This is a genomic window from Bacteroides gallinarum DSM 18171 = JCM 13658, assembly GCF_000374365.1.
In the GTDB taxonomy this organism is placed as follows: Bacteria; Bacteroidota; Bacteroidia; order Bacteroidales; family Bacteroidaceae; genus Bacteroides; species Bacteroides gallinarum.
The window spans coordinates 57,672-115,342 of sequence record NZ_KB894122.1 but is presented as its reverse complement, the minus strand read 5'-3'; the positions used below and the strand labels follow the sequence as shown (position 1 = coordinate 115,342).

Sequence of the window (57,671 nt, the reverse complement as noted above, 5' to 3'; positions counted from 1 at the left end):
TTTTCCATTATACCGGCAACATCTCGTTTTTCTGCCTGACGGACGGCAAGCGTTTCGTGATGATTGAGGAACCGGACTGTATCGTGAGCCGTATCCGGAACAGCCCCGGCTGCGAGGAGAGGACAGACGAATACGTAAGGTATGATACAAACCATATGGTTACGGAAGCCGATTTCGAAGGGTGGAAGGGGAGGATTGAGGACGAATAAACAGGAAAATGAAAATACAAAAATAGGGTAGTTGAATATGGAGAATTATTATACAAAAAGACTCTCATATCCGTATAGTTAATATATATATCCAAAAAAATAGATGCGTGTTTAAAGAAAGCAATTTTATAAACAGGAATTCTCGTAGTGTTGTAATAAAGAAAAATATCATATTCTCATTTTTATTGAAGGGAATTAGTATATTGATTTCTTTACAGGTTATACCTATGACTGTCAATTATATAAATCCAACAAGATATGGCATTTGGCTCACATTAAGTTCTATCATTGCTTGGTTATCTTATTTTGATTTTGGTTTTGCACATGGTTTTCGTAACCGTTTTACTGAAGCTAAAGCAAATGGAGAAATTTTATTAGCGAGAGAATATGTCAGCACTACTTATGCAATTTTATTTATACTTTTTTCTGGAATATTCTTGTTGGTGACTACTATTAATTATTTTATTGATTGGAGTAAAATTTTGAATATCGATGCTGATTATCATTCCGAATTACAAATTGTGTTTGGAATATTGGCATTTTTTTTCTGTTTGAACATTGTCGCCAGTATATTTACCACTATGCTTACAGCAGATCAAAAACCTGCATTGGCTTCATTGATACAGACTAGTGGACAAGTCTCTGCTTTTATTGGTATCTATATATTAACAAAAAGCACTTCAGGGAGTCTTACTGCTTTAGCATTTACTTTTTCTGGTATACCTTGTTTCTTATTGGTAGTAGTCTCTATCATTATGTTTAGGTGTGGAAAGTATAGAGAGATATCACCTCGTTTATGTTTTATACGTTTTTGTTTGGCTAAAAAAATTTTAGGGTTGGGTGGACAGTTTTTTGCTATAATGCTCTCAATGCTTTTTATTTTTCAATTTATAAATATTATTATTTCACGTATTGAAGGACCAGAAGCCGTAACCCAATATAATATTGCCTATAAATATTTCAATGTATTAAATATGATTGCTATCATTGTATTAACCCCTTTTTGGTCAGCTTTTACAGATGCGTATGTGAAAAAAGATTTTAAATGGATGAGGAAGACGGTGAAAAAGTTGGAATGCATGTGGTTAGTATGTATTCCAATTTTAGTTATAATGGTTTTATGTTCAGATAACCTATATAGATACTTGGCTGGAGGTTCAGTATCAATACCATTCCCTTTGTCACTAAGTATGGCTTTTTTCATGTTATTTCAAACGATTGGAAATGTTTATATGTATCTTATCAATGGTACAGGTAAGGTTCGTTTACAATTGATTTTATACTTATCAATAGCCATAATTGCAATTCCAATTATGCAAATGAGTTGCCGACTATACGGGGTAGAAGGGGTTTTATTAGTTCCGGCTATTACTTTTGGATTACAAGCAGTAGTCGGGAAAATACAGATTACAAAAATTATAAATAATACGGCTAAGGGCATTTGGTTTAAATAAATTTATATGATTCATTTAAATTTTTTATTCCTAAGTACTAATATAATAAAAATATACAAATTATGCAAAGACCATTAATATCAATTATCACAGTAGTTCTTAATTCTGTTGAAACGATTGAAAAAACAATAAAGTCTATTATAGGTCAATCGTTTACTAATTACGAATACATTATTATCGATGGAGGAAGCAATGATGGAACAATTGATATAATTAGAAAATATTCAAGTTATATTTCATATTGGATTAGTGAACCTGATAAAGGTATTTATGATGCAATGAATAAAGGTATTGCTTATGCAAAAGGAGAATATATAGGAATTCTTAATAGTGATGACTGGTATGTAAAAAATTCATTAAGTACAATAGCTAACCAAATCCAGAATAATCCTAATATAGACATTATTTATGGTAATATATTAAGATATTATTCGGAATCCAATATTGTTGTAGCAGATACTAATCATAAGAAGTTATATAAATGGAATAGTATAGGGCATTCTGCCGCTTTCGTGAGGAAAGAATGTTATTTGAAAAGAAACTATAAAATAAACTATAAAATAGGTGCGGATTATGATTTTTTTCTTTGGTGTTTAGTGAATAAATATACTTTTGTCAAAGTAAATGAGAATATTTCGTATTTCACTTATAATGGGGTAAGTAGTATTCCAAAATTTAGTAGTATTTTTGAACTATATCCTATTTGGAAAGAGCACTTGGGATTTTCTTATACTTTATATCATTTTCCATATAGATTTATACGTTTCTTTTTACTTTATATAGTGAGTAAGCCTTTATATCTTTTTTTAGGGCACAAGAACTATAGAACTGCTTTATGTATTTGGAAGGAATGCAAATGCCGTATGTTACAGCTAAAGTAAATAAGATTACAAATACTTTTTGTAAATAGCTGCCAATATCATGTATGCCAGATTTTCCTTTATTGATTTTTTTTGTAAAGAAGTTCAATGTTTTATCGATGAAATTTTTAAACGTATATAAATCCACCAAATTATCTGAGATGTGTTATATGAATAGTGCTAAATATACTTGGATTGATTATTTTTTTATCAGGTATTTTTTGATTATATACTATTTATATACAATGAGTGTTGGCATATTTCTTCCCAAAGGAAGTGTTTTTGGGGTGTTATTGAACTTTTTTTTTCTGTTTTTTTTAATTTATGCCTCTATTGTAAAAAGTAAAATGACGGGGAAGTTTGCATACATATATTTTTATATTGCATTTATTGTATTATTGATATGTATTAATTCTTCAGACTATTATGTTTCATTTAAATTATTGGGAAAATATGCCATAGGGTTACTTTGTCTTCCTTTGGGATTCAGTATATTATCTTCTGTTGAAAAATTTAGGGAGTTTTTGGGAACAGGCATTATTTGTATGTTATTGTTTTTGATAAATGTTTTTTTAGCTAATATATTTGATTGGGGAGGCGGAGGGTATACTGAAGAAGGTTTGGAGATGGGCAATTTATTTTCTGATGCCATGTATCAAGTTGTATGTTCCATTATTTCCATTTTTCTTCTTCTTATATTATTTCCTTCTTATAAAAAAATCATATTTATATTATCTGTTCTATGTAGCATAGTGATTGTTGTCAACATGAAAAGAACAACTATATTTGCTTTATTTGCAGGAATGCTTGCTTACCTATTTTTTTGCTTTATTTATGGGAAAAAATTGAAAAGATTATTTCAGTTTCATCTTAAATATTTAACAAAATTTTTTCTACTGATTTTAGTACTTTTTCCTTTTTTCTTAAGTTATTTCTTTATCAATTTAGAAGCAAGAAAAAACACTTTTGAAAGAACCCACAATGATATAACTTCTGAAGGACGAGTTGCAGAATTTATATATATCACGGATGAAATACTTGGTTCCGATAAAGCTTTGACATTATTATTTGGTAAAGAGACGTTTAATTTAGTTGGTACATACGCCAATGGAAAATATGGGAAAAGACAGATTCATGGAGATTATTCGGTATTATTGCATGGAACAGGAGTTGTGGGATGTTTAGTTTGGTTTCTTATCCATTTATATTTAATTTTATGGATAATCAAATTAAAAAAGAATTCATATTATGGAGATGGAAGCTATTCGGTGGTTTTGTATTCATTTTTTTTCTCATTGATTTTTGTTAAATTTATTAATATGGGTTCTGGAGGGCTTGATTTAGTAATTTCTTCCTCTTTTTTTTATACCTCATTGGGGGGAGTATTAAGATATTTCTATAACCAAGAACAAATTAAGTTTGCTTTAAATCAAATCAATAAAACAAAATTATGAAATGATATGAAGGTAGGTATTTTGTATTCAGTAGATAAAGAATCTATTAGTAATTATATTATTGCATGTAAACGACAATCTGTAGAATATGAAACGATTGATTTATATTCAAAAGATTGGTTAGACAAAGTAAGAAATAGTAAAGTGGATTTTTTCATCCAGCGACCGGAAGGTAATTTGGAATATAGGAAAAGCATGTATGATGAGAAATTATACATAATTGCAAAAGTATTAAATAGGATTGTTTTTCCAAGTTATGAAGAAGTATTGATTTATGAGAATAAAAAAATCCTTAGCTATTATATGGCTGCAAAAAAAATTCCCCATGCCAAAACTGATGTTATTTATTATAAAACAGAGGCCATTGATTTTTTGAATAACACGGCGTTTCCTATAGTTGGAAAAACAAGTATTGGAGCTGCTGGCTCAGGAGTAGAGATATTGAAAAACAAAAAGCAAGCTTTAAAGTATGTAAAACGTGCTTTTAGTAAAAAGGGCATAACAAGAAGATTTGGACCTAATCCTAATAAAGGTAATGCTTGTAGCTGGTTTGTAAAGAGTATAAAAAATCCCACGATGTTTATAAAAAAAATCAAACTTTATATAGAAAGAAATAATGCAGGACAACGTAATTATGTTATATTCCAAGAATATATTGAACATGATTTTGAATGGAGGATAACTAAATGTGGTGATTATTATTATGCTTATCAAAAAATGAAATTGGATGATAAGTGTAGCGGAACAGGATTACCTGACGGACATGAAATGGAACCACCTGTAGAATTATTGGATTATGTAAGGCAAATTTGCGATGACAACCATTTTAATTCAATGGATGTGGATATTTTAGCAGCAAACGATGGTAAATATCGAGTAAATGAAATGCAAACACACTGGGGAGTGGATCATAATGATTGTATGGTTATTAATGGGAAGCGTGGAATTTATACTTATAATAATGGATGGAATTTTATAGAGGGTGAGTTTTGGGATAATAATTATTTTGACATGAGATTAATAGCTTCCATTGATTTTTATAATAAGCAAAAATTGTAGTATTCTAAATCATGCTTTTATAGGAAATCTTGTATGATTTAAATAAAATAGTACTTTGATGAAAATATTAATAACCGGAGGTGCCGGATTTATAGGCAGTAATCTGTGTGAGTATTTTGTAGAAAGAGGTTTTGATGTGGTTTGTTTGGATAATTTATCTACAGGATTCATACACAATATAGAATCATTATTATTTATTTCAAATTTCTCTTTTATAAATGGAGATGTTCGGGATTTGGGAGTTTGTCGGAATGCGGTAAAAGGATGCGATATTGTTCTCCATGAAGCGGCTTTGGGTTCAGTACCACGTTCTATCACTGACCCTATACAGACAAATGAAAATAATATAGTTGGTTTTTTAAATATGTTGGTAGCTGCGAGGGATGAAGGAGTAAAACGGTTTGTTTATGCTGCAAGTTCTTCTACCTACGGAGATAGTAAAGAACTCCCCAAAATAGAATATAATATCGGTAGACCTCTTTCTCCGTATGCCATTACAAAGTTTGTGAATGAGCTTTATGCCAATGTCTTTTCAGACTTGTATGGAATCGAGACAATAGGTTTAAGGTATTTCAACGTGTTTGGTCGTAGACAAAATCCTAATGGAGCTTATGCAGCAGTAATACCACTTTGGGTAAAAACTTTGATAAATCATGAGTCACCTATTATTAATGGAGACGGTAGCTATTCGCGGGATTTTACTTACATTGATAATGTGATACAAGCTAATTACTTGGCTGTCACTATTTCTAAAGAAGATATTGTTAGGCGTTCTTCTTTGTATAACATGAATTTGCCGGCAAATGCAGCATTAGATTTAGTTTTTAATGTAGCTTATGGAGGAAATACAACGTTACTTCAATTATTTGAATGTTTAAAATTTCATTTGGCTAAGTTCGATCAAAAAATAAAACTTATTGAACCTATTTTTAGAGAGAGCAGAAAGGGAGACATTCCACATTCACAGGCCTCTATTGAGAAAGCTAAAAGGATTTTAGGATACAAACCTGAATATAGTGCCATTGAGGGATTGGAACGGGCGTGTGAATGGTATTGGAATAATATAAAATAAAAATGAAAGTTCTATTTGTCTGTAGTGGGAATAGTAAAAATTTCAGTATTTCGCCGTTTATAAAGTCACAAGGAGAGTCTATAAAGAGTCAAGGAATCGAAGTGCAGTATTTTTCTATTATGAAAAAAGGATTCCAAGGTTATATACAAGAAGCGATAAGACTGAGATTTTTTTTAAAGGAAAATCATTTTGATGTAATACATGCACATTATTCTTTGAGTGCCTGGTGTGCAGTTCTTGCATTTTCTGGTATTCCAATAGTTATGTCACTAATGGGAGACGATGCTAATGGGAAATACAAGGCATCCGGGAAAAAAGTATATATGAGTTATGTACTTATAATTGCATCTTGGTTGATACAATTCTTTGTATGTAAGATTATCTGTAAATCTGCTTATATGCAGAGAATCATTATTAATAAAAAGAAATCTGTCATCATTCCGAATGGTGTAGTTCTCCAAGAGGTACAACCATTTGATAAACAGCAACAAAGACAACTTCTAAATTTGGAGGAAGATAAGATTTATTTATTATTTTTGGGAAATACAAAGGATAGAAATAAAAACTTTCAGTTGCTAAAAAAGGCTTTTAATTTGATGCAGTCTGAGAATGAGAAATTGCTGGCTCCATATCCGATAGAACATGGTAAAGTGGTCCAATATTTAAATGCGGTGGATGTACTTGTCGTTCCATCTCTTATGGAAGGTTCACCAAATGTGGTTAAAGAAGCAATGGCTTGCAATACCACTGTTGTTGCAACGGATGTTGGAGATATCAGATGGTTGTTTGGAGAAGAAAAGGGTTATTATATAACTGATTTTACACCAGAGGATTGTGCAAATAACTTAAAAAAAGCAGTTGAATATTCAACTTGTCAAGGCAAAACAAACGGACGCCAGAGAATAATTGATTTAGGATTGAGCTCAGTATCTGTAGCCGAAAGGATTATCTCTTTGTATAAGGAAATTTTAAATGTTGATTGAATTATGTGTGGCATTTGTGGCATTATAAAATTGGACGGTGAATTGGTTCAGGAACGAACTTTACATTCGATGATGCGAAAGATGAAATATCGCGGTCCAGATGATGATGGGACTTTTATCTTTAAGAACATCGGATTTGGATTTGTTCGTTTAAGTATTATTGATTTGAGCAAAGCTGGTCACCAACCTTTCCAGGGGGAGAATGGACGTTTCACAATTGTTTTTAATGGGGAAATTTATAATTATATCGAACTTAGAAAAGAATTGGAAACAAAAGGGTTTGTCTTTACAACTCAAACAGACACAGAAGTTTTATTGAAATCTTATATTTATTGGGGAAGGGATTGTCTGGATAAATTAAACGGAATGTTTGCATTCGTTATTTATGATAAAGAAGCTGACATTATTTTTGGTGCAAGAGATCGTTATGGTATTAAACCTTTCTATTATTATTGCGATAGCCGGCAATTTATATTTGCTTCTGAAATACCTTCTATTCTGGAAACAAAATGTGTTATTCCATGTCCTAATAACCAAATAGTTTTTGATTATCTGACATTTAATAGAACAGACCAAACAAAAAATACTTTTTTTGAAGAAATAAAAAGATTGCAACATGGATATTTTTTTACTATCAAAAATGGTGAATTCAAGACTGAAAAGTGGTATGATTTACGTGAACGTGTAAAATTGGCAGTACCATTTTGCGACGAATATGAATATAAAATGTGCTTGAAATCATCCATTGAGCTAAGATTGAGAAGTGATGTACCTATTGGAGTGTGCCTGAGTGGTGGATTGGATTCTTCATCAATAACATCTGTGGTAGTAAAAGAATATGGAAAGAAGGATTTGAATACTTTTTCAGCTGTATATAAAAAAGGGGACAGAGGAGATGAATCTGAATACATTAATGAATATAAGAACATATTGAAAAAAATGTTTTTTACACATCCTACAGCAGAAAGCCTATTACAGGATATTCCTGATTATGTGCGTATTCATGCTGAGCCTATCCCGTCTTTGGGACCTTATGCCCAATACAAGGTTATGCAAGCAGCAAAAGGAAATGTAGTAGTAACATTGGATGGGCAAGGTGCTGATGAAGAATTAGCAGGATATCATTACTTCTATGGCTTTTACTTCAAAGATTTATTCTGTTCGGGTAGGTTTGGCACACTTATAGATGAAATGAGAGCCTATTGGGGAATACATCATTCTATTTACGCTTATAAAACATTTTTGTATTTTCTTCTTCCGAAATATTTAAGAACTTCGGTTCGTGCTAATGAATATGGTTATATGAGAAAGGAATTTATCAGACAGTATTCAAGGCGGAATAGTATTGCAGGTAATTTATATGGTTCTTCTTCCTTAAATGATGCATTGTTAGATCATTTTGAGTATAAGCTAGAACATCTTTTAAAATGGGATGACCGTAATTCTATGGCAAATTCTATAGAATCAAGAGTCCCATTTTTAGATTACCGATTGGTAGAGAGAACTTTGGCAACAAAAACTTCTGAAAAAATAAGTAATGGTGTGACTAAGAATATACTGCGAAAAGCAATGCAAGGAATATTGCCGGAAAAAATAAGGACTCGGATGGATAAAGTGGGATTTGAGACTCCTCAGGACGAATGGTTTAGGACTCCGATATTTCAAAAATACATTAGAGCAATAATAGATAGTGAATCATTCGGGGATAGAGGTTATTTTGATGTACAAAAAGTTCATGAACTATATCGGAATCATTTAGAAGGGAAAATCAGTATTTCTAAAGAAATATGGAAATGGATTCATTTGGAATTATGGTTTAGAGAGTTTATTGATGATAAAAAAATGGAATAGTACCAATAATCTATATTTTATCGATGAAAAATAAAAATATTGTAATTTACCTTGGGCATCCAGCCCAATTTCATTTTTTCAAATACATAATAAAAGAACTTCAAAAAAAAGGATATTGTGTAAAACTTTTGTTGAAAACAAAAGATATTCTTGAACAACTTGTTCAAGAAGCAGGGTTAGATTATATAAATATCCAGAAAAATGTTCGTAAAAATAATATTTTTTCGATAGCCAAAGCATCATTGGCACGTACGTTTCAAGTTTTTAGAATAGCGCGGCAGTGTAAGGCTAATATAATTTTGGGTACTGATGCTTCTGTTGCGCAAGCTTCTTGTTTGTTACACATTGCAGGTGTTACTGTGTTGGAGGATGATATTGATATTATTGCAAAAATGGCGAAAATCACTTTCCCCTTTTCTGATAGTATTGTTGTTCCAATGGTATGCAGGGTTGGAAAATGGGAAAATAAAAAAGTTGGTTATCATGGATATATGAAATTAGCTTATTTGCATCCTAACTATTTTGTGCCTGATAAGAAGGTGGTAGAAAAATATATTCCAGATGATAAATACTGTATTGTAAGACTGGCACAACTTACAGCGTTTCATGATGTAGGTATCCAAGGGCTCAACGTGAACTTGGTCTTAAGTATTATCCGCAATGCAGAAACATATGGATATAGAGTATATATCAGTTCGGAATCTGAATTAGATGAACAATTAAAAGCATACCAACTTAAAATAAAACATACTGATATTCATCATGTAATAAATTATGCATCTTTATTGGTTTCTGATAGCCAGAGTATGTCGGTAGAAGCAGCGATGTTAGGCGTTCCTTCATTAAGATTCAGTGATTTCTCAGGTAGGATAAGCGTGTTAGAGGAATTAGAACATAAATATGGTTTGACCTATGGTATTAAGACAACTGAACCAGAAAAGCTTATAGATAGAGTGAATAGTTTTCTTTCTGATGTAAACCTCCGTGAGAAATTTTTGGAACGTCGTGAAAAAATGTTGGACGAAAAGATTGATGTAACAGCCTTTTTTGTTTGGTTTATTACGAACTATCCTCATAGTAAGACGATAATGGAAGAAAATCCGGATTATCAATTTATATTTAAATGAAAAAGATATTAACCGTAATCGGTGCACGCCCTCAAATAATAAAAGCTGCGGCCTTGTCGCGTGCTATCCGAAATAATTACTCCGATAGAATAAAAGAAGTAATTCTTCATACCGGACAACATTATGATATGAATATGTCTCAGGTGTTTTTTGAAGAATTATGTATTCCAAAACCTGATTATAACTTGAATGTAGGTTCCGGGAAACATGGAGAACAAACTGCAAAAATGATAGCCGGTATAGAAGAAATACTTTTGTCGGAACATTTTGACGGGGTGGTTTTATATGGTGATACGAACTCTACACTTGCCGGTGCGATTGCCGCTTCTAAGCTTCATGTTCCGATATTTCATATTGAAGCAGGATTACGTTCATTTAATATGGACATGCCGGAAGAAATAAACAGAATTGTTTGTGACCAATTATCTTCCATTTTATTTGCACCGACAAATACGGCAGTTGCAAATTTGAAGAATGAAGGATTCGAAATTACTCCGGCTATATTCCATGGAAACAAGTATCGGCAAGTGTATAATAGCGGTGATGTGATGTATGATAACAGTATGTATTTTGCGGCAATAGCTGATAAAAAGAGTAATATACTACGAGAGTATGGTTTGCAAACCGATAGTTTTGTATTGGCGACGATTCATCGGGATTATAATACGGATAGTAAAGAACGTTTAACGGATATATTCAAGGCGTTGTATTATATTGCAAATGAATATCGGATAAAGATAGTTATTCCATTGCACCCGCGGACGGCTAAATTACTGGAAAAAAATCTTGATGCTGAATTAATAGATAAAGTGAAACAATCGGTTCGAATTCTTATTTTGCCACCGGTTTCATTCCTTGATATGATTAGTTTGGAAAAGAATGCAAAATTGATTATGACCGATTCGGGGGGAGTTCAAAAAGAGGCTTTCTTTTATGAAAAACCTTGTATAATTCTTAGGTCGGAAACCGAATGGGTGGAAATCGTGGAAAATAATGCCGGTATAATTACGGATACAGATTTTGACAGAATCATAGATGCATACAAAGTGTTGTCTGTTGGTAATATGACTTTTCCTCAATTATTCGGTAACTCGAAAGCTGCAAATATTATTCTCGATAAGATAATAGCTTATTAAATTCAACATTTCTCACAATAAAATAGAGAACAATTAATATGGTAAAGAACATGAAGAAGTGGGGATGTATAGCCTTCGTGCTATGTGTCCTGGCAGGCTGTGCGTCTCAAAAACAGATTTCGTACCTGCAAGATGTGCCGGATGACTATCGGCAAAAGATAACACAGGATTATGACCTTAAGATTCATCCGGATGATTTGCTTTCTATCATGGTGAACAGCAAAGACCCCGAACTGGCACAGATGTTCAACTTGCCAATGGTGAGTTACCAGATTGCCAACAGCAATACCGGATATGCAGGAGGACAGAATAGAGTACTGGGCTATCTGGTGGATAAAGAGGGGTACATCGACTTCCCGCAGTTGGGAGTTATCAGGGTACAAGGGATGACACGTACCGAATTGACAAAATATATCAAAAACCAATTGATAGAAAAGGGGCTGATGAAAGACCCTATCGTAACCATTCAATTCCTGAACTTCAAAGTGTCGGTATTGGGAGAAGTGAACCGGCCGGGTACATTCGAGATTACCAGCGACCGCATTACCTTGCTGGACGCATTGAGCCTTGCAGGCGACTTGACCGTTTACGGGCAGCGCGAAAACGTAAAGGTTATCCGGGAGGAAAACGGAGAACGGGTAGTGGCTTCGCTGGATTTGCGAAATAAAGATTTATTATCCTCTCCTTATTATTACCTGCAACAGAATGATGTAGTGTATGTAGAACCCAATAAGGTAAAGGCGGGGCAACGGGAGATTAACCAGAACAGAACCATAGGCACGTTCGCTTCTATTCTATCGGTAATGGTATCCTTGGCAGTGCTTATATTCAAATAAAAAAACAGTAAAGAAAAAAGTTTATGGGAAAAGATAGGTTTGAAGATTTGGACTTCATAGATTTTAATGACAGCCGCCAGCAGGAGAGCACGGTGATTGCCGATATGTTGTCGGCGGTGTATCGCAACCGGAAATGGTTCATCTTGTCCGTGGTGGTGTGTGTCTTGATAGGTTTTCTGTATCTGAAAAGTTCCCCGAAAATGTTTCTACGCACCGCAATAGTATTGGTAAAAGATGAAAATAAGGGTGGAGGAATTAATGGAACGACAGCTTTTCAGAATTTATTCTCTTTGGGCAGTAGTACAATAGACAATGAAGTTGGAATTTTTAAAAGTAAACGGTTAATGCGGTTAGTTGCCAAAAGATTGTGTTTGGATGTAAGTTATAAAGAGTGGGATGGGTTGAGAAAGAAGGAACTTTATACATCTACACCGTTTACTGTTACTTTTTTCGATGCAGTGCCAACACAGAAAATAAGTCTTACCATTACAATGTTGGATAACGGGAAAGTAACTTTATCAAACATGATTGTACATGATGATTTGACTAAAAAGGAATTTAAAGAAAACTTGATTGTACAACCAGGTGATACAGTAAATACCCCGGTAGGAAAAATTATGGTAGCAACTACATTGTTTACAAATGAGAGTTACATCGACAAAAGAGTATATGTAACAAAAGGAAATTTGAAGAGCATTTCAGATGAATACAATAATGCTTTGGATGTAGAAGTAACAAGTGAGCAGTCGTCATTGATATCCCTGAGCATAGAGGACGAGAATGTGCAGCGGGCGGAGGATTTGCTGAATACGCTGATTGAGGTTTATAAGAACGACGCTATCGAGGACAAAAACAGGATTGTGATAAATACTGCCAAATTCATAAACGATAGGTTGGAAATCATAGAAGCTGACTTGGCTACCGTGGATGCGGAAATAGAGAATTATAAGAAAAAGAATAAACTGACGGATATTGCCTCGGAAAGTGCCTTGTACCTGCAAAGTTCGAGCATGCTGGACACGGAAGGGTTGAGCGTGGAAAACCAACTGAACATGGCGCAGTACATGAAGGAGTATTTGCAGGATAACTCGAAAACGACAGACCCTATTCCTGCCAGTATCGGGATAGACGATATGGGGGTGCAGAACCTGATTATGGAGTATAATACGGTGTTGACGCGGAGGAATAAGCTGATAGCCAACAGCAGTGAGGGCAACCCGCTCGTGCGGGACTTGAACGGTACGCTGATGTCCATGCGTCTGTCTATCGCGAAGGCTGTGGACAACCTGATAGCGAGCCTGGAGATACAGGCGGCCAATATGAAGAACAAGGAGCGCGAGAATAGCGATAAAATAGCGTTCGTGCCTACCCAACTGAAATATGTGGTAAGCATCGAGCGGCAACAGAAGATAAAGGAGGAGTTGTATTTGTTCCTGCTGAACAAGAAGGAGGAGAATGAGCTCCAACTTTCTATTACGGAGAGTAATTGCCGCATCATAGACCCGGCGGAAGGGGTGGACTTGCCGGTCGCTCCCAAGAAGGCGCAGGTGATATTGATTTCTTTGCTGGCGGGAATCATGCTGCCCGCCCTGTGGATTTATATCCGTTCGCTGCTCAATACCAGCGTGCATACGAAGAAGGAACTGAAAACGGGTGTGAACATTCCTTTCCTGGGTGAAGTGCCGCTCGAGAAGAACAAACACGAGAAGGATATCGTAGTGCAGGAGGGCAGCAGGGAGAGTATCTGCGAGGCGTTCAAGATAGTACGCGATAACCTGGACTTTATGGATACGGAGAAGAAAACGGCAGGAAAGGTGGTGCTGGTAACTTCTGCCAATCCCGATTCGGGAAAGACCTTTATCACGCTGAACCTGGCTATGAGTATGGCGTTGGCTAATGTAAGGGTGGTAATTCTCGACCTGGACTTGCGGAAAGGTTCTTTGAGCAAGTGTGTCGGCATAGGAATGAAAAAGACCGGTATATCGAACTACCTGAGCGGTAAGGTGGATGATGTGAAAGAATTGGTACAGGTTTGCGGGGAAGATAGCCGGCTGCACATCATTACCTCGGGAGCGTTGCCGCCCAATCCTGCGGAATTGCTGAAAAGCGGCAGGCTCGACCGGTTGATAGAGGAGCTGAAAAAGAGTTATGATTATATCCTGTTGGATAATCCGCCTTATGGCGTAGTGGTGGATACACAGCTATGCGGACGGCTGGCAGACCAGACGATTTATGTGGTGCGTTCGGGCTTGTTCGACAAACGGATGTTACCGGAATTGCAGGAGCTGTATGATTCGGGAAAGATGAAGAATATGAGTATCTTGCTGAACGGGATAGATTATGTAAAGACGGGCTATGGATATGGCTACGGTTACGGGTATGGTTACGGCAATTACGGGAACGATGAGGAGCGGAAGAACAAGAAGCCGCTGTACAAAAGGATATTCGGGATTTAAACGATAAGTGTATGTTTTTCTTACGGCATAAAAAGCGGCTGGCGGATACCGGCTTTTTCAAGGGTTTCGTGGATAGCCACAGCCATATCCTTCCGGGGGTGGACGACGGCATAAAGACGATAGAGGAGTCTTTGGAGGTGTTGGCGCACTTCGGCTCGCTCGAGGTGAAGAAGGTGAGGCTGACGCCTCATGTGATGAACGGCGTGGAGCATTGGGAGGATGTGTTGCAGGCTTTCGATACGTTGCGCAGGCGTTATTCCGGAGAAATCGTGCTCGAGCTGGGGGCTGAATATATGCTGGATTCCGGTTTCCAGGAGAGGTTGGAGAGGGGTTTGCAGCCTTTGTACGGGGATTGCGTGTTGGTGGAGACGTCTTATTTTTCTCCTCCCAACAACCTGGATGAGTTGTTGTATAATGTGTCGCTCGCCGGATATACGCCGGTGATTGCACATCCCGAACGTTATCTTTATATGAGGTACGGCGATTATCGCGAGCTGAAGAACAAGGATTGCCTGTTGCAGTTGAACTTGCTTTCGCTCGCCGGTTATTATGGAAAACAGGTGATGAAAAATGCTGAATCCTTACTGGAAAAAGGTATGTACGATATGGTAGGGACGGATTTGCATAACCTGGAAACTTTCAGGAAATGGATAGGGAATGTGAGGCTGGCGGATAGGCTGGCAAGGGAAATAACATCTCTCCGCTGAACCTCAAAGCTCACAATGAATTAGGGAAGCCCCGGGAGCCTGTGTCGCAGCAGGATTCCGGGGCTTCTGCCGTTTTGGGAGTATTTAGAGTTTTCTATTAAATTTGTGAGAGTAGTTCTGATATATTTCCGTATCTTTGCCCCGTTATTGAATATTGCAACAACGAATTCATAGAAACCGGAACATGATAAAGAAAGTCGTAAAAGTCCTTTGGATTTTCATAGCACTGATAGCACTGGCATGCGTTATTATTTTCTTCTCGATAGCAAAAGGTTGGATTGGCTATATGCCTCCTGTGGAAGACCTGGAAAACCCGAATTACAAATTTGCAACGGAAATATTCTCGGAAGACGGAAAGGTGCTGGGTACTTACTCTTACAGCAAGGAGAACCGTGTGTTCGTAGGATATAACGAGCTGTCTCCCTATATTATCAATGCGCTGATTGCTACGGAGGATGTACGGTTTGCCGAACATTCGGGTATCGACGCCATTGCCTTGTTCCGTGCCGTGGTGAAGCGGGGGATACTGATGCAGAAGAATGCCGGCGGGGGAAGCACGATTAGCCAGCAGCTTTCCAAGCAGCTCTACTCGCCGAGTGCCGATAATATCATGGAACGTTTGTTCCAGAAGCCTATCGAGTGGGTGATTGCCGTGAAGCTGGAACGGTACTACACCAAAGAGGAGATTCTGACGATGTATCTTAACAAATTCGACTTTCTGAACAATGCGGTGGGCATAAAGACGGCTGCTTATACTTATTTCGGTTGCGAACCGAAGGACTTGAAGATAGAGGAGGCGGCCACTTTGGTGGGTATGTGCAAGAATCCTTCCCTTTACAACCCGGTACGTTATAACGAGCGTTCGCGCGGGCGCCGTAATGTGGTGCTCGACCAGATGCGCAAGGCGGGATATATTACCGTAGAGGAGCGCGACTCGTTGCAGGCTTTGCCTCTGGAATTGTCGTACCACCGTGTAGACCATAACGAGGGGTTGGCGACTTATTTCCGCGAGTACCTGCGTGGCGTGCTGAATGCCAAGAAGCCCGATAAATCGGATTACCGCGGCTGGCAGATGCAGAAATATTACGAGGATTCGCTCGACTGGGAGAATAACCCGCTGTTCGGCTGGTGCGAGAAGAATACGAAGAAGGACGGAAGCAAGTACAATCTTTATACGGACGGGCTGAAAATCTATACGACTATCGACTCCCGTATGCAGAAGTATGCCGAGGATGCCGTGACCGAGCATCTGAAGGAGTTGCAGGGGTATTTCTTCAAAGAGAAAAAGGGGGCGAAGAAAGCGCCTTATACTTTCCGCCTGACGCAGGAGCAGGTGGACGAAATCCTGGGACGTGCCATGAGGTTGTCCGACCGCTACCGCATCATGAAGAGGGCGGGGGCTTCCGAGGCCGAGATAAAGAAGGCGTTCGACACGCCCGAGGAGATGTCCGTTTTCAGTTGGAGCGGAGAGAAGGATACGATTATGACTCCAATGGATTCCATACGTTATTACAAATTCTTCCTGCGTGCGGGATTTATGTCTATGGACCCGCGGAACGGCCATGTAAAGGCGTATGTAGGCGGACCTAATCATCATTATTTCAAATATGACATGGCAATGGTGGGACGCCGCCAAATCGGTTCTACCATGAAACCTTATGTGTATTCGCTTGCCATGGAGAACGGTTTCTCGCCCTGCGACCAGGCGCGTCATGTGGAATATACGCTGATTGACGAAAACGGAAAACCCTGGACGCCGCGTAATGCCAACAATAAGCGTTACGGCGAAATGGTGACGGTGAAGTGGGGGCTGGCTAATTCGGACAACTGGATTACGGCGTATCTGATGAGTAAGTTGAACCCGTACGAGCTGAAACGGCTGGTGCACAGTTTCGGTGTACGCAACCGCGATATTGTGCCTTCCGTGTCTCTCTGTCTCGGTCCTTGCGAAATCTCGGTGGGCGAAATGGTGAGTGCATATACGGCATTCCCCAACAAGGGTATTCGCGTAGCGCCTCTGTTCGTAACCCGCATCGAGGATAACGACGGCAATGTGCTGGCTACGTTCTCGCCGGAGATGCAGGAGGTAATCAGTGCATCGAGTGCTTATAAGATGCTGGTGATGTTGCGTGCCGTAATCAATGAAGGTACGGGCGGACGGGTGCGCCGTCTGGGTGTAAAGGCCGATATGGGCGGTAAGACCGGTACGACGAACTTCAACTCCGACGGCTGGTTCATGGGCTTTACGCCTTCGCTGGTGTCGGGCTGCTGGGTGGGCGGCGAAGACCGCGATATCCATTTCGATACGATGCTCCACGGGCAGGGTGCTTCTATGGCATTGCCTATCTGGGCGAAATATATGGTGAAAGTACTGGGCGACAAGTCTTTGGGGTATGACGAGAACGAGACTTTCGAGCTGCCCGAGGGCTTCGACCCGTGTAAGGACAACAGCTACGAGGAGGATACGGAGCCGGCATCGGACATGGGGCTGGATGATATATTCAATTAAAACCGGGAATTAGGAAGTTAGGGTTTCTTCCTTCCTATGTTTCGATTTTCTGTTTTTTGATTATACCGTTATGGTTTACACGATTTGTATCGGCAGTAATGAGCATCGGAGAGATAATCTGGCGCTGGCGCGTAAGAGGCTGGCGGAACTGTTTCCGGATATCCGCTTTTCGGCGGAGGCGGATACGAAGCCGTTGTTGTTGCGGCGGCAGGCGTTGTTTGCCAATCAGGTAGCGCGTTTTATGTCCGATTATGATGCGGGGGAGGTTATGCTCCACCTGAAAGATATAGAGCGGGAAGCCGGAAGGACTCCCGAGGAAAAGAAACGGGAGATTGTACGCCTGGATATCGACCTGTTGTCGTGCGACGGAAAGGTGTATAAACCGGAGGACTTGAAGCGCGATTATGTAGTGCGCGGATTGGAGGAGTTGGAGGAGGGAATGGCAGGGCGATAGGCTGGCCGTTTTCCTAATGATGTTGTAAATTAAGTTTTGATAATATGAAGTTTTTGGGAATAATTCCCGCCCGTTACGCGTCTACGCGTTTCCCTGCCAAACCTTTGGCTTTATTGGGCGGAAAAACCGTTATTCAGCGGGTATATGAACAGGTTACCGGCGTTTTGGACGATGCTTATGTAGCTACCGACGACGAACGCATCGAAGCGGCGGTAAAGGCTTTCGGCGGAAAGGTCGTAATGACGTCCGTGCATCATAAGAGCGGTACAGACCGTTGCTACGAGGCTTGCACCAAGATAGGGGAAGGTTTCGATGTGGTGGTGAATATCCAGGGGGATGAACCTTTTATACAGCCGTCCCAGTTGGAAACCGTGAAGGCTTGTTTCGACGACCCGGCTACGCAGATTGCTACCCTGGTAAAGCCTTTTACCGCGGAGAACGGTTTCGAGGCGTTGGAAAATGTCAATTCGCCCAAAGTGGTGCTCAGCAAGAATATGAATGCGCTTTATTTCAGCCGTTCTGTTATTCCGTACCAGCGCAATGCGGAGAAACGGGAGTGGCTGCAAAACCATACTTACTACAAGCACATCGGGTTGTATGCTTACCGGGTGGAGGTGCTGAAAGAGATAACCTCGCTTCCGCAGTCTCCGCTGGAACTGGCGGAATCGCTGGAGCAACTGCGCTGGCTGGAGAACGGTTATACCATTAAAGCGGGTATCACCGAAGTGGAGACGATAGGCATCGATACGCCACAGGATTTGGAACGTGCGGAACTTTTCCTGCAAGCCCGGAACGCCCGATGAGCAACGAACCGATGATGTCTTTGGATAGGAGCATCCAACCCAGGGTCAGGGATATCGAGCACTTGGCGGTGCAGATGCCCCGGCGTTCCGTCATGCCCAACGGTGTGCCTCTGAATGTGCTTGATTCCGGCGACAATGAGGTGGTGCGTATCGACCTGCTAATGGAGGGCGGGCGCTGGCAACAGTCGCAGCCGTTGCAGGCGTTGTTTGCCAACCGTATGCTTCGTGAGGGTACGTTGCGGTACAGTGCATCAGAAATAGCGGAGAAGCTGGATTATTACGGTGCGTGGTTGGAGTTGTCCAGTGCATCGGAATATGCGTACATCACTCTTTATTCTCTGAATAAATACCTGCCGCAGACACTGGAAATTCTGGAATCTATCGTGAAAGAGCCTGTGTTTCCCGAAAAGGAGCTGGGTATCATAGTGGATAACAATATACAGCAGTTTATCGTAAATTCATCCAAGGTGGATTTTCTGGCACACCGGGCTTTGATGAAGGCTGTGTATGGTGAGGAGCATCCTTGCGGACGTCTGGTACAAAAGGAGGATTATTACCGGATAAATCCTGCCGTATTGAGGGAGTTCTACGACCGGCATTACCACTCGGAGAATTGTACGGTGTACGTTTCCGGAAAGGTGAGCGATGATTGTATCCGGCGGATAGAGGAGGCTTTCGGCAGGGAGGCTTTCGGCAAGGGGTTCCGTAAACCGGAGAGGAGGGAGTTTACCCCGGCTTCGGTAGCGAACAAACGGATTTTTGTAGAATATGCGGATGCCATGCAAAGCGCAGTGCGTATGGGCATGCTCTCTCTGGAACGCAGTCATCCCGATTATTTGAAGGCGCGGGTGCTGGTAACGTTGTTCGGAGGTTATTTCGGTAGCCGCTTGATGTCCAATATCCGTGAGGAGAAGGGATATACTTACGGTATTGCAGCGGGTATCGTGCCGTACCCGGGGCAGGGGATGCTGGTGATTAATACGGAAACGACGAATGAGTTCGCAGAGCCTCTTATCGGGGAGGTTTATCATGAGATAGACCGCCTGCAGAATGAATTAGTGCCGGAGGACGAGCTTGCTATGGTGAAGAATTATATGCTGGGCGAGATGTGCCGCAGTTATGAGTCGGCATTCTCGCTGGCGGATGCATGGATGTTCGTACAGATTTCCGGTTTCGGCGATTCGCACTTCGAGGATGCACTGAATGCGGTCAAGGATATTACGCCCGGAGAGATACGCGAACTCGCCGGAAAGCATTTGTGCAAAGAGAATTTAAAAGAAGTCATAGCCGGCAAAAAAATGTCATAAAAAGCAGAGGGCGTCCCGTGGTTTTGGGAGATAAATCGTATCTTTGTCCGAATCCTAATAAAGTAACTTGTAATTGAAAATGAAATATCTATATACTGCAATCATTCTGGTATTCTTATCGCAGGGCAGTGCCGCAGCCCAAGAGAAAAGCGGCTTCTTCGATAAAATAAAGGGGACTTTTTCATCCGAGATAAAAATAGGGACGCATACTTTCAAGGACGGTTCCGTATATACCGGTGAAATGAAGGGACGTAAACCCAACGGTAAAGGAAAGACGGTTTTTAAGAACGGTGCTACTTATGAGGGCGAGTATGTCAAAGGAAAGCGCGAGGGCTACGGCGTCTATACTTTCACCGACGGCGAGAGGTACGAGGGACAATGGTTTCAAGACCAGCAGCATGGCAGGGGTATCTATTATTTCGTGAATAATAACCGGTACGACGGTATGTGGTATCAGGATTACCAGCATGGCAAAGGTACTATGTATTATTATAACGGCGATTTGTACGAGGGCGACTGGGTGAACGACAAGCGGGAAGGCCAGGGTACTTATACATGGAAGAACGGTTCCAGGTACATCGGCTCATGGAAAAACGACAAGAAAAACGGTGAGGGGACTTTGGTATGGAATGACGGTTCCAAATACGACGGTAATTGGAAGAACGACGTGCGCGACGGTAAGGGTACGTTCGAGTATGCCAACGGCGATAAGTACGTAGGCGACTGGAAAGAGGATATGCAGCACGGCAAGGGGATTTACTTCTTCCATACGGGCGACCGCTACGAGGGGTCTTATGTACAGGGAGAGCGTACCGGCGAGGGCATTTATTATCATGCCAGCGGCAATAAATATGTAGGAAACTTCAAAAACGGTATGCAGGACGGACGCGGCACGTTTACGTGGGCCAGCGGTGCTGTATATGACGGCGAATGGAAGAATAACCAACGCAACGGTTATGGTATCTACAAGTGGAACGTGGGCGATTCTTACGAGGGCGAATGGAAAGATAATAAGTTCAACGGTCAGGGAACCTTGATTCTTACCGACGGCACGAAATATAAGGGAGGCTTTGTAAACGGCCTGGAAGAAGGCAACGGAGTACAGGAAGATAAGAATGGAAACCGTTACGAAGGTTCTTTCAAGCAAGGCAAGAAAGACGGTCCGTTCGTGGAAACGGATAAGTTCGGAAGAGTGATACGGAAAGGAACGTATAAAATGGGGAGGCTGAGTAACTGAATGGAAGAGGCTAAGAGTTAAATATAGAGTTAAATATTAATATTAAAGGCTGCGCGGTTCGGGTGAACATTGCGCAGCCTTTATTTTTTGTTTTTTTATTTCTGTCCTGAATGCGAAATCAGATAATGTATTGGGAGCTTATCGATTCGTTGTTCATCACTCTTTTGATAGTCTCGGCAAACATATCGGCAATGCTCAACTGCTTTACCTTAGCGCATTTCTTGGCATAAGGAATACTGTCTGTAAATACCATTTCGGTCAGGCCGGATTCTTGTACGCGGAAAGATGCGGGGTCGGACATTACGCAATGGCTGGCAATGGCGCGGACGGATTTGGCACCGGCGTCCAGCATGAGGTTGGCTGCCTTGGTGATAGTGCCCGCCGTATCTACAATATCATCTACCAATACGACGTTCTTGTCTTTTACATCTCCGATAATCTGCATGGTGGCAACCACGTTCGCTTTTTCGCGTGTCTTGTTGCACAGTACCAAAGGTACGCCGAGGTATTTGGAGAAGGTGCTGGCACGCTTCGAACCGCCTACGTCGGGAGTTGCGATTACCAAATCTTCTAACTTTAACGATTCGATATATGGAAGGAATACCGCCGATGCATACAGATGGTCTACCGGAATGTTGAAGAAGCCTTGAATTTGGTCGGCATGGAGGTCCATAGTAATCAAACGGTCGATGCCTGCAACGGAAAGCAGGTCGGCCACCAGTTTGGCGCCGATAGAAACACGGGGTTTGTCTTTTCTGTCTTGGCGTGCCCAACCGAAATAAGGAACAACCGCGATTATGCTTTTGGCAGATGCTCTCTTGGCGGCATCGACCATTAGCAGGAGTTCCATTAAATTGTCGGAATTGGGGAAAGTGGATTGAACCAGGAATACGTTTGCGCCACGGATAGACTCTTCATAAGAAACAGCGAATTCACCATCAGCGAAGTGGGTGATGTTCATCTTTCCTAAAGGGCAATTAAGGCTGGCACAGATTTTTTCTGCAAGGTATCTCGAATTTGTTCCCGAGAATACCATAAAGGGTGCTTTTTCGCTCATTTTGTAATAGATGTTACCTATTTGTTAATTTGCATGCAAAGGTAGGAATTTCCCGTTACATAATACAAGACTTATTGTAGAAAAAATATTTTTCTTTCCCGGATTTATTTGTAGCTTTGCTTTGTGAAACGCCTTTCATCTATATGGTTGTCGGTGGGAATGCTATGCCTGGCGGGTACGGCATTTTTTTCGTGTGTAGGCACTGCCCCTACGAGGGAAGTGTACCTGATAGATTCTTTGAACCAGGCGGCATATGCGTATCGTTATAAGAATCTGGACTCATCGGATTATGCCGCTTCGAGGGCTTACCGGGAAGTAGGGCTTTACAGGCAAGGGAAGGCGGAGGCTTGCAACAATTTGGGCTTCTGCGCTTTTATGCGTATGGACTTCGAGCAGGCGGAGAGGTATCATCAGGAGGTGTACGGTCTGACGAAGAACGAACTGGAACTGCTTATCGCCGATGTAGGCCTGATGAAGATTTACCAGCGGACGGCATTGAACAAAGAATTTTACGATTACCGTAACAGTGCCCTGCGCCGCATGAAGCGTATCGCCGAGGATAATAATCTCTTTACAGACAAGCACGAGCGGATGCGGCTGGCTTATGCCCGGTCGGAGTTCTATATCGTATCTGCCATATATTATTATTACTTGCAGCAGCGTCCGGAGGCTTTGGCTTCCATAAACGAAGTTCCGGAGAACGAGGAGCTGGCGGCGGACACCAACCAGTTATTGTATTATCACTATATAAAAGGTTCGGCTTCCCTGTGCGGGGGAGAAACGTCCGACGAACGCCGTTTAAAGGAATTCGACGAACTTTATACTACCTGGAGGCTCGCTTCGAGAAAGGGGTATCTGTATTTTGAAGGAAACGGCGTGCAGGGATTGGCTAACCTAATGGCTTCGCCGGATGCTTATGAATTCTTTCAGGGGCGGCGCTCGCATGCTTTGAAGCAGTTCGGCGAACCGGTGGACTCTTTGCTGCCCATGCGGTTGGGGCAATTGGCGTTGGAGAAGTTCCGGCAATACAATGATATTTACCAGATTGCGGGCGCCTATGTTTCTATCGGGAAATATCTGAATGCGCATGGTGAGTACGGGCAGGCTCTCGATACCCTGACACGCGCCCTGGAATGTGTAAACAATCATCACCGGCAGTTTTACGACTGCCATGACAGCCTGGATTGGTTGAAAGCTTATGACCGGCGCGATACGATTTGTGCGGAGAAGGCATGGATTCAGCAAAAACTTAAAACCGTCCCCGAATGGATTTCACGGATACGCGAACAGTTGAGCGTTACTTATGCCGGACTGGGGATGAAGGAGTATTCTGACTATAACAGGAACATATATCTGGATATTCTGGAAGATACCCGCCAGGATAAGGAATTGGAAAGCCGCTATCAGGCTTTGGAGAAGGAGGCGGGGCAGTTGAACCTGTTGCTTTTCTTTGTGGTGGCGGGGCTGGTTGCGGTATCGGTGTTCTTCTGGTTTTTCAATAAACGCTCGAAAGCACGCAATAAATTACACCTGTATCGTTTGCAGTCCATATTGGATATCTGCCAGGGGATAACTGCATCTATTCCTGCCGATGCACAGAGCGAGGAGGAGATAACGGAAGCTATTCTGACCGTGGTACGTCCTGCGCTAAAGAGCCTGTTCGGTACAGAAGATGTATATATAAAAGAACGGAGGCTCGTATTCGCACAGCGTATGGGGAAAGATGAGCAGGCTATGGCGCAGGTAATCGACCCGTATATCCAATGGGCGCTGGATAATGGAATGACCTCTGTTTCTCTTGGCGAGGAGCAACGCAGGCTGGAGAAGCAGCGGTATATTCACGAACAGCACATTGCCGGAAACAAACGGCAGAACCTGATAAAAAAAGCGTGTCTTTCCATTGTCAACGGCATTCATCCCTACATCGACCGTATTCTGAATGAGGTGCATAAGCTCGTGCATATGGGATATATCCATGACGAAGCTATCAAAGGAGAGAAGTATTTGTATATCGACGAGCTTGTTACCACGATTAATGAGTATAATGATATTCTGGCTTTATGGATTAAGATGAAGCAGGGTACGCTGAGCCTGAATATCGAAACTTTCGAGCTGAACGGGCTTTTCGAACTGTTGAGGAAGGGCAGCCGGGCTTTCGAGATGAAGCAATTGGATTTGGAAGTGGAGCCTACGGATGTTTGCGTGAAGGCGGATAAAGCGCTGACCCTTTTTATGATAAACACTCTGGCAGAGAATGCGCGGAAATATACCCCTAAAGGGGGAAAGGTGAAAGTCTATGCCCGTAAAGGGGATAATTATGTGGAAATATCCGTGGAGGATAACGGATGCGGCCTGTCTCCGGAGGATGTGGCTCATATCGTAGGAGAAAAGGTGTATGATTCGAAAGCTATCGGCATGAATGATGCACCCGACCGGGAGGAACTGCGGAAGAACAAAGGCAGCGGGTTCGGGCTGATGAATTGCAAGGGTATCATCGAGAAGTACAAGAAAACAAATGCGCTTTTCAATGTATGCCTGTTCGATGTGGAGAGTACTTTGGGACAGGGAAGCCGGTTTTACTTCAGGTTACCGGCAGGTGTACGCAAGGTACTGACGGGGGTGTTGCTCGTGTTGTCCCTGGGCATGGTTTCTTGTAGCGGGACTGCCGGCGGCGATATACCGGTGGAGGCGGTTCCCGATTCTTTGGCAATGGTTTGGCAGGAAGAATTCGAATTTCTGCTGGATAGGGCTTCCGATTATGCCAATGAAGCGTATTTTTGTAACGTGGACGGCGAATATGCAATGGCGTTGCAGTACATAGACTCTGCTATGATTTGCCTGAACGAACATTATAGGGAGTATGCCGAAGCACCGCACCGCTATATGACTTTAACGGGTGATGACACGCCTGCCGAGCTGGACTGGTGGAACGAATTGTTCAACTCTGATTTTCATGTGATATTGGATATCCGGAACGAAGCGGCCGTGGCATTTCTTGCCCTGAAACAGTGGGACGATTACAGCTACAACAACGGCGCTTATACTACTTTGTACAAATTGTTAGGAGAAGACCAATCGTTGGAGGAGTTCTGCCGCGAGCTGGAACGCTCTACCAATAACAAAATGGTGAGTATCCTGCTGGTTATCATCCTGCTGGTTACTTTATGCCTGGGATATTATATTTTGTATTTCCGCAGAAGGTTGGTGAACCGCTGGAACCTGGAACAGGTATTGGAAATCAACAAGCAGGTGTTTACCGCCTCCGTGATGCCTGTACCCGGTAACGAAACCGGAGAGATGCTGCAACGGGAGGAGGATGCGCTGAACGACATTCCGCAACAAATTACGGATAATGCATTCGATGCCGTCAATGAGTTGCTGAGCATAGAACGGCTGGGCATAGCAGTCTATAACGAAGCCGCCCGCAAACTGGAGTATGCCTCTAACCCGCTGGAAGAAAGGGAGGAAGACAGGTTCGTACGGGTCGGTTTTATGCAGCGTTGCTTTGAGCAGCAGAAGTATCTGGCGGAGAATGGAATGCAGGCGTTGCCTCTCGTTGTGAAAGCCGGAAATTCCAGCCGGTGTATAGGGGTGTTGTGCCTGGTGAGGAGTGAGGCGCAGCAGGAATCCCACCGTTTATTGCTGGAATTGATAGCCCGGTATGTAGCGATTGTGATATTTAATGCGGTGGTAAAGTTGGCAACGAAATACCGGGATATCGAAACAGCCCAGGACGAAGCGCGGCGGGCATCGTGGGAGGATAGTTTGCTGCATGTCCAGAATATGGTGCTCGATAATTGTTTGTCTACTATCAAGCACGAAACGATTTATTATCCCAACCGGATAAAGCAGCTTATCGGCAGGCTCCGTTCCGGCGAGCTGACAGCTATGGAAGAGCAGGAAACGGTGGCGGCTATCAGCGAACTGATAGAATATTACAAAGGAATATTCTCCATTTTGAGCCAGTGTGCATCCCGCCAGTTGGAGGAGGTAACTTTCAAGCGTACGGTGATTACGGTGTCCGAGTTGTCGGAAGCTGCGGAGAGGTATTTCCGCAAAGCGTGCAGGGGAAGGAACGTATCCGTCGTATTCCGCACGGAAGAAGCGGGCGTATCGGTCGTAGGGGATGTAAATCAATTGCGTTTCCTGTTGGAAAATTTGATAGATGAAGCTCTGTCCGTACCTGTTTCGGGAGAAATTTACCTGACCTGTGCAGTAGAGGGTGATTTTGTGCGTTTTCTTTTTACGGATACACGGCGGGAAAAAACATGCGAGGAACTGAACCAGTTATTTTATCCGAACCTGGCACGCATGACGGCCGGTGAGAAAGGGGAGTTACGCGGCACGGAATACCTGATATGCAAACAGATTATCCGCGACCATGACGAATTTGCCGGAAGAAGGGGATGCCGTATCAATGCGGAGCCAGCGGAGAAAGGAGGATTTGCCGTATATTTCACATTACCCCGTTATATAAGGAAAAGTTAGGGGAAACGATTTCCTCTCTTTTCATTCGTTTTGAAGAAATAACAACAGCATAAAAAGAGGACATACTTAAAATATGGAAACGAAGAAATTTAAAGTCATCATTGTAGAAGACGTAAAGCTGGAACTGAAAGGAACGGAAGAAATTTTCCGCCATGAGATACCGGATGCGGAAGTTATCGGTACTGCCATGACCGAACAGGAGTTCTGGACATTAATGGAAGCGGGCGTTCCCGACCTCGTTTTACTGGACTTGGGGTTGGGCGGGTCTACTACTATCGGTGTGGATATTTGCCGCAATATATTCAAACGTTATCCGGGAGTACATGTACTGATTTTTACCGGAGAGATATTGAATGAGAAGCTATGGGTGGATGTACTCGACGCAGGAGCTGACGGCATTATTTTGAAAACTGGAGAACTGCTGACAAAGACGGATGTACAGGCCGTTATGGACGGGAAAAAACTTGTTTTCAACTATCCGATACTGGAAAAGATTGTAGAACGGTTTAAAGCCTCCGTTCAAAATGATGCGAAACGGCAAGAAGCTGTTATCAGCTACGATATAGACGAATACGATGAACGTTTCCTTCGCCACCTCGCCCTGGGCTACACAAAAGAGATGATTGCCAACCTGAAAGGAATGCCGTTCGGAGTGAAGTCTCTGGAGAAGCGGCAGAATGATTTGGTGGGACGCCTTTTCCCTGCTTCCGAGCGAATGGGAGTGAATGCCACGCGCCTCGTGGTACGTGCGCTCGAGCTGCGTATTCTCGACATCGACAACTTAGAGGCAGACGATGAATAATGCCGTACAGTAGGTAGCTATGAGGAATAAATGGCGCATGCCCCATCCCGCAACGATGTTCTTCCTGCTGACGCTGGGAGTTATCTTTCTGTCGTGGATATTCGATGTCTACGGTATGAGCGTGTACCTGCCCCAGACAGGAGAGGAGATACGTGTACAGAGCCTGTTGAGCCCGGAGGGAATTCGCTGGTTGCTGCGCCATGTGGTGACGAACTTTACTGGATTTGCCCCGCTGGGATTGGTTATCGTAGCGATGTTCGGAATCGGGGTTGCCCAACATTCCGGGTTTATAGATGCGTGTATCCGTAAAGGCGTACGGAACCGGAAACGTAATCCGTGGCGTATCGTGCTCGGTGTCGTTGTTGTGGGATTGCTGTCCAATGTAGTGGGAGATGCCGGGTATATCATATTGCTGCCCATTGCCGCCACATTGTTCCATTCGGTAGGCCTGCATCCGGTAGGCGGAATTATAGCAGCCTATGTATCGGTATCGTGCGGTTATAGTGCCAATGTGCTATTGAGTACGCTCGACCCTATGCTTGCCGCTACAACGCAGGAGGCTGCCGACCTGACAAACGTACCGTCCGGCCGGGTCGGTCCGTTATGCAACTACTATTTTTTCTGCATATCCACTTTTTTATTGATATTCATCATCTATTATATAACCCGCAAAAAGCTGTTGCCGGGCTTGGGCAAATATGACGAAAAGGATGTTTTCAGTGGCTACAAGCAGTTATCCCGTAAAGAGCAGAGGGCTTTGGCAGGAGCTGTAATCGTAGGGGGACTTTATGCAGTACTTGTTTTATGGGCTACTTTTTCTTCCTGGGGAATTTTGAGGGGTGTCGACGGAGGATTGGCACGCTCGCCTTTTATCATAGGTATCCTGTTCCTGCTATCTCTGGGCATCGGCTTAATGGGAATGGTGTATGGATTTGCATCCGGACGTTATCGTACGGACAGCGATGTGATAGAGGGGTTGGCTCAGCCGATGAAATTGTTGGGCGTTTATTTTGTAATAGCCTTTTTCGCTTCGCAGATGTTTGCCTGCTTCGAATATTCCCAGTTAGACAAATGTATCGCGATAATGGGGGCGAACATGCTTTCTTCTGCCCGCCTGGATAGTTTGTGGATATTGATATTGTTCATCTTATTCACCGCATTCGTAAATCTTATCATGGTTTCTTCCACATCCAAATGGGCGTTTATGTCTTTCATTTTTATTCCGGTACTGGCTGGTATGGGAATTTCTCCGGATATGACGCAATGCGCTTATCGCATCGGCGACAGCGCAACGAATGCAATAACTCCTTTCATGTTTTACATGCCGCTTGTCCTGACCTATATGCAGCAATACGACAGGCAGGCCACTTACGGTTCGCTGCTTAAACACACATGGATGTATTCATCGGTCATTCTTATAGCCTGGACAGCATTGTTCGTACTATGGTATATCTGTAAATTACCTTTAGGGTTATGACGCAGCCGGATAATATTGTAATTACCTTTTTATAAGCAGAATTGTATTGCTATTGTAATTTCCTAATGTCGGTCGAACGGTATAGTTTAGAAAAACACATACAATCGCTAATCATTCCCGATACAAGCCTTGAGACCTGATTTACAAGCGTATTATAGTTCTAAATTCGAGTTGTTCATCTAAAACATGTCTTATTATAATATATTTCAATGGTAAATATTATTTGCAAATAATAGCTAAGAAGTCATGGCGATATATTATTTTTGCAAAAAAAGGTATTCAATAATAATACTATAATAACCATTGAAGCAAAGATGAAAACAGAATTAATAGAAAATTTAGATTTTACGGAAGAAGACTACAATGAAAGAATGGCAGGCGAGGATATTGCTTCTTTCAACGAATTCATAGATGCTGTCATAGCATTCGTAGAGCAAAACGGCGGTACTTTGGAAGATGCCATTATTATGGCTAACGACGCTTATTATCAATTATAACTATTTTTGAAGAGATATTGCACATAATCTAAAGTAGTGGAACACAGTTATACAAGTATTTATTTTTTATATAGAAGACTGCCGTTTTAATACAAGCAATAAATATTTTGAATATAAAATTTGTAGTTCTCATAAAAAAACGTACCTTTGCACCGCAATTAAGGCTGGTTCCGTAGCTCAGCTGGATAGAGCAACGCCCTTCTAAGGCGTGGGTCTTGCGTTCGAATCGCAACGGAATCACAAGAAAGAACCGCAAATGGCTAACTAACAAGCTTTTGCGGTTTTCTTGTTTTTATAGGTATCTTCTTTTGCCAGCACAATTCCGGATTGCCAATCATAGAATAGTAAGTCGAAAGCAATGTAAAAAGGTTGTGCAGCAGACTGAAGGTACAGTCATAATCTACCTGTCGGATTCTCCGTTTACGTAAAATAACATTTGTTACGACTATCGTAAAAAGCTCAAAAAAGGTAAAAAGGTTTTGCTTCTACGTCGCAGGCTGCTAACTTTGAGATATCAATTTTAAAACTTAAAAAGCATATGAAAAAATTAATCTTATCTCTTGCACTTTGTTGTGCAGCTACAAATTTCTTTGCGCAGAATGCTGACCCTGCACAGTTAGTGAACGAAGGTAAAGCCGCACTCGAGGCTAAGAATTATCAGGAAGCATTTACAAAATTCAGTACTTATCTGACACAGACCAACAATCAAGACTCAGTAATAGCCTATAACTGCGGTGTTTGTGCCGATAAAATCAAGAAACCGGCCGATGCATTGAAATACTTCGATATCGCCGTACAGAAAAAGTATAATTTGGCTAATGCTTATATAGGTAAAGCCGGCGCATTGAAAGACTTGAAGAAAAATGATGAATATGTCGCTACCCTGAAAGAAGGTCTGGAAGCAGTTCCCGGAAATAAGACATTGACTAAGCTGTATGCCACCTACTATGTAAATCAAGGTATTTTGGCACAAAGAGCCAAGAAAAACAGCGCTGCAGAAGAAGCTTTCAAACAAGCAATTACTATCCAGCCAAACAATGTAAATGCACTTAATAGCTTAGGTTCATTGTATTACAGCCAAGGTGCAGCCCTGCTGAAAACAGATGCAAACAAGGCAAAAGAAGAATTCAAACAAGCCAAGGAATATCTGGACAAGCTGATTCCGTTATTGTCTGCTGACAAACCGGCTCAGAAGAAAATGAAAGACAACGCAAATACAATGTTGAACTTCATCAACTCTCAATTACAATAAGTAAAAGAAGATACAAAAAAAGAGAGGCGGATACCGATTCGATACCCGCCTCTCTTTTTTGTTACCGGCCTGTATTATTTAGTCCTTCTCAAAACAACCGCTGTACGTGCCGGGATATAAAGTTTCAGCCATTCCTTCTTTTCCTTCTTGTACAGAGGGTCTGTAAGCGTGAAATGCTTTATCGTATCGTCCGTAAGTCCATGACCGCCATAATCCGGATTATCCGTATTCAATATAACCTCGTAACTGCCGGCAGGAACCAGGAAACCATAATCGGTGAAGGATTGCTTCGGATTGAAATTGAAAACAAATATCAAATCCTTACGCATATATGCCAATACCTGGTCTCCGTCGTTATGCCATATCTCCTGAACCGGTGTAGCCTGGAAATTCTTCACGCTCTTGATAACATTCAGCATGGCACAATCGAAATCGCCCAAATAATGATACGCTAAATTCTTGTTATCCACCAAGTCCCATTGGCGACGGGCATATTTGCACGACCAGCCATTGCCTTCGCGGGGGAAGTCTATCCATTCCGGATGCCCGAACTCATTACCCATGAAATTCAGGTAACCGCCATTGATAGTAGTCGCCGTAAGCAAACGTATCATCTTGTGCAAAGCGATGCCGCGGTGCACGACATAATTTTCGTCTCCTTTCTGCATATGCCAGTACATATCGGCATCTATCAAACGGAAGATAACGGTCTTGTCGCCCACCAACGCCTGGTCATGGCTTTCAGCATAAGATATCGTCTTTTCATCCTGACGGCGATTGGTTACTTCCCAGAACATGCTGGACGGCTTCCAGTCCTCATCTATTTTTTCCTTGATAGTCTTAATCCAGTAATCGGGAATATTCATCGCCATGCGGTAATCGAAGCCATAACCTCCGTCCTCGAACTTCGCAGCCAATCCGGGCATTCCCGATACCTCCTCGGCAATGGTAATAGCCTTGGGGTTGACCTGGTGAATCAGGCGGTTGGCAAGCGTCAGGTAACAAATGGCATTATCATCCTGGTGGCCGTTGAAATAATCGCTGTAATTGCAGAATGCCTCGCCTAAACCGTGGCTGTAATACAACATGGAAGTTACACCGTCGAAGCGGAAACCGTCGAAACGATACTCTTCCAGCCAATACTTGCAGTTAGACAGCAAGAAATGAATTACCTCGTTCTTCCCGTAATCGAAACAGAGCGAATCCCATGCCGGATGTTCGCGGCGGGCGCCCGGATAGAAATATTGATTCGGGTCGCCGGCAAAGTTACCCAAACCCTCGACCTCGTTCTTCACAGCATGAGAATGGACGATATCCATGATAACGGCAATGCCCATGCTATGTGCCGTATCGATTAATTCTTTCAGCTCGTCCGGAGTGCCGAAACGGGAAGAAGCTGCAAAAAAACTGGAAACATGATACCCGAAACTCCCGTAATAAGGATGCTCCTGAATCGCCATAATCTGGATACAGTTATATCCGTCCTCGGCAATGCGCGGAAGAATCTTTTCCTGGAACTCCCTGTAACTGCCTACCTTCTCCTCCTGCTGTGCCATACCGATGTGGCATTCATAAATCAACAACGGGTCGGTAGAAGCCTTGAAAGCCTTCTTCTTCATCTTGTACGGTTTCTCCGGCCACCATACCTGCGCACTGAATATCTTGGTTTGCTCATCCTGGACAACCCGGTTCGCCCACGCCGGAATACGTTCGCCGCAACCGCCGTCCCAATATACCATTAACTTATACAAGTCGCCGTGCTTCATGGCATCGGCAGGAAGCTTTATTTCCCAATTCCCGTTCGCCTTACGTTTCAGGCTGTATTTTTTCTCCTCTTTCCAGTCGTTGAACGTTCCCACCAGGAAAATCCGGGTGGCGTTGGGAGCCCATTCACGGAACACCCAACCGTCGTCGGTACGATGCAAGCCGAAGTAAAGATAACCGGATGCAAAATCCGACAATGTCTGCTTGCCTTTATTAGTCAATTCCGCTTCTTTCTCAACGGCATGTTTATGGCGTCCCGTTAAGGCATCGGCATACGGCTCCAGCCAGGGGTCGTTCTTAATCAAATTCAATGTTTCCATAAAGAATTAGTTTGGGGTGTTCGTATTACGCTTTAACTTTCACGATAACTTTCTTCACGCCGTCCGGAGTAATGCCGGGAGCATGTCCGTCTTGCGGAAAGAAAATGGCGAACATACCCGGTTTCACCTCGACATAGCTCTCTGCCAGTCCGGCAAAGAAAGTAATATCTTTCTCCGCATTATACGGCGCGTCTGCGGGCAAACAATCTTTAGCGGCAGTGTAACCCATTAATTCAGTACCGGATAGCGGAATCTGGATATCGATAAAATCCCTGTGGGTTTCCAGCTTGGCATCTTCCTTCGTTTTCGGTTTGGTTTGCGTTACGTTTACAAGCAAATCCTTACCGTTAAGTTCCGTCTTTCCCAGTTCCAAGGCGTTCAGGTCATGCGATTTCAAAAACTCAATGGCTTGCGCAAATAAAGGATTCAGCGAAACATACTTTTCTATGTTTTCAAGTCTGTCTACTACCATAATTTAAATGTTTTAAGTTAGTTATAATAGGTAATTATTCAAAGTCGTCTATCGTGTAATTCACAAAGTCCGAGAAACGTTTCATCTGCTTGAAAATCTCGTCGGTACGCTCCAAAAAGTCGGGGGCGAGGAAAAAACTGTCCGGCTGGCAGCAGGTAACGGTATATTCCTTACATTGTAAATACTTCAGATATGGATAATCCTTAGGAAAACCCTTAGGAGCCGTCTTTAGGAAATTCTCTCCGATAACAGGGAAATATTGCTTGAAAGCAGGGTCTTCCACTATCCCCCGGAATTCATCCATATTATCATACACCGCTTGCCGCAAAGCCCTTAGCAGGGGAGAAGGAGGGCAATAACTGCCGCCTGCCAAAAGACAGTTCCCCGGCTGCAAATGAATATAATAACCGCAATGGTCGGATTTCTTCCCCCTGGCATTGATATAGCCACCGAAATGATTCTTATAAGGCGTCTTATCTTCCGTAAAACGCGTATCACGATAAATACGGTACGTACAATCCTTGGCTTCGATGCCACGAATACTTTCGTCAAACAAAGAGATGCGGGAGATAATCACTGTCAGAAGATTCTCGAACTCATTCCGGGCATTCTCATACCGGTCTCGGTGAGCGTTGAACCATTCACGGTTGTTATTGGCGGACAGCTCTTTCAGAAATTGAAATATAACAGGAATGTTCATATCATATATATCCTTATTCCTGCCAAATTTACGGATAATATTTCTAACATGCTACAAACAAGCGTAAAAAAAAGCATCGGCTCTGGTAAACCGATGCTCCTTACACATTTATCAATCAAACAGACGCTTCTGTTTTTTGATGCACCTACTTATCCCAAGCAAGTACGTCTCTTTTAATTAATCTTATATCTAATACTATGAAAAACACACCTATGTAACACCGCATTTTCATATTTTGTTCATAATGATAAGGGATACTTTAGCAAATATTATATCTTTGCAAGAAAAACAAATAAAGTATGGAAGAATACAAATACGACGAAGAAAGCGTCAAAACACTGATAGAGTGGGCTAAAACCACCTCTTTCCCCGAACAAGTCAGGCTGAGCGAAGCAGAAAATATATTCGATGTACCCAGGTACGTACGCGCCAGCCTGAGCGACATAGCCGCACATTACCCGGACAAATTCTATAACCCGGCAATCACACGCCTGTACCGGTTGAAAGAAAAATTGGAAGGTAAAGATAATGCAGAGTGATTCCCTCACCCTGCATTATCCACAGATTATAACCTTATTTTCAAAATCTTACCGCTATATCCCTCCACAGACACCTCCGTCGCCTTATAAGGCAACAAGCATACCGTTTCCTCCTCTCCACTCAATAAATCCACCGCCTGGTATCGGTCTATTTGCGGTATCTGCAAGACATCGAAAGCATGGGAAGGAATATTGATAGCGAGATTTGCCGACATAGGGTCGAAGTTTACGACAAACAGCAGCAAATCCCTTTCGAACTTACGCAAGAACGTATATTGTCGATGCTCGTTAAAGCGCCAGCCGTCGATATTGGCATACATCAAATCGAAAAAATCCCCCTGAGAAACCGCTTTCTCCTCATTGCACAAAGTCAGTATGCGCTGGTAGATAGCATACAGATGCTTCTGGTTCTCCGTCAACATCTTACCGTCGAACTTCCCGCCGTTCCGCCAACGGCGGACAGCATCCACACTCCAGTAATCGAAGATAGTCGTCCGTCCGTCCCTGCCGCTGAATCCCTCGCAGTCCATGCCCGGCTCGCCGAATTCCTGCCCGAAATAAATCATCATAGGATTTACATTCATACAAGCCGATACGATAAGGGCAGGAATCGCCTTACGCGGATTGCCGGCAAAAAAGTCGGAAGCGATACGTTGCTCATCATGATTCTCCAGGAAATTCAACATACGCTTTTCTATTCCGCCTAAATTCTGCCAGGCACGTGTAATGGCGGTTGCAGACTCGTTACCGCAAACAATTGCGCGGAGCGTGTCATACAATCCCACCTTATCATAAAGATAATCGAACTTCCCGCGGAACAGATAATTACGGTATTCCCCCGGATTGTACACCTCGGCAATAAACAGCAAGGCAGGATACTTTGCCTTCACCTGCGGAATAACCCATTCCCAGAACTCCACAGGAACCATTTCCGCCATATCGCAACGGAAACCGTCTATATGCTTCCCCGCCCAAAACATCAGGATATCCAACATCTTGTTCCAAGTATCGGGCACAGGATGAAAATGGCAAGTCCCCCCGTTCTGATAATCCACACCGTAATTCAGTTTCACCGTTTCGTACCAGTCATTGATACCCGGATACGCATCGAAGCGGTTGTTGCCCGTAGCTTTGGCAGGAAACTCCCTGTAAGGCTCGGCCGCAGCACCTTTCATATCGAATTGCCCGTGCAACTCCGACTGCGGAATATAATAAAAGTTGTTGTAAGGGCTGAACGCATAATTCGCGTCATCATTCGTACCCAACTGCGAAGTACCGTCCGGCTGCATGTCCGAATGATACTGGCGGGCTACATGGTTAGGCACGAAATCCATGATAACCTTCATCCCGCTGCGGTGCGTACGCTGCACCAGGTTCTCGAACTCCCTCATACGCTCCGGAACATCCTTTGCCAAATCCGGGTCAACATCATAATAATCCTTTATGGCATACGGAGAACCCGCCTTACCCTTTACGATAGCCGGGTGGTCGGGACGGATATTGTAACGGCGGTAATCCGTTTGCGTTGCATGCTCGATGATACCGGTGTACCAGATATGGGTAACACCCAGTTTCTTGATTTCACCCAATGCCTTGGCGGTAAAGTCCGCCATTTTGCCACATCCGTTTTCGGCAATGCCGCCGTTGTGGATACAATGGTTATTGTTGTTTCCGAACAATCGGGTAAACACTTGATAAATAATCAGTTTATTTTCGTCGCTCATTTCTTTCTATTTAAAGAATGGTTATTTTTATTCCTTCCAGATAATACCCTTTTCTATTTGCAGGCGTTCCAGTATATCGTTCGTCGTATTATACCCCTGCATAAATATCTCCTCCGCCTTTTCCAGCTCGGTATTGCTGTAACCGTCCAGGTTATAAGGCTCTATCAATAAATCCGCCTTTTCCCGTTCCGGGAATGAGTTGGAGCGGAACATGAAGTTGTACGACCGTAAAGCGATACTTACGATATTCATCTTATACTTGGTAGCCATTAAAGGACTCACATTGATAGCCACCACCTTCTCGCATACCCGGCGGATAGTGCTTACAGGCAAGTTCATCAGCAACCCGCCGTCCACATAATAAGTATCCTCTATCTTGACCGGGGCAAACAATACCGGCATACAACACGAAGCAGCCACACGCTCCGCGATATTCCCCTTATGGAAATGTACAAGACGTCCGTGGTCTAAATCAGTAGCAGTGATAATCAGAGGCAATTGCAACTCCTCCAATCTCTTGGCTTTCAAATTACTCTTCAGGAAATCCTTGAACTCGCTAAGCTCGAACAAACCCACCTTGGGAATAACCAGCTTCGTCAAGTCTTGAAATTTATGGCCGGCAAAATAATCCAGCACTTTGTGAGGCTCGTTACCGTCCGCATAAAATACACCCGCCAATGCGCCGGCGCTGACACCCGAAATTATACCGGGCTTGATATCATGTTCCAACAAGGCCTGCATAGCCCCCAAGTGAGCGAAACCCTTGATAAAGCCGCCGCTCAGGGCATAACCTACGGGATATTTATTTGCAAACCAGTTGTTCGTTACTGCCTCCATGTTAAAATCTGCTATTCTTGTACGGTACGAAATTAGTTATTTTATCGAAGCAAGAAAGGGAAATAGCAGAAAAATGTTCATTTTTTATAATATCCACGGAAATTTGAAACATGCCTCGTCGAATAAAGCATAATCGGCCGTACCGTTTACGGCGAAAGTCCTGATGCAACGCGCCTCTTTCAGCAGTTCACACGCCAGCTTTATGGTAGACCCCGTTTTTATACGGTCGTCCACCAACAAGATACTCTTTCCTTTAAAATCGAAATCCACCGGAGCCAGCAGCCGGGGAGCATCATACTTAGGATGCTGGTATTCATCCCTCAAATTGATACGCAGTAAATGCACCTCTTTCTGCAAACGCTGGTTGATGATACCCGCCGGAACGATTCCGCCGTTGGCAATAGCTACAATCATATCGAAATCATCGTGGAACTCAATCGTGCGGAAACGCTCCAGCACCTCTTCCATTGTCTTTGCCATAAGAGTAATAATAAATATTTTTATACTTTTATCAACTCATAATCCATTGTACCCAAACCTATTTTCTCGGCATGACGCAACCCGGCAAGCCAGTCTGTGTCCGGATGTATCATATGGAACTTGTCGCAGCCGCAAAGGTCATCATGCTCATGCCCTTCGGCAAGCACATTATTACCATGCAGTATAGGAGTCCGGATAACCATATCCGCACAAGCCATGTCCAACGCTACAGGGTCTGCCGATGCCAGCATGCCGAGGTCGGGGATGATAGCGGCATCATTATGATTCCAGCAATCGCACTCCGGCGACACATTCATAATAAAACTGATATGGAAATGCGGCTTATCCTTCAACACCGCAACGGAATATTCCGCAATCTTGTAATTCAGGCGCTCGGAAGTATCCCAGTCGCTCACCACCGCAGCATCGTGCTGGCACAAAGCTACACACTGCCCGCATCCCACACATTTATCATAATCTATCTCCGCTTTGCGCACAGCATTCAAGTGCACGGCATCATGGGCACAGTGCTTCACGCAAATATTACATCCGATGCAATTCTCCGTATTGATTTTGGGCTGCGACGATGCATGCAACTCCAGCTTACCGCCTACGCTGGCACAACCCATACCGAGATTTTTCAAAGCGCCGCCGAATCCCGCCTGCTCATGCCCCTTAAAATGGTTCATGCTGATAATGACATCCGCATCGGCGATAGCAGTGCCAATCTTGGGCGCCGGGCAATACTCACCGTCTATGGGTATCTCCCTGTAATCCGTACCTTTCAGACCGTCGGCAATAATCACCTGGCATTGGGCGGATATAGGATTAAAACCATTCTCCATAGCACTCTGCAAATGGTCTACCGCATTGGAGCGGCGGCCTGAGTACAAAGTGTTGCAGTCCGTCAAAAACGGCTTGGCGCCGAAGCTGCGTAGCAAGTTCGCCATACGCGCGGCATAATTGGGGCGGATATACGCCAAGTTGCCCGGTTCGCCGAAATGTATCTTGATAGCCGTAAAGCTGTCTTGCAGAGGAAGCTGCCCGATACCCGCCCGTTTAAGCAGCCGTTCCATTTTATCCAGAAGATTGGAAGTAGGAGAGGTGCGCAAGTCCGAAAAATACACTTTTGCTTTTTCCATATATATACCTATTAATAGTGATTATTTCTGCAAAATTAGCAGATAAAATTAAATAATAGTAGGTATATGGCAGAAAAAAGAGAGATAATCCGATAAAATCGGGCGTAATGAAAACACGATTATCAACTTTTGTTTGAAGTTATGAAGATAATTTATCAATTTTCCTTTGGAAATACAAAAATAATTACCAACTTTACCCACTGAATCTTCCGCAGCCCGATAAGCAACGGTAGAAAAGCACAATAACATGCTATCTGTATGCAAACAAACAGCTATCGCCGTGTTACATGACATTCTCTCGGATGATGCCCGACAACCGGCAAAATACCTTTTCCCAATAGGAGAGAGGCACGTATCGTACCGTCCGCTACCGGGCATATACCGGCAACCTACAAACCGCCGTACATCATAATGAACATAAATACACGAACCATGAAACGGGGAGCGGTCTGTTGCGGGCTGCTTTTCATCCTGCTTTCCTACGGTTATGCAGGGCAACGGACGGAAGCGGACATCTCCGCCAAGCCATTCATGCTCTATTTCCGTTTCGACAAGGCAGTAGTGGATAACGGATACATGGATAATAGCCGGACACTGCAACATATGGCAGAAATACTTACCGACTGCCGGCTGTGCGGACGAATAGATTCCATAAACATCCTCTCTTTCGCCTCTCCCGACGGCGACCGTAGCTATAACGAACGGCTCACGCACCGGCGCTCGGCGGCAGTGAAAGGCTATTTGGTATGGAAATACCCACACCTCAACCAGTACCGCATCCATTCCCGCCCGCAAGGAGAGAACTGGAAAGAACTGCGCCGGCTGATTGCCGCCGACGAACACCTGCCCAACCGGGAAGAAGTACTGCAAATACTCGACCGCCACAAAGACACCGAGCGCTGCAAGACACTATTGAAGAAGCTGAACGGAGGCATCCCTTACAGCTATATCCACAACCGGATGTTACGCTACCTGCGCAATGCCGCCATATGTATGGTATGGATAAGACCTGACAGCATGCCCGCACTTCCCTGTGCAACATACCTCACCCCGGACAGCCTGCCAGCAGACAAGGCGGCAAAGCTATCCCGGCAACAGCAGCTTCACGAATCTGAATCTGCCGGAGAATACAAAACCGAAAATGAATACAGCACGCCGTACACGCAAGAGACACCGCATCCGCAGAAAGCACCATACACGCAGCAAACATCGTATTTACAAAAGACACCGTACACACAAGAAACATCGCACCTGCAAGAAACATCACACTTGCAGCAAACATCGTATTTACAAAAGACACCGTACACACAAGAAACATCACACCAGCAAGAAACATCATCTCAGCAAAAGACACCGTACTTACAAAAGACGACGTACCAACAGCAAACATCGCGTCCTCAGAAAGCACCGGAAACCTCCTTCCACCGCCGTCCGCTGTTTGCCCTAAAAACCAACGTGCTGTTCGATGCCGCGCTGATGCCCAACATAGAGATAGAAGTACCGATAGGCAAACGCTGGTCGGTGAACGGAGAATACATGTTCCCGTGGTGGTTGCTGAAAAGCGACCGATACTGCCTTGAAATCCTTTCGGGAGGGCTGGAAGGAAGATACTGGCTGGGCAGCACCCGGAGCCGGGAACACCGCGAAGCACTGACCGGACATTTCGTAGGACTGTATGCCGGAGGCGGTGAGTACGACCTCCAATGGAAAGAGAACGGCTACCAGGGCGAATTCTTCATTGCGGCAGGTCTTAGCTACGGTTGGGCAACCCGCATCGCCCGTAACCTCCACCTGGAATTCAATATCGGGATAGGTCTGTTGCGTACCAACTACCGGCACTACCACGCCCAAGACAACTACCGTACCCTGATGTGGCAGGAAAACGGAAACTACACCTGGTTCGGCCCCACAAAAGCCAAAATCTCACTGGTATGGTTGCTGAACCGCAAGGTGAAGAAAGGAGGCGCGGAATGAAATGTGGAATGAACTGCGGAACACTATCGGCGAACAACGGACAAACCCTACCGGTATTCATCCGGATACGGAAGTGGATGCTCCTGTGCCTGCTGCCCCTCCTTGCAAGTTGCGAGCGCCGCGAGCTCACCTATTATAATACAGCGGAAATCACCCTGACCGTCGATTGGAGTCAGTCCGGGTTGGACAATGCCGAAGAAGCAGCACACGGCGCTACCGCCATATTCTACCCGATAGACGGCGGCGAGCCCCAAACCTTCCTGTTGGGCAACTACTCGCAGGAAACCGTGCGGTTGCAACAAGGAGTTTACAACATAATCGTCTTCAACCGCTCCTTTACAGATTTCAGCAATATCGCTTTCCGGGGCGGTGACAAATACGAAACACTGGAAGCATACAATAAAAAGACGGAAACACGGATAGCGGGAAAGAAAGGCGTACGTACCGTTATCGCACCTCCCGAAAAGCTGGCGGCAGCAACGGTGGCGGACTTTGCCGTGACACAAGACATGCTCGGTAACTACACCCGGACAACCACCGGCAAGGCGGCATACCCCACTACGGCAAACGATGAAAGCCATGCCCTGCACCTCATTCCGCAGAAACGGACGTCCGAAGTAGTAACGTTAATCCGCGTGGAAGGGCTGAACAATATCCGTTCCGCCGTATGCCGGCTGGACGGCATATCAGAATCCGTGTTCCTTGCTACGGGCGAAGTGTCGGCACAAGGCATATCGCAAGAGTTCGCACTTACCAATCCGGTGTTCGACGAAAACTCATCCCGCAACGGAACACTTACAGGCACGTTCAACGTGTTCGGCATAAACTTCTCCCAAAACCACCAACTACACCTGGAAGCACAGTTGGTAGACGGCGAAACCGTCTTTACGGGCGATTACGACAACGTGCAAGTAACGGAGAAAGACAACGGCGAAGGCGTTGTTACTATCTATGTGGAAGCGGCAACCGACAAGATACCCGATGTAGAACCCGACAGCAAATCCGGTTCCGGATTCGATGTAGACGTAGACGGCTGGGGAGACGAAGTAAATACCGATGTACCGCTGTAATGACTTTACCGGCGGCAATAAACAATGAAGATTAGAATAACAGATTAATTAGAAACGAAGGAACTGATTAAAGACGAAGGAGTTGATTAAAAACAAAGGAGCTAATTAAAAACGAAAAAGCTAATTAAAGACGAAAGAGTTGATTAAAACAAAGAAGCCGATTAAAAACAAAAAAGCTGACTAAAGACAAAGAAGCTAATTAAAAACAAAGAAACCAATTACAAATAAAGAGATTAATAAAAAAATAAACCGTAATTTAAAAATTAGAAAAATGAAAACTATCAATGTTACAACGGTATTGCTTGTTGCCTTATTGATGATAAGCTGCTCGGAGAATGAAGTAACGGAAGTCAGTCCGGATGCACATCCGCAAATGACGTTCGGAGTGTACACCGGAACCTCCACCCGCGGAGTAGACACGGACAACACCAGTATATTGGACAGCCCGGATGCCTCCGATAAATACGGCGGCTTCGGCATTATGGGATACTTTACCGGAAACCAGAAGTGGGAAGACGCCAAAGCAAGCACCGCCCCCGGCTTCATGCACAACCAGAAGGTAGCATGGGACAGCAGCGAGAGCGCATGGACATACAGCCCTACCAAATACTGGCCTAACAACAAGAACGACAAAATTTCCTTCTTTGCCTACGCACCATATGAAAGCGCATGGCAAACAGGAACGAAAGCAGGCGTAATAGTATGCGATGCCACAGCGAAAGGCATCCCATATATAACCTTTAAGCTCAAAGAAGGAGACAACCTCCCCAAAATGGTAGACCTCGTGGTTGCCGATAAGACCGACCAACAGTACACAGCCGAAAACGGCGGCAAAGTAAGCTTCCAGTTCAACCACACACTTGCCCGCGTCTCCTTTAAGGCAAAACTGGGCGACGGCGAGTTTACCGGCATGGACGGAGACGAAAGTTTCGTCTACATCACCGAGATGTGGATTGTAGGAAGCAATCATGGCACAACGTCGGCAGACGGCAATATGTCACTGCTCAACACCGCAGCTCCCAGCAACAGCGACTCCAAGTTCTATACTACCGCCACGTGGAAGGAACTGCATTGGAACTACGACGATGCCATTATCCCCGAAAAAGATTTCAGCCTGAAATCCATGCTGAAAACAACAGACGGCAGCATCACGGAATCGAATCCTACCGACGGACATAGTAAGACCATTACAGGAGTAAAAATCACCGAGGACTCGCAAACCAATCCGGTTTCCCTATTCCCCGACAAGCAACATCTCTACCTGATTCCCGTAGGTGACACGAACGTCAGTCCGGATAGCGGAAGCGGCTGTGACGAAGGAGACATCCAAATAGGTTTCCACTACGACATCGTGAGCAAAGACAAGACAAACAGCGGCCAGTACATTGCCAGCCATGCCGAATCCGTAATCAAGCTTCCCGCCGGACACTTGAAACGCCAAAAGACATACCAATACACGCTTACTATCAACCTGCACGCCATAACCATTGACCAAGCTAAGGTAAATACATGGGGTACTGAAGTAACGGAATCTCCGGTAGAATAATCCCGCCCGTTTTCCTGCAAAGAAACGGATATAACGAAAGGCCGGACGAGGTTGAATGTTCCTTTTCCGGTCACCAACAAAAGAAATACAGACGTACGATACATACGGAACGAGATGTATAAACAGAAGAAAGCGAAAAGCGTAAACGAAGAAGATATAAGTATAAACAGAAGAAGATGTGAGGCATAAACAGGAAAAAATGTAAAGCATAAACAAAAGAAGATGCAAGCATAAACAGAAAAAGGTGTAAACGTAAGCAAAAAAAGATGTGAGCATGAATAGAAGATACAAACATAAGCAAAAGAAGATGCGAGATATAAACGGAAGAAAGTGTAAAGCGTAAACAAAAGGAGATGCAAGCATAAACAGAAGAAGGTGCAAGCGTAAGAAAAAGAAGCTACAAACATGAGCAGAAGAAAATACAAACGTAAACGGAAAAAGATACAACCCCTAAGCAATAGAAAGCGAAAAGCATAAACGAAAGGAAACAAGAAGCATGAACGGAAAAACAAGAAATATCGGAATAAGAAAGCTGCGCAGTTGGCTGCTTGCAGTACCTTTGCTGCTGGGAGCTTGTTCCGGAGAGGACGTTACGGACGGTTTGCCGCAAGGTAACACCCCCATAGACTTCGACAGCAGCATGCCGGAAACCAAAGCCGTAGCAGGATATGCCGCCGTTGCCGACCCGACGGACATCGGCGTATTTGCCTACCTCACACGCGGAAATTTCAACGAAAGCACCGCAACGCCTAATTGTATGTACAACCAACTCGTTAGCAAGCAGGCAGACGGCAGTTGGTCTTATACCCCCGTCAAATACTGGCCTAACAGTCAGGTAACGGAACGAATCAGCTTCTTTGCATACGCCCCCTATACCGGCGCAACAAGCGGCAACCTCTCTTTCCAAGACAAAGAAACGGCAAGCGGATTCCCGGTATTGAGCTATACCGTGCCCCAGGCAGAAAGCCAGCAGATAGACTTGCTCGCAGCGCCTCCGGTGATGAACCGGAATAGCGGTAATATCAGCTTCACGCTCTACCATACTCTCACCAAAATCAATATTTACATAAAAAGCAAGGACGATACCACCGGAAAATCAGTAACCGCATTCTCCATTACAGGAATGAAAAGCGGCATGCTGACCTACTGCACCGCCACCACCAGCAACGTTAAAGGCTGGCAGTGGAGCTATCCGCAGTCCGGCGAGCTGGCAACCTTTACCGCCACTGCAACGAATTTCCCCGTACCCGATACTGCTGCGGAAGAAAAGAAACTGCTTGCCACCTTCTTCCTGCTTCCCAACACAACGGGCTGTGAGTTCAACATCACTTACCAATACACGGAGAAAGATAAGAACAACAATACGACCGTCCAAAGCATCGAAATGGAACATCAGGCTTTTCCCTCCACCGATAACTGGCTTCCGGGAACTCCGGTAGGCTACACTATCGGCATTGCAAGAAAAGCCATTTCGATAACGCCGGAAGATAGCGCCGTATCGTGGGAAGACGATGCTACTACCGAAATTGTAACTGGAACAGAAGGCTGAACGAAGGGTTGAACAGAAAGTTGAACGAGAAGTTGAGCAGAAGGCTAAACTGAAAGTTGAACGGAAGCCTGAACGTAAAGCTGAACGGAAACCAAAACAGAAAGTTAAACAAAAGGTTGAACAGAAGGTTGAACGTAAAATAGAACGGAAACCTAAGCAGAAGGTTAAACAAAAAACTGAACAGAAAACCGGCTGCCCCGGCAGATAAATAGAAACTTCCCAAAGAAGCACCGATATTGAAACAAGAAACTATTAAAAGGTATATGAAATCATTCACCGCCATAATCTTTTGGAGCATCCTATTGGCTTGCAACGCATGTACCGACGACAACGATACAGACACCGGCAAAGGTACGGACTACCCCGACGGTATGCCCCTTACCGTGCGCGTCACGACTACCGACTTCGAGGCTCCGTCCGGCTCCGGACAACCTACTACACGCGCTTCGGCAGCAGATAAACACCTTCATCCCGAATTTGCCGATAATGACAAGATTGGCATCTTCGCCGTGAAAGACGGAGCGATACTGAACGACATCGACAACATACCGCTCGTATATAAGGCAGCGGACAACAGTTGGAACCCGGTAGAGGGTGGCAAAACCCTCTATTGGTACAGCGGAGTAAACTACATTACCTACTATCCGTACAAAGAAAATATTGCGATAGACCCCTCGCTAAGCACGGACGAAATCGTTGCCTCGCTGACGAAGAACGACAAACTACAGCCGGCAAAAGACCAGTCCGCAGTGAAAGAGTACGCCGCCAGCGACCTGATGATTGCTACCGGTACACCGGACACCTCCAATCCTTCCCAAGTAGTATTGAACTTGCAGTTCAAGCACCAGTTTACCCTATTGGTAGTGCATCCGCAGACGTACATAGGCTGCTATGCGCCCAAAGATGCAGGCTTCGTGTATCACCAGGAATCCAGAATCCTGGATACGGACTCACTGGCAGGGAGCGTAAGCCTGAACGGTGTTACCCCTTACCAAGTAGATTCCATGAGATACTGCGCCATTGTCCTGCCGCAAGAAAACGCAAAGATTTCCGGTAACTATACAACCACTCACGGCGTAAGCAATGAGCAGAAAAAGATAAATTACTCCGGCAGTTCCACCGCTTTTGCCTCCGGCAAATGCTATACGCTGAAAGTAATCAGCCCCATACCCGGCAAAGGGAGCACGGAGCGCAAACTCTATCCCGGCGATTTCGTATTTCAGAATGAAATCGATAAACGGATAGAAGTACATCCCGGAAACAGTTCGTTGGACGAAAACGGGAAAATATACGACTATCAGAATGCAATAGGAATGGTTATTACCTGCTCTCCCGACAGAATGACGGATTCGGAATGCAACGCAGAAGGTTGGAACCATGCCTATGTAATGGGATTGGAAAATGTAGGAACCGCATTGTGGGGAGATGACAATCAAATAGCAGAAGATATTCCTTTAATGACAGCAAGCGATAAAATCGAGGACAACATGAACGGTTTTTCTGAAACACGACAGCTCTTATTGGGCAAAGCCGGTACTTCCAGTTCCTATGTTTCTACTACGGTAGCAAACTACCGGAATAAGAAAGCAGTACCTGAAGGAATCAAACGTAGTCCGTGGTTCCTTCCGAGCATCGGGCAATGGTTCGATATGCTGGCGAATATCGGGGGAAAATCTCCCAGAGATTTCCGGAACAATACCGCTTTCGGCCTAAATGACACAGTTTGGGGACAAGAAACGTTGGATAGACTGAAAGAACATTTATCGAAAGTAGATAGTTCGATACCAGCATCCAACAAATCTTTCAGACTTGGTTTCAGTTGCAGCTCCCAATACAATGCAACAAAACACTGGATGCTGCTTTGGCACATCGACGACCCCGACCAACCTACTTGGAGTAGGGTATGCTTACAAGGGTACAACAAAACTACAGCTTGGAACATACGCTTGTTTTTCGCATTCTAATCGTCAGGAAAGAAATGGCATAAAGGCCCGTTTCCATGCCCTATACGGAAGTCTTTACCATGCACGATAGCCTTACTTATATAGGCTTTAGCCCGGCGAACGGCTTTTTCGAACCCGTAATGATTGGCGGTAATGTTGCTAATGGCAGCGTTACCGATAGTAATATTATCGAAAACAGTGTTATTAATAGTAACATCATTACTGATAGTAACATTTCCGTCAACGGCATCACTAATAGCATCATTACCGATAGTAACACTATCAGCAGTAACGGTATTAATAGCAGCATCACCGATAGCAACATTTCCGGCAGCAACAATATCAATAGCAACAAAAGTAGCGATAGCCGAAGAAAGCGTACATCCCGTTCCGTGCAAATTACGGCTTTCCACTTTTTGCTGCCCGAACAAGCTGATGTTACCGTTATCGTACAGCACATCGCACATTTCATCCCCGGACAAATGACCGCCTTTTACCAATACGGCACAGTGATAACGGCTTGCCAAAGAGCAGGCAGCTTGTTTCATCCCCTCCACATCCGTTATAGAATGCGACAAAAGCAGGGAAGCTTCGCTTAGATTGGGAGTTATCAGGGAACAAAGCGGAAAAAGTTCCTCCCGGATAATGCGTACCGTATTTTCCGTCATTAACCGACGCCCGCTGGTAGATACCATAACGGGGTCGTAAACGATAAAGCCGGGGCGGTACTTTTGCATACACTCCGCAATGGCGTGCGCAATGGCGGCATCGTACACCATACCTATCTTGACAGCAATGGGCTGCAAATCGTCCATTACAGCCTCTATCTGGGCACGGACAACATCTGCCGGAACGGGGTAGACCGCCTGAACTCCCATTGTGTTTTGCGCGGTAACGGCAGTAATCACGGAAGCTGCATAACCTTTCAGCGCGGAAATCGTTTTGATGTCTGCTTGTATGCCTGCACCGCCGGAACAGTCGGAACCGGCAATAGTGAGAATGATAGGAGGGGTAAACATGCTGGTAATCGGGATTAAAGATTAATATATTGCAAGATTAAAGATTGATAAATCACAGGATTGAAAACTGATATATCACGAAATTAAAGATTACTGTATCACGGAACTAAATATCTATAAGTCACTATATCTAAAGATTAATACATCCCAGGATTAAACACTGATAAATCAAAGAGCGGAAACAGAGCGTAGCAAAGCCTTGAAGTGACCGATAAAGTCCGTTCCTTTCCGTTGCCATACATCGCCCAACAGAGCTACGCCGCCGAACCCCAAACTGCCTACCTCCGGCAAGCGGTCTGCCGTGATACCCCCCAACGCTATTACTTTGGCATCGATGATACCCGCTTGTCGGGCTTCCCGCAAACAGTCGGGGGTAAAGGCAGAAGCATATCCCTCTTTAGAAATACTATCGTATATGGGGCTAAGGAAAACATAATCGCATACCCTTTTATATTCCGCCACTTCTTCCAGCGAGTGGCACGAACGGCTGATATGCCCGGTAAATCCTGCCGGAGCTACCGGGTTGCGTCCATTCAGATGTACCCCCTTTAACTTCCAAGAAGACACCAGTTGGAAATGCTCGTGAACGACGATACGCCCCAAGTATTCCGCCGGGAGCCGGCGTAGCAAATTCTCCATTTCCGCATAAGACGCACCGGGCTTACGAAGGTGAAGATTTTCGAGCCCGGCATCGAACAAGGAAGCGATTGCATCGGCTTCTCCTTCGAAGAAATCCGGCATGGTAATCGTTATCAGTTTCATACAACTTAGAGTTAGTAATGTTATCTATCAGCTTAGGAGTTATTGAATGATATAACTATTAATGTTATAGCTATTAAAGCTATAACCGTTGAATACCCTCTACAAAGAAAGAATGAACGATTGCATACTCCTCAAATCGACCGTCCATAATTTCCCTGCCAGCACCTCTCCGTATCCACAAATGAGCTTTAGTACTTCATTCGCTTCCACACTGCCCACAATGGCGGGGGTAATGCCGATAACAGCATTGTCGGGAGCGGGCATCTGCAATGCGGCGGTTTCGTCGGGCAGCAAATCCCTGTATGTCTTAGGCTGTTCGCCGTAGCAGAACACGGACACTTGCCCCTCGAATCCCTGGATAGCCCCATATACATAAGGCTTGTTCAGCAGGTTGCAACAGTCGCTAATAAGATAGCGGGTAGCGAAGTTGTCGCATCCGTCCACAACGATGTCGTATCCGGCAATCAGGCTGTGCACATTCTCCCGATTGAGGCGGAAAGGGTAGGTGCGTACCTCTACCTCGCTGTTCAAAGCCTGCAACCTCCGGGCGGCGCAATGTACCTTTGCCCGACCCACTTCGCTCTCCGTGTACAATACTTGGCGTTGCAGATTACTGATGCTTACCGTATCATCGTCTACCAAACCTATCGTGCCTACGCCCGCACCGGCAAGATAGAGGGCGATAGGAGAGCCCAGCCCGCCTACGCCCACTATCAGCACCTTTGCCTTATGCAGTTTTTCTTGCCCGTCTTTTCCTATTTCGGGAAGGGAAATTTGCCTACTGTATCGAACCATGATTAAGAAATATAAAGTATAGGGTTTAAAGTATAGGATAAAACATTAGGATAAAACATAGGATGATAAAGAAGGGATTAAACCCGTTTCAAGTCGAAACTGGCATCCCAATCTTTCCATACCGGCTCGCGCCCCATGCTCTTTAAAGCCTTGTCTACCTCCACCGCCTTACGTTCGTCGCTGACGTGAAACTGCTCCAAAGTCTGCGGATAGCTGTAATAGCCGCCCGGTTCCGTCTTGCTTTCCGCGCTCATGGTGGTAACGCCCAGGGTAGCCATGTGGTCGCGTATAAAAGCCGGCTCGCGGGTGGAGTAGGATATATCCACATCGTGGTCGAATATCCTCATGGCAAACGTTACCTGCGCCAATTCGCGGTCGCTCATAATGACGTTGGGCTGGAAACCGCCGTTCTCCGAGGGACGCATACGCGGAAAGTTAACGCTGTACTTCGTTTTCCAATAGTGCTTTTGGAGATAGCGCAGGTGGTATGCCATCATGCAGATGTCCGTGCGCCACTCTTTTTCCAGCCCGATAAGCACCCCCATGCCGATAGAGTGCACGCCTGCCTGCCCCATGCGGTCGAAGCCGTTGACGCGCCACTCGAACTTGGACTTCATGCCGCGCGGGTGGTAAATGTTGTAGTTCGCCTTATGGTAGGTTTCCTGAAAACAGATAACCCCGTTCATACCGTGCTTTTTCAGCTCGGCATATTCTTCTGCCTTCAGCGGCATCACCTCGATTTTCAGGTTGCTGAAATAAGGTTTTGCCAGGTCGAGCGCACGGGCTATGTACGGCACGCCTGCTTTGGCAGGGTTCTCGCCCGTAACCAGCAGCAGATTTTCGAAAGGTGCGAGTTTCTTGATAGCCTTGTACTCATTTACGATTTCCTCCTCCGTCAATATGGTACGGGGCATAGGATTGCTGATGTGGAAACCGCAGTACACGCACGAATTGGTGCAGGAGTTCGTAATATACAAGGGTACGAACATGGAAATCGTTTTCCCGAAACGTTCTTCCGTGTACTTCTTGCTCAAACGCGCCATTGTTTCCAAGTAGGGAACGGCGGCAGGCGATATGAGCGCCATGAAGTCCTCCACATCGCAATGCTCTTTGGAAAGGGCGCGGCGCACGTCCGCATCAGTTTTGGAGTCGATGCGGCGGGTCGTCTCTTTCCAGGATATTTTTTCTAATTCGTCTGAAAACATATTATTCTATGATAAGATTGATTCGACAATAAAATGATGAAATACAAAGATTTGTCCCCTCTGTATTATTTCTTTTTCAACTCCCTCGACAACCGCATAGCGCAGAAATTCGGCCCGCACATCGTGCAGTATTCCCCGTCTATGTGATGCCCGGCACGGAAATAAGTCTGTGCACGTTCGGGGTCGAGCGAAAGGTCGAACTGGTCTTTCCAGCGGAACTCATAACGCGCCTTGCTCAGCGCATTGTCGCGCACCTGCGCACCGGGATGTCCTTTGGCAAGGTCGGCAGCATGGGCGGCTATCTTGTAGGTAATGACGCCTACGCGCACATCTTCCTTGTCGGGCAATGCCAGATGCTCTTTGGGAGTGACGTAGCACAGCATCGCCGTACCCAGCCAGCCTATTTGCGCTGCGCCGATAGCGGAGGTGATGTGGTCGTAGCCCGGAGCGATGTCCGTAACCAACGGGCCGAGCGTGTAGAACGGGGCGTCGTGGCACTTCTCTATCTGACGTTCCATGTTCTCCTTAATCTTGTGCATGGGCACGTGTCCGGGACCTTCGATGAAAGCCTGCACATTCTTTTCCCAGGCGCGGAGTACCAACTCGCCCATAGTGTCGAGCTCGGCAAACTGGGCTTCGTCGTTGGCATCGTAGGTAGAGCCGGGACGCAGACCGTCGCCCAGGGAGATAGCCACGTCGTACTGCGCCAATATGTCGCAGATGTCGTCGAAATGCTCGTACAGGAAGCTTTCGCGGTCGTGCACCAAACACCATTTGCTCATGATGCTCCCGCCACGGCTCACGATGCCGCACAGACGCTTATCCGCCAGGTGTATGTTGTGCCGGCGGATGCCTGCATGTATGGTGAAGTAATCCACACCCTGCTCGCACTGCTCTATCAGCGTGTCGCGGTACAGCTCCCAACTAAGCTCCTCCACCTTACCCTCTACCTTCTCCAAAGCCTGGTAGATAGGAACCGTGCCCACGGGAACGGGGCAGTTGCGGATAATCCATTCGCGGGTTTCGTGTATGTTTTCTCCCGTAGACAAGTCCATTAGCGTGTCGCCGCCCCATTTGCAGCTCCAGAGCGCCTTCTCCACTTCTTCGTCTATGCTTGAGGTGGTGGCGGAATTGCCGATGTTCGTATTGATTTTCACCAGGAAATTACGGCCTATAATCATCGGCTCGGTTTCGGGGTGATTGATATTAGCGGGAAGCAGCGCACGCCCTGCCGCTATTTCCTGGCGGACGAACTCGGGAGTGATGTGCGTCTGTATCCCCAGCTCGGCACAGTTCATGTTTTCGCGGATAGCCACATACTCCATTTCGGGGGTGATGATGCCCTGCTTGGCATAGTACATCTGCGTGCAGCATTTGCCCTGCTTGGCACGGTAGGGCAGCGAGATGTGCTCGAAGCGCAGGTGGTCGAGCGACTTGTCGTCGCGGCGCATACGGCCGTATTCCGAAGTAATCTCCGGCAGTTGCTCCACGTCGCCGCGGCGCAAAATCCAAGGCTCGCGCAGGCGGGGCAATCCTTTTTTAAGGTCTATTTCTACATTAGGGTCGCTGAACGGGCCGCTGGTGTCGTAAACGTAGATGTCCGGATTGGGGGTAATCACTTTCTCCCCTCCGGCAAAAGTCGTACTGGGCACTTGCTCTACTTTGCGCATAGCTACGCGAAGTTCCGGATAGATAGTTCCCGGCAGATATACTTTCTCTGAACGGGGGAATTTTATTCTCGGTTTCATGTCGGATACAATTTGGTGTAATTTTATTTCTTTTCCTGTTTGGGTGACGTCTTAAACTGTCTTTTCCTTTTTACTAAAACGCCGGAGAAGATTTACTAAAACGTGGGGAGAGATTTACTAAATCGTCGGGAACGTTTTACTAATTCTTTTCTTCACCGCCTGTAATAGTCCGGAGGGCGCCCGGCGCTTTCGGCTGGAAAAAGAGGGCAAAGAGCGTTAGTTGTAAAATAATCGGCTCTCAGTCGTTCAAGAAAGAGGTTAGCGGCGAGCTGGCTTCGGCAACGAAGTTATCCGCCTGCAACCCCAAGCCGGCTTCGTATGCCGCACGTCCGGCTTCTACGGCTTGCTTAAAGGCTTGCGCCATAGCTACGGGATTGCCCGCTACGGCAATGGCGGTATTGACCAGGCAGGCGGAAGCGCCCATTTCCATTGCCTCGGCAGCATGGCTGGGAGCGCCGATACCGGCATCTACCACCACGGGAATGGTTGCCTGCTCGATGATGATACGCAGGAAGTCGCGGGTTTGCAGCCCTTTGTTCGTACCGATAGGGGCGCCCAGCGGCATCACGGTGGCGGCTCCGGCTTCTTCCAGGCGTTTGCAAAGCGTGGGGTCTGCCTGGCAGTAGGGAAGGACTACGAAGCCCAGCTTCACCAGTTCTTCCGTAGCTTTCAGCGTTTCGACGGAGTCGGGAAGAAGGTAGCGCGGGTCGGGATGAATTTCCAGTTTCAGCCAGTTGGTTCCGAACGCCTCGCGCGCCATTTGCGCGGCAAATACGGCTTCCTCGGCATTGCGCACGCCGGAAGTGTTGGGCAGAAGCTGGATATGGGGATGACGGATATGCCGTAGCATGTCGTCTTCCTTGTTGTCCAGCTCTATGCGTTTCATGGCTACCGTTACCATTTCTGTGCCGGATGCCAGAATGGATTGTTCCATGATTTCATTGGAATTGAATTTTCCTGTTCCCAAGAACAGGCGGGAGCCGAATTCGCGTCCCGCAATGATTAATTTCTCCATATCTATATTATTATTGTTTCGTTTTTCGGTAATTGTTTTGTCCGGTCGATTTCTGCAAGTACTCTCCGCATCTCCTCCGCCGGGTTGTCCGCCCGCAGCACAGTGCCCGAAAGGGCGATGCCCGCAACGCCCGTCTGCATGACGGAGGGGATATCGGCGAAGGTTATCCCGCCGATAGCAACGACGGGGAGGGGGATATGCTCTGCCTGCATGCTCCGGATAATCTTTTTATATCCTTCCAGCCCCAGGATAGGGCTTAGTTTCTGCTTGGTCGTGGTGTACCTGAACGGGCCGCAGCCTATGTAATCGGCTCCGCCGAGCCAGTGCAGCTTTACATCTTCATAGGTATTGGCTGTGCCGCCTATGATGTACCCGCTTCCGAGCATGCGGCGCGCTTCGGCAACGGGCATATCGTTCTTGCCCAGGTGTACGCCGTCCGCCCCGATTTCGCGCACCAGCTCCACGTGGTCGTCGATGATGAATACGGCGCCGTGCTCATTGCATAGCCTCCGCACTGCTGCCGCTACGGGTAGTATTTCCTGCCTGCCGGCATCCTTCATGCGCAGTTGTATCCACCGGCAGCCGCCTGCCAGAGCCATACGTGCGGAGTCCAGGTAGGAATACTTTTCCGTATAGTGTGTGATGAACTGAACCTGCTCCATACTCTTATCCTCCGCAGGCTGCTTTAATGATTACGATAGACATGCCTGCGGACAGGGCATAGTCCGCCCACTCCGTACGCGGAACCATGCTGTTGTTCACGGCAACGGCTACGCCATGCGGCGGCAGGGAGAGTTCTGCTGTAAGTTGTAAAAGGGTTGCGGCGGCAGTTTCCACTTCTTTGTTGTTGATTGATACTTTCATTTGTTCGTTCTCCGTTAAGTAAAACAATGGAAGTAAATACAAAGAAGTGTACCGTTGAGGTAAGTTTTTATGAAGAAAATAATATCCAATTCCTACGGCAGTACTAACTGCATCAGGTTCGAGGGTATAATCTCAGCCCGGACGGGCACCCCTTTGTCTTTACGGTGACAAAGGTAAGGGAAAATAGGATATAAAAAACAAATGGAGGGGATTTTTTTTCTGGTAAGGGAGAGTTGGTATGCCGGAATGGAAGTCCCGTAAAGCATCCTTAATTTGAAATTCGAGCACTCTAAAAGACTAAAGAAAGGGTCGTATCATTACTCAAAACGGAGTTTGATACGACCCTTTCAGGTATTATAGTTACAATCCGTAACTTTTAAGAGTAGTCATTTTGGTTTTGACACACTCCCCATTTGTCGTATGGGGTCAGGCTATGCCGTGTGCCGATACGCCGCCTTCTATCTTCTTGATAAGTCCTTGCAGGACTGCACCCGGACCGCATTCGGTAAAGTCGGTAGCGCCGTCGGCAACCATGTTTTTCACGGTCTGCGTCCAGCGTACGGAAGCCGTCAGTTGGGCTACGAGGTTTTTCTTGATTTCAGCGGGGTCGGTGTGGGGCAGGGCGTCCACATTCTGGTAAACCGGGCATTTCGGCGCATGGATTTCGGTAGCGTTGATAGCGGCTTCCAGCTCTACTTTGGCAGGTTCCATTAACGGGGAGTGGAAAGCGCCGCCTACTTTCAGAGGCAGGGCGCGCTTGGCTCCGGCAGCTTTCATCAGCTCGCATGCCTTATTGATACCTTCGATAGAGCCGGAGATAACGATTTGTCCCGGGCAGTTGTAGTTGGCGGCAACGCATACATCGCCTCCGGCGCTTACCTGTGCGCAGATTTCCTCTACTTTCTCGTCCGGCAGGGCTATAATGGCTGCCATAGTGGAGGGCTGTGCCTCGCAAGCTTTCTGCATTGCCATAGCACGGGCATACACCAGTTTCAACCCGTCCTCGAAGCTCAGCGCACCGGCAGCTACCAATGCGGAGAACTCGCCCAGGGAGTGGCCGGCAGTCATCTCGGGCTTGAAATCGTCGCCCATGCAGAGTGCGGAGATTACGGAGTGGAGGAATACGGCGGGCTGCGTTACCTTAGTCTGGCGCAAATCTTCGTCCGTACCGTTGAACATGATATCTGTAATGCGATATCCGAGGATATCATTCGCTTTCTCGAAGAGTTCTTTGGCTAATGCCGAGTTTTCGTACAGGTCTTTTCCCATTCCTACGAACTGGGCGCCTTGACCCGGAAATACAAATGCTTTCATATTTACTCAATTTTAGTGTTTAATTAAAAAAGTGGTGCAAAGGTAGGGGTTTTTCCGGTAATCACCGCACAAACGGGTGTTTTTTGTGCAATGTCCTTTTTTATCCGATGCGTTTGCAGTACAATATGTAGCCTTGCCTTAGGGTGGAGGGGCGCATGCCGAAATCCTTATAAATTAAGCACTTCATAGTTATTGTATCCGCTACGATTACCCATAGCCGTACCTGCCTTGCAGTACATATTGTATTTAGTACGATAACACTGTTAGTTGATATTGTAAAACATACGATATGTAGTAATCTGAAAAATAATGCTTTATAACATCATAAAAATATTCTTTCCGCCTATTGCGAATTAGAAAAACCTCATTATATTTGCAGCGCTTAAACATAAATATTATGCAAAACATGGAACATAACATGCCGCTGGCAAACAATCATATTTCCGTAGATTGTGTAGTGATTGGTTTTGACGGAGAGCAACTGAAAGTTCTGCTGATTAAGCGGGCGGGCGAGGAGGAGGGCGAAATCTTCCACGACATGAAACTGCCCGGCAGCCTGATTTATATGGACGAGGATTTGGACGAGGCAGCCAAGCGGGTGCTGACCGAGCTGACGGGGCTTAAGAATGTGAGCCTGATGCAGTTCAAGGCTTTCGGTTCCAAGAACCGCACTAAAGACCCGAAGGATGTGCATTGGCTGGAGCGTGCCATGCAGTCCAAGGTGGAGCGCATCGTTACGATAGCTTACCTTTCGCTCGTAAAGATAGACCGCACGCTGAACCGCGACCTGGACGATTATATGGCAAGCTGGGTAGCCCTGCCGGATATCAAGGCGCTGGCTTTCGACCATAACCTTATTATAAAGGAGGCAATGACGTACATCCGCCAGTATATCGAGTTCAATCCGTCTTCGCTGTTCGACTTATTGCCGCGCAAATTCACTGCTTCCCAGTTACGCACTTTGTACGAGCTGTTATACGGCAAGCAGATAGACGTGCGTAATTTCCACAAGAAAATTGCCCTTATGGAGTACGTGGTTCCGCTGGAGGAGAAGCAGCAGGGTGTTGCTCACCGGGCGGCACGGTACTACCGCTTCGATAAGAAGATATACAATAAAGTAAGGCGGTGAGAAGGGTATGATTTGAAATCATAAAGTCTCTTTCGAATAGCATGAAGTCTCTTTCGAAAGGAACATGAATTGCAAGAAAGGAACATGAATTATAAATCGTAAATCATATATCTTTAATTATGTATTTATTAGGTTATGACATCGGCAGCTCGTCCGTAAAAGCGAGTTTAGTAAACGCAGAAAGCGGTAAATGCGTATCTTCCGCATTCTTTCCGAAAACGGAAGCGGAGATTATCGCTGTAAAACCGGGTTGGGCAGAACAGAATCCGGAGAATTGGTGGGAAAACCTGAAACTGGCAACGCAGGCTGTATTGGAGGAGTCGCATGCGGATGCGGCGGATATCAAGGCTATCGGCATCTCTTACCAGATGCACGGGTTGGTGTGCGTGGATAAAGAGCAGAAGGTGCTACGTCCTGCAATTATATGGTGCGATTCCAGAGCCGTTCCGTACGGGCAAAAGGCGTTCGAAACGCTGGGAGAGGAGATGTGCCTGTCGCATCTGCTGAATTCTCCGGGTAATTTCACGGCTTCCAAGCTTGCGTGGATAAAGGAGAACGAGCCTTCCGTGTACGAAAGGATATACAAGATTATGTTGCCGGGCGATTACATCGCGATGAAATTGAGCGGCACGATTTGCACTACGGTATCGGGCTTGTCGGAGGGTATGTTCTG

The 57,671-nt window shown here is 44.9% G+C and carries 48 protein-coding genes, 1 tRNA gene and 1 riboswitch (2 of these 50 cut by a window edge); of the genes, 32 read left to right on the top strand and 17 right to left on the bottom strand.

From position 1 onward, the window contains the following. The 18 genes from C233_RS22380 to C233_RS0106320 all read left to right on the top strand — a co-directional run. On the top strand, positions 1-209 hold the 3' portion of the coding sequence (locus C233_RS22380; protein WP_018666763.1) for a hypothetical protein. It extends 154 nt beyond the left edge of the window; 209 of the gene's 363 nt are visible here — the last part of the coding sequence; the start codon falls outside the window, past its left edge; it ends in the stop codon at positions 207-209. A gap of 128 nt (positions 210-337) precedes the next feature. Beyond that, positions 338-1,663 (top strand): lipopolysaccharide biosynthesis protein, encoded by a 1,326-nt coding sequence (locus tag C233_RS0106400; RefSeq protein WP_154656058.1) that lies wholly within the window; start codon positions 338-340, stop codon positions 1,661-1,663. Between the two features lie 62 nt (positions 1,664-1,725). Continuing rightward, the gene (locus C233_RS22375; RefSeq protein ID WP_018666761.1) at positions 1,726-2,544 is read left to right on the top strand and encodes a glycosyltransferase family 2 protein; all 819 of its coding nucleotides are present in this window, start codon (positions 1,726-1,728) and stop codon (positions 2,542-2,544) included. Positions 2,545-2,768: 224 nt separating this feature from the next. Next, entirely contained in the window at positions 2,769-3,977 is a 1,209-nt protein-coding gene (locus C233_RS0106390) for a hypothetical protein (protein ID WP_128081906.1), read from the top strand. Between the two features lie 6 nt (positions 3,978-3,983). Beyond that, complete coding sequence (locus tag C233_RS0106385) at positions 3,984-5,036, top strand: ATP-grasp domain-containing protein (protein ID WP_018666759.1); 1,053 nt, start codon at positions 3,984-3,986, stop codon at positions 5,034-5,036. 58 nt (positions 5,037-5,094) lie between these two features. Next, positions 5,095-6,108, top strand: coding sequence for an SDR family oxidoreductase (locus C233_RS0106380; RefSeq protein WP_018666758.1), 1,014 nt, complete (start codon positions 5,095-5,097; stop codon positions 6,106-6,108). 2 nt (positions 6,109-6,110) lie between these two features. Beyond that, entirely contained in the window at positions 6,111-7,091 is a 981-nt protein-coding gene (locus C233_RS0106375) for a glycosyltransferase (protein ID WP_018666757.1), read from the top strand. Between the two features lie 3 nt (positions 7,092-7,094). Then, the gene (gene asnB / locus C233_RS0106370; RefSeq protein ID WP_018666756.1) at positions 7,095-8,942 is read left to right on the top strand and encodes an asparagine synthase (glutamine-hydrolyzing); all 1,848 of its coding nucleotides are present in this window, start codon (positions 7,095-7,097) and stop codon (positions 8,940-8,942) included. 23 nt (positions 8,943-8,965) lie between these two features. Then, entirely contained in the window at positions 8,966-10,069 is a 1,104-nt protein-coding gene (locus C233_RS0106365) for a DUF354 domain-containing protein (RefSeq protein WP_018666755.1), read from the top strand. Then, positions 10,066-11,205: a non-hydrolyzing UDP-N-acetylglucosamine 2-epimerase gene (wecB, locus tag C233_RS0106360; protein ID WP_018666754.1), complete on the top strand. Its 1,140-nt coding sequence runs from the start codon at positions 10,066-10,068 to the stop codon at positions 11,203-11,205. Before C233_RS0106365 ends, wecB begins: the two co-directional genes overlap by 4 nt. A 38-nt stretch (positions 11,206-11,243) precedes the next feature. Further along, complete coding sequence (locus tag C233_RS0106355; protein WP_018666753.1) at positions 11,244-12,041, top strand: polysaccharide biosynthesis/export family protein; 798 nt, start codon at positions 11,244-11,246, stop codon at positions 12,039-12,041. A 23-nt stretch (positions 12,042-12,064) separates the two neighbouring features. Then, on the top strand, positions 12,065-14,497 hold the full coding sequence (locus tag C233_RS0106350; RefSeq protein ID WP_018666752.1) for a GumC family protein: 2,433 nt from the start codon (positions 12,065-12,067) through the stop codon (positions 14,495-14,497). A gap of 11 nt (positions 14,498-14,508) precedes the next feature. Then, positions 14,509-15,204, top strand: coding sequence for a tyrosine-protein phosphatase (locus C233_RS0106345; protein ID WP_018666751.1), 696 nt, complete (start codon positions 14,509-14,511; stop codon positions 15,202-15,204). 184 nt (positions 15,205-15,388) lie between these two features. Beyond that, positions 15,389-17,713 (top strand): transglycosylase domain-containing protein, encoded by a 2,325-nt coding sequence (locus tag C233_RS0106340; protein WP_018666750.1) that lies wholly within the window; start codon positions 15,389-15,391, stop codon positions 17,711-17,713. Between the two features lie 70 nt (positions 17,714-17,783). After that, entirely contained in the window at positions 17,784-18,167 is a 384-nt protein-coding gene (locus tag C233_RS0106335; RefSeq protein ID WP_018666749.1) for a 2-amino-4-hydroxy-6-hydroxymethyldihydropteridine diphosphokinase, read from the top strand. A gap of 44 nt (positions 18,168-18,211) precedes the next feature. After that, a complete protein-coding gene (kdsB, locus tag C233_RS0106330) occupies positions 18,212-18,970 on the top strand; it encodes a 3-deoxy-manno-octulosonate cytidylyltransferase (protein ID WP_018666748.1) in 759 nt (252 codons plus the stop codon). 11 nt (positions 18,971-18,981) lie between these two features. Next, entirely contained in the window at positions 18,982-20,277 is a 1,296-nt protein-coding gene (locus C233_RS0106325; RefSeq protein WP_034777547.1) for a M16 family metallopeptidase, read from the top strand. Positions 20,278-20,356: 79 nt separating this feature from the next. After that, positions 20,357-21,514, top strand: coding sequence for an MORN repeat-containing protein (locus C233_RS0106320; protein ID WP_018666746.1), 1,158 nt, complete (start codon positions 20,357-20,359; stop codon positions 21,512-21,514). Positions 21,515-21,632: 118 nt separating this feature from the next. Here the strand turns inward: C233_RS0106320 and C233_RS0106315 are convergent, their stop codons facing one another. Further along, on the bottom strand, positions 21,633-22,571 hold the full coding sequence (locus tag C233_RS0106315) for a ribose-phosphate pyrophosphokinase (protein ID WP_018666745.1): 939 nt from the start codon (positions 22,569-22,571) through the stop codon (positions 21,633-21,635). Positions 22,572-22,730: 159 nt separating this feature from the next. On the opposite strand from C233_RS0106315, the gene C233_RS0106310 reads away from it, so the two are divergent. From C233_RS0106310 to C233_RS0106285, 6 genes are all read left to right on the top strand, one after another. Next, positions 22,731-27,059, top strand: coding sequence for a DUF5113 domain-containing protein (locus C233_RS0106310; RefSeq protein ID WP_018666744.1), 4,329 nt, complete (start codon positions 22,731-22,733; stop codon positions 27,057-27,059). Between the two features lie 73 nt (positions 27,060-27,132). Continuing rightward, positions 27,133-27,861, top strand: coding sequence for a DUF5932 domain-containing protein (locus tag C233_RS0106305; protein ID WP_018666743.1), 729 nt, complete (start codon positions 27,133-27,135; stop codon positions 27,859-27,861). Positions 27,862-27,880: 19 nt separating this feature from the next. After that, the gene (locus C233_RS0106300; protein WP_128081905.1) at positions 27,881-29,338 is read left to right on the top strand and encodes an AbgT family transporter; all 1,458 of its coding nucleotides are present in this window, start codon (positions 27,881-27,883) and stop codon (positions 29,336-29,338) included. A 314-nt stretch (positions 29,339-29,652) separates the two neighbouring features. Continuing rightward, positions 29,653-29,835 carry a hypothetical protein gene (locus tag C233_RS0106295; protein ID WP_025068739.1) on the top strand — a complete coding sequence of 61 codons (183 nt, stop codon included), beginning with the start codon at positions 29,653-29,655 and terminating at the stop codon, positions 29,833-29,835. A gap of 166 nt (positions 29,836-30,001) precedes the next feature. After that, positions 30,002-30,075, top strand: a tRNA-Arg gene (locus C233_RS0106290). A gap of 298 nt (positions 30,076-30,373) precedes the next feature. After that, positions 30,374-31,087, top strand: a complete 714-nt coding sequence (locus C233_RS0106285) for a tetratricopeptide repeat protein (protein WP_025068738.1) — start codon at positions 30,374-30,376, stop codon at positions 31,085-31,087. A 74-nt stretch (positions 31,088-31,161) separates the two neighbouring features. Here the strand turns inward: C233_RS0106285 and C233_RS0106280 are convergent, their stop codons facing one another. Genes C233_RS0106280 through C233_RS0106270 form a run of 3 tightly spaced genes read right to left on the bottom strand, consistent with a single transcriptional unit; the run spans position 31,162 to position 34,343 of the window. Further along, positions 31,162-33,171, bottom strand: a complete 2,010-nt coding sequence (locus C233_RS0106280; RefSeq protein WP_018666739.1) for an alpha amylase C-terminal domain-containing protein — start codon at positions 33,169-33,171, stop codon at positions 31,162-31,164. A 25-nt stretch (positions 33,172-33,196) separates the two neighbouring features. Continuing rightward, positions 33,197-33,643: a NanQ anomerase/TabA/YiaL family protein gene (locus C233_RS0106275; protein ID WP_018666738.1), complete on the bottom strand. Its 447-nt coding sequence runs from the start codon at positions 33,641-33,643 to the stop codon at positions 33,197-33,199. A 34-nt stretch (positions 33,644-33,677) separates the two neighbouring features. Then, positions 33,678-34,343, bottom strand: coding sequence for a DUF2461 domain-containing protein (locus C233_RS0106270; protein WP_018666737.1), 666 nt, complete (start codon positions 34,341-34,343; stop codon positions 33,678-33,680). A gap of 299 nt (positions 34,344-34,642) precedes the next feature. On the opposite strand from C233_RS0106270, the gene C233_RS0106265 reads away from it, so the two are divergent. Further along, complete coding sequence (locus tag C233_RS0106265; protein WP_018666736.1) at positions 34,643-34,882, top strand: DUF6965 family protein; 240 nt, start codon at positions 34,643-34,645, stop codon at positions 34,880-34,882. 26 nt (positions 34,883-34,908) lie between these two features. Here C233_RS0106265 and C233_RS0106260 read toward each other — a convergent pair whose 3' ends face one another. The 4 genes from C233_RS0106260 to C233_RS0106245 form a co-directional block, all read right to left on the bottom strand. Further along, a complete protein-coding gene (locus C233_RS0106260) occupies positions 34,909-36,606 on the bottom strand; it encodes an alpha-amylase family protein (protein WP_018666735.1) in 1,698 nt (565 codons plus the stop codon). 27 nt (positions 36,607-36,633) lie between these two features. Further along, on the bottom strand, positions 36,634-37,443 hold the full coding sequence (locus C233_RS0106255) for a patatin-like phospholipase family protein (protein ID WP_018666734.1): 810 nt from the start codon (positions 37,441-37,443) through the stop codon (positions 36,634-36,636). A gap of 84 nt (positions 37,444-37,527) precedes the next feature. After that, the gene (locus C233_RS0106250; protein WP_025068737.1) at positions 37,528-37,923 is read right to left on the bottom strand and encodes a phosphoribosyltransferase; all 396 of its coding nucleotides are present in this window, start codon (positions 37,921-37,923) and stop codon (positions 37,528-37,530) included. Between the two features lie 20 nt (positions 37,924-37,943). Next, positions 37,944-39,065 (bottom strand): DUF362 domain-containing protein, encoded by a 1,122-nt coding sequence (locus C233_RS0106245; RefSeq protein WP_018666732.1) that lies wholly within the window; start codon positions 39,063-39,065, stop codon positions 37,944-37,946. Positions 39,066-39,497: 432 nt separating this feature from the next. On the opposite strand from C233_RS0106245, the gene C233_RS24765 reads away from it, so the two are divergent. The 5 genes from C233_RS24765 (at position 39,498) to C233_RS0106210 (ending at position 47,168) form a co-directional block, all read left to right on the top strand. Then, positions 39,498-41,039, top strand: coding sequence for a DUF3575 domain-containing protein (locus tag C233_RS24765; protein WP_241217473.1), 1,542 nt, complete (start codon positions 39,498-39,500; stop codon positions 41,037-41,039). Beyond that, positions 41,036-42,109, top strand: a complete 1,074-nt coding sequence (locus C233_RS0106235; RefSeq protein WP_018666730.1) for a DUF5119 domain-containing protein — start codon at positions 41,036-41,038, stop codon at positions 42,107-42,109. Before C233_RS24765 ends, C233_RS0106235 begins: the two co-directional genes overlap by 4 nt. A 271-nt stretch (positions 42,110-42,380) precedes the next feature. Then, positions 42,381-43,655: a fimbrillin family protein gene (locus tag C233_RS0106230; protein ID WP_018666729.1), complete on the top strand. Its 1,275-nt coding sequence runs from the start codon at positions 42,381-42,383 to the stop codon at positions 43,653-43,655. 496 nt (positions 43,656-44,151) lie between these two features. After that, positions 44,152-45,204, top strand: a complete 1,053-nt coding sequence (locus C233_RS22370; protein ID WP_018666728.1) for a fimbrillin family protein — start codon at positions 44,152-44,154, stop codon at positions 45,202-45,204. 263 nt (positions 45,205-45,467) lie between these two features. After that, on the top strand, positions 45,468-47,168 hold the full coding sequence (locus C233_RS0106210; protein WP_018666726.1) for a fimbrillin family protein: 1,701 nt from the start codon (positions 45,468-45,470) through the stop codon (positions 47,166-47,168). Here the strand turns inward: C233_RS0106210 and thiD are convergent. The 9 genes from thiD to fabD all read right to left on the bottom strand — a co-directional run bounded on the left by thiD (position 47,165) and on the right by fabD (position 55,869). Beyond that, the gene (gene thiD, locus C233_RS22365; protein ID WP_018666725.1) at positions 47,165-48,166 is read right to left on the bottom strand and encodes a bifunctional hydroxymethylpyrimidine kinase/phosphomethylpyrimidine kinase; all 1,002 of its coding nucleotides are present in this window, start codon (positions 48,164-48,166) and stop codon (positions 47,165-47,167) included. The two genes, C233_RS0106210 and thiD, sit on opposite strands and share 4 nt — an antisense overlap. Positions 48,167-48,334: 168 nt before the next feature. Beyond that, complete coding sequence (locus C233_RS0106200; RefSeq protein WP_018666724.1) at positions 48,335-48,928, bottom strand: thiamine phosphate synthase; 594 nt, start codon at positions 48,926-48,928, stop codon at positions 48,335-48,337. A 99-nt stretch (positions 48,929-49,027) separates the two neighbouring features. Continuing rightward, complete coding sequence (locus C233_RS0106195) at positions 49,028-49,723, bottom strand: HesA/MoeB/ThiF family protein (protein WP_018666723.1); 696 nt, start codon at positions 49,721-49,723, stop codon at positions 49,028-49,030. Positions 49,724-49,800: 77 nt separating this feature from the next. Beyond that, positions 49,801-50,928 (bottom strand): 2-iminoacetate synthase ThiH, encoded by a 1,128-nt coding sequence (gene thiH / locus C233_RS0106190; protein ID WP_018666722.1) that lies wholly within the window; start codon positions 50,926-50,928, stop codon positions 49,801-49,803. A 65-nt stretch (positions 50,929-50,993) separates the two neighbouring features. Continuing rightward, positions 50,994-52,676 carry a phosphomethylpyrimidine synthase ThiC gene (gene thiC, locus C233_RS0106185; RefSeq protein WP_018666721.1) on the bottom strand — a complete coding sequence of 561 codons (1,683 nt, stop codon included), beginning with the start codon at positions 52,674-52,676 and terminating at the stop codon, positions 50,994-50,996. Positions 52,677-52,914: 238 nt separating this feature from the next. Next, on the bottom strand, positions 52,915-53,691 hold the full coding sequence (locus tag C233_RS0106180; RefSeq protein ID WP_018666720.1) for a thiazole synthase: 777 nt from the start codon (positions 53,689-53,691) through the stop codon (positions 52,915-52,917). A gap of 2 nt (positions 53,692-53,693) precedes the next feature. Next, a complete protein-coding gene (locus tag C233_RS0106175; protein WP_018666719.1) occupies positions 53,694-54,353 on the bottom strand; it encodes a thiamine phosphate synthase in 660 nt (219 codons plus the stop codon). Between the two features lie 4 nt (positions 54,354-54,357). After that, on the bottom strand, positions 54,358-54,555 hold the full coding sequence (gene thiS, locus C233_RS0106170) for a sulfur carrier protein ThiS (RefSeq protein ID WP_025068733.1): 198 nt from the start codon (positions 54,553-54,555) through the stop codon (positions 54,358-54,360). 72 nt (positions 54,556-54,627) lie between these two features. Beyond that, a riboswitch (TPP riboswitch) is annotated at positions 54,628-54,718 on the bottom strand. Positions 54,719-54,981: 263 nt separating this feature from the next. Next, on the bottom strand, positions 54,982-55,869 hold the full coding sequence (gene fabD, locus C233_RS0106165; RefSeq protein ID WP_018666717.1) for an ACP S-malonyltransferase: 888 nt from the start codon (positions 55,867-55,869) through the stop codon (positions 54,982-54,984). A gap of 397 nt (positions 55,870-56,266) precedes the next feature. Here fabD and C233_RS0106160 point away from each other — a divergent pair, with 397 nt between their 5' ends. Together C233_RS0106160 and C233_RS0106155 are read left to right on the top strand one after the other, a co-directional pair. Continuing rightward, on the top strand, positions 56,267-56,998 hold the full coding sequence (locus C233_RS0106160; RefSeq protein WP_018666716.1) for an NUDIX hydrolase: 732 nt from the start codon (positions 56,267-56,269) through the stop codon (positions 56,996-56,998). 119 nt (positions 56,999-57,117) lie between these two features. Next, positions 57,118-57,671, top strand: the start of a protein-coding gene (locus tag C233_RS0106155; protein WP_018666715.1) for a xylulokinase. It continues 934 nt past the right edge of the window; the window shows 554 of its 1,488 coding nt (coding positions 1-554); its start codon is at positions 57,118-57,120; the stop codon falls past the right edge of the window.

Bases quoted from the DNA above. Each gene is read 5' to 3' on its own strand.
- C233_RS22375 (WP_018666761.1), top strand. From the start codon at position 1,726: ATGCAAAGACCATTAATATCAATTATCACAGTAGTTCTTAATTCTGTT.
- C233_RS0106390 (WP_128081906.1), top strand. From the start codon at position 2,769: ATGAGTGTTGGCATATTTCTTCCCAAAGGAAGTGTTTTTGGGGTGTTA.
- C233_RS0106385 (WP_018666759.1), top strand. From the start codon at position 3,984: ATGAAGGTAGGTATTTTGTATTCAGTAGATAAAGAATCTATTAGTAAT.
- C233_RS0106380 (WP_018666758.1), top strand. From the start codon at position 5,095: ATGAAAATATTAATAACCGGAGGTGCCGGATTTATAGGCAGTAATCTG.
- C233_RS0106375 (WP_018666757.1), top strand. From the start codon at position 6,111: ATGAAAGTTCTATTTGTCTGTAGTGGGAATAGTAAAAATTTCAGTATT.
- asnB (WP_018666756.1), top strand. From the start codon at position 7,095: ATGTGTGGCATTTGTGGCATTATAAAATTGGACGGTGAATTGGTTCAG.
- C233_RS0106365 (WP_018666755.1), top strand. From the start codon at position 8,966: ATGAAAAATAAAAATATTGTAATTTACCTTGGGCATCCAGCCCAATTT.
- wecB (WP_018666754.1), top strand. From the start codon at position 10,066: ATGAAAAAGATATTAACCGTAATCGGTGCACGCCCTCAAATAATAAAA.
- C233_RS0106355 (WP_018666753.1), top strand. From the start codon at position 11,244: ATGGTAAAGAACATGAAGAAGTGGGGATGTATAGCCTTCGTGCTATGT.
- C233_RS0106350 (WP_018666752.1), top strand. From the start codon at position 12,065: ATGGGAAAAGATAGGTTTGAAGATTTGGACTTCATAGATTTTAATGAC.
- C233_RS0106345 (WP_018666751.1), top strand. From the start codon at position 14,509: ATGTTTTTCTTACGGCATAAAAAGCGGCTGGCGGATACCGGCTTTTTC.
- C233_RS0106340 (WP_018666750.1), top strand. From the start codon at position 15,389: ATGATAAAGAAAGTCGTAAAAGTCCTTTGGATTTTCATAGCACTGATA.
- C233_RS0106335 (WP_018666749.1), top strand. From the start codon at position 17,784: ATGGTTTACACGATTTGTATCGGCAGTAATGAGCATCGGAGAGATAAT.
- kdsB (WP_018666748.1), top strand. From the start codon at position 18,212: ATGAAGTTTTTGGGAATAATTCCCGCCCGTTACGCGTCTACGCGTTTC.
- C233_RS0106325 (WP_034777547.1), top strand. From the start codon at position 18,982: ATGATGTCTTTGGATAGGAGCATCCAACCCAGGGTCAGGGATATCGAG.
- C233_RS0106320 (WP_018666746.1), top strand. From the start codon at position 20,357: ATGAAATATCTATATACTGCAATCATTCTGGTATTCTTATCGCAGGGC.
- C233_RS0106315 (WP_018666745.1), bottom strand. From the start codon at position 22,571: ATGAGCGAAAAAGCACCCTTTATGGTATTCTCGGGAACAAATTCGAGA.
- C233_RS0106310 (WP_018666744.1), top strand. From the start codon at position 22,731: ATGCTATGCCTGGCGGGTACGGCATTTTTTTCGTGTGTAGGCACTGCC.
- C233_RS0106305 (WP_018666743.1), top strand. From the start codon at position 27,133: ATGGAAACGAAGAAATTTAAAGTCATCATTGTAGAAGACGTAAAGCTG.
- C233_RS0106300 (WP_128081905.1), top strand. From the start codon at position 27,881: ATGAGGAATAAATGGCGCATGCCCCATCCCGCAACGATGTTCTTCCTG.
- C233_RS0106295 (WP_025068739.1), top strand. From the start codon at position 29,653: ATGAAAACAGAATTAATAGAAAATTTAGATTTTACGGAAGAAGACTAC.
- C233_RS0106285 (WP_025068738.1), top strand. From the start codon at position 30,374: ATGAAAAAATTAATCTTATCTCTTGCACTTTGTTGTGCAGCTACAAAT.
- C233_RS0106280 (WP_018666739.1), bottom strand. From the start codon at position 33,171: ATGGAAACATTGAATTTGATTAAGAACGACCCCTGGCTGGAGCCGTAT.
- C233_RS0106275 (WP_018666738.1), bottom strand. From the start codon at position 33,643: ATGGTAGTAGACAGACTTGAAAACATAGAAAAGTATGTTTCGCTGAAT.
- C233_RS0106270 (WP_018666737.1), bottom strand. From the start codon at position 34,343: ATGAACATTCCTGTTATATTTCAATTTCTGAAAGAGCTGTCCGCCAAT.
- C233_RS0106265 (WP_018666736.1), top strand. From the start codon at position 34,643: ATGGAAGAATACAAATACGACGAAGAAAGCGTCAAAACACTGATAGAG.
- C233_RS0106260 (WP_018666735.1), bottom strand. From the start codon at position 36,606: ATGAGCGACGAAAATAAACTGATTATTTATCAAGTGTTTACCCGATTG.
- C233_RS0106255 (WP_018666734.1), bottom strand. From the start codon at position 37,443: ATGGAGGCAGTAACGAACAACTGGTTTGCAAATAAATATCCCGTAGGT.
- C233_RS0106250 (WP_025068737.1), bottom strand. From the start codon at position 37,923: ATGGCAAAGACAATGGAAGAGGTGCTGGAGCGTTTCCGCACGATTGAG.
- C233_RS0106245 (WP_018666732.1), bottom strand. From the start codon at position 39,065: ATGGAAAAAGCAAAAGTGTATTTTTCGGACTTGCGCACCTCTCCTACT.
- C233_RS24765 (WP_241217473.1), top strand. From the start codon at position 39,498: ATGAAACGGGGAGCGGTCTGTTGCGGGCTGCTTTTCATCCTGCTTTCC.
- C233_RS0106235 (WP_018666730.1), top strand. From the start codon at position 41,036: ATGAAATGTGGAATGAACTGCGGAACACTATCGGCGAACAACGGACAA.
- C233_RS0106230 (WP_018666729.1), top strand. From the start codon at position 42,381: ATGAAAACTATCAATGTTACAACGGTATTGCTTGTTGCCTTATTGATG.
- C233_RS22370 (WP_018666728.1), top strand. From the start codon at position 44,152: ATGAACGGAAAAACAAGAAATATCGGAATAAGAAAGCTGCGCAGTTGG.
- C233_RS0106210 (WP_018666726.1), top strand. From the start codon at position 45,468: ATGAAATCATTCACCGCCATAATCTTTTGGAGCATCCTATTGGCTTGC.
- thiD (WP_018666725.1), bottom strand. From the start codon at position 48,166: ATGTTTACCCCTCCTATCATTCTCACTATTGCCGGTTCCGACTGTTCC.
- C233_RS0106200 (WP_018666724.1), bottom strand. From the start codon at position 48,928: ATGAAACTGATAACGATTACCATGCCGGATTTCTTCGAAGGAGAAGCC.
- C233_RS0106195 (WP_018666723.1), bottom strand. From the start codon at position 49,723: ATGGTTCGATACAGTAGGCAAATTTCCCTTCCCGAAATAGGAAAAGAC.
- thiH (WP_018666722.1), bottom strand. From the start codon at position 50,928: ATGTTTTCAGACGAATTAGAAAAAATATCCTGGAAAGAGACGACCCGC.
- thiC (WP_018666721.1), bottom strand. From the start codon at position 52,676: ATGAAACCGAGAATAAAATTCCCCCGTTCAGAGAAAGTATATCTGCCG.
- C233_RS0106180 (WP_018666720.1), bottom strand. From the start codon at position 53,691: ATGGAGAAATTAATCATTGCGGGACGCGAATTCGGCTCCCGCCTGTTC.
- C233_RS0106175 (WP_018666719.1), bottom strand. From the start codon at position 54,353: ATGGAGCAGGTTCAGTTCATCACACACTATACGGAAAAGTATTCCTAC.
- thiS (WP_025068733.1), bottom strand. From the start codon at position 54,555: ATGAAAGTATCAATCAACAACAAAGAAGTGGAAACTGCCGCCGCAACC.
- fabD (WP_018666717.1), bottom strand. From the start codon at position 55,869: ATGAAAGCATTTGTATTTCCGGGTCAAGGCGCCCAGTTCGTAGGAATG.
- C233_RS0106160 (WP_018666716.1), top strand. From the start codon at position 56,267: ATGCAAAACATGGAACATAACATGCCGCTGGCAAACAATCATATTTCC.